Origin of the sequence: Pedobacter ginsengisoli, assembly GCF_002736205.1 — a bacterium.
Classification (GTDB): Bacteria; Bacteroidota; Bacteroidia; order Sphingobacteriales; family Sphingobacteriaceae; genus Pedobacter; species Pedobacter ginsengisoli_A.
This window is the reverse complement of the sequence record NZ_CP024091.1, coordinates 4,094,674-4,152,344: the sequence shown is the minus strand read 5'-3', so window position 1 is coordinate 4,152,344 and position 57,671 is coordinate 4,094,674. Positions and strand designations below refer to the sequence as shown.

Sequence of the window (57,671 nt, the reverse complement as noted above, 5' to 3'; positions counted from 1 at the left end):
TTTCTGTAGCACGCGATTATATGGCCGATGGAATCAGATGTAACAGCATCTCTCCGGCAAGAGTACACACACCATTTGTTGATGGCTTTATTGCCAAAAATTATCCGGGTCAGGAAGAAGCCGTTTTTGAGAAATTATCTAAAAGCCAGCCAATTGGTCGTATGGGTAAGCCAGAGGAGGTAGCCTCCCTTGCTTTATACCTATGTTCAGATGAATCTGGCTTTGTAACTGGAAATGACTATCCTTTAGATGGAGGATTTGTTAAATTAAATAACTAATTTGAGTTTTTAAAATAAATATATATCAATGAAATTAATCAGATGGGGAGCAGCCGATCAGGAAAAAACGGGCGTTATTATAAATGATATTTGGTATGATACTTCTGCTTTTGGAGAAGATTATAATGAGAAATTCTTTAATGATAACGGATTAGCCAGACTTGAGGCGTTTGTAAAGGAAAATGAAGGGAAATTGGCTCAGATACCAGCAGATACACGTTTAGGCTCACCGGTAGCACGTCCTTCAAAAATAGTTTGTATAGGATTAAACTATGCAGATCATGCAAAGGAAACCAATGCACCCCTGCCACCTGAACCGGTTATTTTTATGAAGTCTACTACCGCTTTGACAGGGCCTTTTGATGATATTGTAATCCCTAAAAACTCTGTAAAAACCGACTGGGAAGTTGAGCTTGCAGTAGTAATAGGAAAAAAAGCTTCTTATGTTGATGAGGCTGAAGCCCTTGATTATGTAGCAGGTTACGTATTGCACAACGATGTATCAGAACGCGAATTCCAGATCGAAAGAAACGGAACATGGGACAAAGGAAAAGGTTGCGATACTTTTGCACCTTTAGGCCCATTCCTTGCAACAAAGGATGAGATTGCTGATGTAGATAACCTTAGGCTTTGGCTAAATGTAAACGGCAAAAAAATGCAGGATGGAAATACTTCCAACTTTATATTCAATGTACCTTTTGTAATTTCATACGTAAGTCAGTTCATGACTTTACTTCCTGGAGATGTCATCTCAACCGGAACACCTGCCGGTGTTGGGTTAGGTTTCAATCCTCCTGTTTATCTTAAAGAGGGTGATGTGGTAGAACTTGGCATTGATGGCCTTGGTACCTCAAAACAACAGGTTAGAAATTATGTTAAGAATTGATTCTCATCAGCATTTCTGGAAATTTGATGCGGTAAGGGATAGCTGGATAACAGATGACATGGCCGTGCTGCAGGACGATTTTCTACCTATGCACCTACAGCCTGTTCTGGAGCACTTTAATTTTGATGGTTGTGTTGTTGTTCAGGCAGACCAATCTCAGGCTGAGAATGCTTTTCAACTTCAAAACGCTAAAGACAATCCTTTCATTAAAGGTGTGGTCGGCTGGGTCGATCTCAGAGCTGCTAATATTAAAGAGCAGCTGACAGATTTAAGTGAATACCCTCAAATGAAAGGTTTCAGACATATTTTGCAAGGCGAAGAAGACCGGGCATTAATGCTTAAACCTGATTTTGTGAACGGAATAAGTAAATTAAAAGATTACGGATTTACTTATGATATATTGATTTTCCCTGATCAGCTGAAATACGCCGCTGAACTGGTGGCTAAATTTCCTGATCAGCCTTTTGTACTGGATCATATTGCCAAGCCAGAGGTTAAAAGTAAACATATTGATGATTGGGCGAGTGATATACAAAAACTTGCTGCCCATGAAAACGTATATTGTAAGGTATCCGGTCTGGTAACTGAGGCAGATTGGAAATACTGGAAAAAAGAAGACTTTACCCCATATCTTGATGTGGTTTTTGAGGCTTTTGGAACAAATAGATTAATGTATGGATCTGATTGGCCGGTAAGTTTGGTCGCAGCTGCTTACGGGCAGGTGGTAGATCTGGCAAAAGGTTATATTTCCAAACTCTCAGAAAATGAACAGGCGTTATTTTGGGGTGGTAATGCAACTAAATTTTACAATTTGAAATAAGCAATCTATGGATCTGCAATTAAAAGATAAAGTAATTATCGTAACTGGTGGCGCCAAAGGTATTGGCGAAGGCATTGTAAGGGTATTGGCAAATGAAGGAGCCATCCCTGTAATAATTGGACGTAACGAAGCCGACAACTTAAAAGTAGCCGACGATGTGGCTGCAAATGGGGGTAAAGTATTTCAGATTGTTGCTGAATTAACCAATCCTGATGATAATGCCAAAGCGATAGCTCAGGTTTTGGAAAAATTCGGTCGAATAGATGGTCTGGTAAACAATGCCGGCGTAAATGATGGTGTTAGTTTAACCAATGGCAGCTACGAAAAATTTGTTGATAGCTTACATAAAAACTTGGTGCACTATTATTTAATGGCACACCATGCTTTACCAGCATTGATCAAATCCAAAGGAGCTATTGTAAATATAGGCTCAAAAGTTGCGGATACCGGTCAGGGAGGAACATCTGCTTATGCAGCAGCTAACGGAGGCAGAAATGCCCTTACCAGAGAGTGGGCAGTTGAACTATTACCTCACGGCATCCGTGTAAATGCTGTGATCGTATCAGAATGCTATACGCCATTATATCAAACATGGATTAGCTCAATACCTAATTCTGAAGAAAAACTGGCTTCAATTAAAGCTAAAATCCCATTGGGAAACAGAATGACAACTGCCGAAGAGATAGCAAATGCTACGGTGTTTTTATTATCAGAAGTTTCCAGCCATACTACAGGGCAATTGGTCTATGTTGATGGAGGATATGTTCATTTAGACCGTTCTGTAAGTTAAAGAAAAATAGCAAAGGTTGGCTTCCTTAGATTTAACCCCTTTTGCAGGGTGTTCTAAGAAAGCTAACCTTTTAATCGAAACTTTATTTTGTTCTGTTCCCTGAAATTCTAGTTGCCCTCAGAAAGGCCCAGCGTTCGTATTCGCCTTTCAGCACATATTAAACGGTTTTTGAAGAGAATACTAAATTCCCTTTGTTTCTCCAGCCAACCACTTCACTTCTTCTTCACTCAAAAACGGACTAAGTTTCTCAAAGACCATTGCATTATAGCCATTCAGCCAATCAATCTGATGCTGTTCCAGTAACTCCTTTTTAACAATCTGCGTACTTATTGGTGCAATGGTTAAACACTCAAAAGCATAAAATTCATTGAACTCATTGGTTACATCTTGAATGGTATTCACAAGGTTTTCAATTCTCACCCCATGTTTCCCCGGGCGGTAAATTCCTGGCTCAATAGAGGTAATCATTCCCGGTTCCATGGCAACAGGTGTTGGTGTTGGGTTAATCACCTGAGGGCCTTCGTGCACATTTAAAAAATAACCTACACCATGGCCAGTTCCATGACCAAAGTTAATGGCATAATCCCAAAGAGGTTTACGTGTTATGGCATCTATCTGATAGCCACAGGTGCCTTTTGGAAAGCGCGACTTACATCCTTCAATCATTCCTTTTAATACCAGCGTGTAGTCAGTTTTTTCCTCTTCCGTATTGTTTCCCATTGGTATGGTCCGTGTAATATCCGTTGTGCCATAAAAATACTGGCCTCCCGAATCTACCAGAAACAAGCCTTCAGCTTTTACTTCCGAATTGCTTTCTTCAGATGCGCCATAATGAGGCAGGGCACCATGCGCTTTATAGGCACTAATGGTATTAAAACTATCCCCAACAAAGCCTTCCTGCGCAGCTCTGAACTTTAGCAACTCAGCAGCAGCCGAAAGTTCTGTGATTACAGTTTTTCCAATATTTTCCGAAAGCCATTTCATAAAGCGGCTAACTGCAACCCCATCCTTAACCATTGCTGTGCGCGTATTGGCAAGCTCTGTTTCGTTTTTAATAGCTTTAAGCTGGGTCGAAGGATTAATCTCTTTTATAATCCTTACAGTTTTCGGAATGAGCTTGGCATAAGCAAAACAGTTACGTTTCGGATCAATCAATATAGAGCTGTTCTCTGGAATTCTTTCTAAGGCCTCTTCTATTTCTTCATAATCAAATACCTCTACACCCTCTTTTAATAACTGGGCCTTGTTATCAGCGTTTAATTTATCAGGATTGATGAATATTTTAGCATGGTCCTGATTGATCAAAGCAAAACTTAAAACCACAGGGTTATAGCTCACATCGTTACCACGGATATTAAATAACCAGGCCATGTCATCTAAAGACGATATTAGATGATAAACTGCACCATGTTTGGTAAGTGATGAACGTACCTCAGCAAGTTTACTGCTCACAGACTGTTCTATGTGTTTTTCTGCTATTAAAAAGGCATTTTGTTTCGGTAACTCAGGCCTATTTTCCCAAATGGAACTTAAATAATCTTTACTAACCAGATTGATGTTCTTAGCCGAAAACTGTTGTGTAAGCAAATCACCTAAAAGCAGCGAAAGCAATTTTTCATTGCTGGCAACCACAGCACCATTGTCAAATTTTTCAATAAGCCATTGAATGTATTCAGGAGCATGTTGAACTTTTTGTTTCACCAGCTCAAAACCGCTATTTTCTAATTGTTCTGCAGCCTGTTCAAAGTAACGGAAGTCAGTCCACAAACCTGCAAAGTCTGCTGTTATTACCAGTGTACCCGCGGATCCGGTAAAGCCCGAAGCAAAGGGGATGCATTTATAATGATTAGGCAGGTATTCGCTAATGTGTGGGTCTGCAGATGGAATAATGTAAGCCTGTACATTGTCGGCCTGCATTTGTTTACGTATCTCGCTCAGTTTTTCCGGATAAGTCATATCTAGCTTTTTTATGTTATCATGCAAATCTATGGAATTAAAATTTTATCTGCTGATAAGACTCAGATTGGACTTCCATCATAGCGCCGGATAATCTTCCAATTATCCGTAGGTTTCTGGCCAGCCCCATTGCCAGGCAAACGCATGGTGAAGCAGCCATTTCTGTCCGCTGCGTTAAAGATTAAGGTTACTAAAGTTATCTTTTTAATTCCCCGGGCGAATAACCAAAATGCTTTTTAAAAGCTTTAGAAAAGTTATATGGCTCATTATATCCAATGCTATAGGCCACTTCATATACTGTACAGTTTGTATCCAGCAACACCTGCCGGGCATAATTCATTTTTAGTTCATTTAAGTATCCAAATACCGTCAGTCCAAAAAGTTCTTTAAAGCCCTTTTTCAGCATAAATTCATTAAGTCCGGCTTCGCGTGCAATTCCATTTAAGGTCAAAGGATCAAACATCCTTTGCTGTACAAACTGTTTGGCAGCATGAAGTTTGTCAACATTGTGGCGCTCAATTTTAATCGGCTTTTGGCCATCTAAACTGTCTGCCTGTTCCGCCTGAAGCAGAAAAAGCTCAATAATTTTCGATTCAAAAAACAACTGCCTCATGTGGCCCGAATAAACGCATTGCTGTATCTCATTAATCAGTACCTGCTGTTTAGCTGTTACAGGAAGGCCGTGCTTCGAAATCTCGGCCATTTTTCCCGCCTCTACCTTATCCCAGAAACGTTTTAAACAATCCATGTCTGTTGCAAACAATCTGCGAAAAAACGGTTCATAAAGAGAGATGCCAAAGCTTTTAATCTCCGGACTGCTCAAAGCATAGTATCCATCAAAGCTTGGCATAAAAGATACCACATGCTCATTATCATTAAGCACATACCTGTCCTTACTTTGCGCTTCCCAGGCTGCACTTTGTCCTTGCAGCGAAAAATACATATTTAAAGTAGGTGTTTCTGTTTGTTCCCGCATGGTAATTTCCTGCTCCTGTTTGCAGCTTGCAGTAAAAATATCTGCACCATCAATCTTAATTTCATTGATGTTCATGTAGCCCGATGCACCTAATTCGTCAATATAGTGCAGCTCGCAGTTTTCTGAGAGGTTTGTAATGAGGGGTGCTTTTAATTCATTGTCATTCATATGGTTAGGAGATGATGTTAAAGGCGCTTCACTAAAACGAATTTAGTTAAATTTTACTTTTTAAAAGAAGGAGTCAGGAAATTATTCCTTTTTGCATGGTTTATTCTCCTTTCAGAAGGGGTGGCTAAACTTCATTTTAAACCAATTTTGATAAGCCAAATAATTAGCCCGTTTATCTGTTAATTCAAAATCCGATGAAACAAGAATTTATAGAGATCAGAGGTGCCCGCGAAAATAACCTTAAAAATATTTCGCTGAGGATCCCAAAAAGAAAAATTACTGTTTTTACCGGAGTGTCTGGCTCGGGTAAGTCCTCTATTGTTTTTGATACCATCGGGGCCGAGGCCCAAAGGCAGCTCAACGAGACCTTTTCTACATTTGTTAGAAACCGCTTACCAAAACATAGTCAGCCTGATGCAGATTCCATAAGTAACCTGTCAACAGCAATCGTTATAGATCAAAAGCGTTTAGGCGGTAATTCCCGCTCAACAGTAGGAACCATCACAGATATTTATTCCATTCTGCGTCTTTTGTTTTCAAGAATTGGAAAGCCCTTTGTTGGCTATTCAAATGCTTTTTCTTTTAATGATCCTGCCGGAATGTGTCCTGAATGCAATGGCCTAGGCGAAACTGTAAAACTGAATCTCGATAAATTTCTCGATAAATCTAAATCGCTTAACGAGGGGGCAATCTTATTCCCCATGTTTGCTGTAGGAAGCTGGTATTTTAACACCTATGCTTATTCCGGTTTTTTTGATAATGATAAAAAACTTAAAGATTATAGTGATGAAGAATGGCAAACACTGCTGTACGGAAAAAAAAAGAAGTTTCAGGTTAAGAAAGACAATGTTCCCCTTAATGTCAGTTTTGAAGGACTGGTTGATAAGTTTAACCGGATGTACATCCAGCGTGATACCAGTATCCTGTCCGAGTCCATGCGTCGCACGCTTGAACGGTTTATCCTTTTTGCTCCCTGTCCCTTATGTAAAGGAACAAGGCTAAGTCAGGCTGCATTAAGCTGTCGCATAAACGGATATAACATTGCTCAGCTTACTAATCTTGAAGTAGATGAACTGATTAAAATTATTGCCCAGATAGATGATGCAATAGCCGAAACCATGACTTCCGCATTAATGATGCGTTTGCAGCATCTGATAGATATAGGCCTGGAATACCTTAGCCTCGACAGGGAAACCACAAGCCTTTCTGGCGGAGAGTCTCAGCGCATTAAAATGGTAAGGCATCTGGGGAGCAGTCTTACCGATATGATCTATATTTTCGACGAGCCAAGTGTTGGCCTGCATCAGCATGATGTGCATCGCCTGAATGAACTTTTACTCCAGCTTCGCGACAAGGGGAATACCATTCTGGTGGTAGAACATGATCCGGAGGTGATCAGAATTGCCGACCATGTGGTAGATGTTGGTCCACATGCCGGAACTCACGGAGGCGAAATTGTGTATCAGGGAACTGTAGATGGTTTGCTAAAGGCAGACACTTTAACCGGGAATTACATAAACCGACAGCATTATGCAAAATCATCTTATCGCAAAGCAAAAGGAGTGCTTACTGTGCACAACGCAAAAGCGCATAACCTTAAAAACCTGACTGTAGATATTCCAACAGGAGTCTTTACAGTGGTAACAGGCGTTGCCGGATCAGGTAAAAGTTCACTCATCAATCACGAGTTTATAAAACAATATCCCGAAGCAATCATTATTGATCAAACGGCTGTAAGCACCTCTGTGCGTTCTAATCCTGCTACTTATACGGGTATTATGGACGAGATCCGCCGGATTTTTGCTCAGCATAACAAGGTTAGTGCCTCCCTGTTTAGTTTTAATTCAAAAGGAGCCTGCCCTAACTGTCAGGGCCTTGGCTTTATCTATACTGATCTTGCTTTTCTGGAGCCTGTAAAAACCGAATGCGAAATATGCAATGGCAAGCGGTTTAGAGAAGAAGTGCTGGCATATAAATTAAATGGAAAATCCATTAGTGAGGTATTGGCCATGACTGTACAGGAAGCTGTAGATTTTTTTGATAAGAAGGATCTGAAACGAAAAATAGAAGCCATCCTGGATGTTGGGCTCGATTACCTGACCCTCGGGCAGCCCCTTAGCACACTTTCCGGTGGCGAATGTCAGCGGATAAAACTTGCCGGCAACCTGCACAAGCGGGGCAGTATTTATGTATTGGATGAGCCAACCACCGGATTACATATGTCTGATGTAGAGCATTTGCTGCAAATCATGAACCACCTGGTTGATATCGGGAATTCTGTAATCGTAATTGAACATAACCTTGATGTGATCAAAAATGCCGATTGGATCATTGACATGGGGCCGGAAGGCGGTAAAAAAGGGGGCGAGGTCATCTTTACTGGAACTCCCGCTGCATTAATAGAATACCCCGGTTCGTTAACCGGGCATTACCTAAATAAAGAAAAGCAATTAATCCTATAAGTCGCAATACCTATGAAAACCAAAATCTATCTCATACTTCTGCTCCTTTTTTTTGCCGGCGGAATAGTTCAGGCTCAGGTAACTGATTCCCTGAATTATAAGTTCAGCTTAAAAGAGGCTGTTGATTATGCCCTAAGCCATCAATCGGCCGTGTTAAACGCGCAAATTGATGAAGAAATAGCTAAAAATGATGTTAAAAAAACCGTTGGTACAGGCTTACCGCAAGTCTCCACTACTTTTAACTTTCAGGATTACCTAAAAGTACCAACAAGTTTGCTGCCTGGCGAATTCTTTGGTCAGCCGGGCACCCAAATTCCGGTTAAGTTTGGTGTAAAGTATAACTCTTCAGCAGGCATAGAACTAAATCAGCTCCTTTTTGATGGAACTTATATTGTAGGCCTGCAGGCTTCAAAAACTTATAAAGAGTTGTCTGTAAGAAGCACTACAAGAACTAAAATCGAAACCGTAGTTGCCGTTACAAAGGCCTACTATTCTGTATTGGTAAATAAGGAACAGTTAAAACTGATAGATGCCAATCTGGTACAGCTTGCAAAATCTTTTAACGATACGGAAGCCATGTTTAAAAATGGCTTTGCAGAAAAAATTGATGCCGACAGGTTACTGGTTTTAAAGAATAACCTGGAAACGGAACGCGAAAATGCAACCCGCTTGCTATCAGTAAATATCGATCTGCTCAAGTTCCAGATGGGAATGCCTGTTACTGCTTCACTTGAGCCTGTTGATAAGATAAGTGAGGTGCGCGCCCAGCCGGTTTCAGTTGTGGCAGCCGACACTTCTGCCTACAAGGCAAGAATTGAGTATTCCCTTTTAGAAACACAGAAAAAGTTAAACCTTCTGGATGTGAAAAGATACAAAAGTACTTTCTTGCCTACATTAAAAGGTTTTGCAAGTGCAACCAAAAGTTTTCAGTCCGATAACTTCTCAAACCTGTACAATCAAAACTACCCCACATCAGTAATTGGGCTAACCCTTTCCTGGAACCTGATTAATGGCGGGCAGCGCATTTATCAGTTACGAAACGCTAAGCTGGTGGTAAAGCAAACAGAAAATAAGATGGAAGACCTCAGGAATGGCATCGTAAATGAAATCTCCACAAATCAAAAGCTATATGCCAATAGCCAGCGCTCACTGGAAAACCAGGAAAGAAATTTAAAGCTTGCCGAAGAAATTTTAAGGGTAACCCGGATCAAATATGAGCAGGGAATAGGCTCTAGTCTGGAAGTTACTACTGCCGAAACTTCATTAAAGGAAGCGCAAAACAACTACATCACCGCTTTGTATAATCTGCTCATCAATAAGGTAGATCTGGATAAGGCAACAGGAAAAATCAACTATTAACCAAGCAACATAAACTCATGAAAACAATATATAGCATCGCATTAGTTCTTTTTCTGGCTTCCTGCGGGTCATCGGAAAAACCTGCGGATAAAAAAGCAGAGCTTGAACAACTGAAAAAAGAACGTACCGCACTTAATGGAAAAATTGAGCAGCTGGAAAAAGAACTTGGACAAAGCAAAAGTCAGGCAGATATTAAGGAAGTAACAGCAACAGAACTTAAAGAAACCGAATTCCGGAACTTTGTAGAAGTGCAGGGTAAGGTGGATGCGGAAGACAATGTAGAGATCACTCCCGAATCTCCGGGTTCAGTAACTGCGATTTATGTAAAGGTCGGGCAAAACGTAAGCCGCGGTCAGGTGCTGGCCCAGCTTGACGATAAAGTGTTGCGCCAAAACATTGCACAATTACAAACCCAGTTGGAACTGGCCACCACCATTTTTAACCGTCAGAAAAACCTATGGGATCAGAAAATTGGAACTGAGGTTCAATACCTGACCGAAAAAAGCAGGAAAGAAGGGCTTCAAAAACAACTTTCGGCCTTACAATCTCAGGCCGCAATGAATAAAATCAAAAGCCCGGTTTCGGGTACTGTTGATGCCATGGATCTTAAGCTGGGTCAATCTGTAGCACCCGGAAGCCCTACAGGCATCCGGATTGTTAATGCAAGCAGGCTAAAAGTAAAAGCACTCGTTTCCGAAAATTATGCTGCCAGAGTAAGCCAGGGCGATGATGTAGAGGTATCGTTGCCTGATGTGCCAGAGAACCTGCACACTAAAATTTCATTTGCCGCCAAAGTTATTGATCCTATATCAAGAGGTTTTAACGTAGAGGTCAAGCTTCCTCCCAGTAAAAAATACAGACCGAACATGCTGGCCGTACTCAAAATTATAGATTATAAAAATGATAAGGCGCTAACTGTACCCATCAATGCCATTCAAAAATCTGAGGCAGGCGAATATGTATTTGTAGCTGTAAACGGCAAAGCCAAAAAAACAGATATCAAAACAGGAAAAGTATCCAATAGCCAGGCAGAGGTTTTATCGGGATTAAAATCAGGCGATAAAGTGATCACTACAGGATTTCAGGACCTGAACGATGGTGATTCAGTAAAACTATAAATAAAGATTCATGATAATCTTACGATCATATGAAAGACGTCAATAAAGAATTCGGCCCATCCAGTTGGGCTATAGATAACCGCACAGCGATATATGTGTTTACATGTATCCTGATTCTGGCGGGGTATTTTTCTTATAACAGTTTGCCAAAAGAGAATTTTCCGGAAGTTGTAATCCCTAAAATATTTGTGCAAACCGTATACCCCGGAACCTCGCCTGCAAACATGGAGAACCTGATTACAAAGCAGCTCGAAAAAGAAATAAGGGGAACACTTGGCTTAAAAAAGATCACCTCCAATTCCTTTCAGGATTTCTCCTTTATTACTGCAGAGTTTAATACCGGGGTTGATATAAAGGATGCGAAACAGCGGGTTAAAGATGCCGTTGATAAAGCAAAAACAGACCTCCCGTCGGATTTGCCCGATGACCCCGTTATTATGGACATCAACCTCTCTGACCTTCCCATTATGTACATCAACATATCAGGAGATTATGACCTCAAAAAACTAAAAGAGTATGCTGATGATATTGAGGACAGGGTAGAGGGGCTTAAAGAAATTGCCGGAGTAGATATTGTGGGTGCCCTGGAACCGGAGATCCAGATCAATGTAGACCTCCGCAAAATGGAATCGGCACAAATTTCATTTGATGATATCGGAAATTCAGTAAGGGCCGAAAACCTGACCATATCTGGAGGTTCAGTAAAAATGGATGGGATGCAACGTACCTTAAATGTGAAAAAGGAATTTGTAAATGCCGAGGAATTGGGCAATATGATTGTGAAATCGCAGGCTGGGGGTTCTGTTTACTTAAAGGATATTGCCGAAGTAAAAGACTCCTTTAAAGAGCAAAACAGCTATGCACGCCTGTATGGAAAAAACGTAATTACGTTAAATGTACGTAAACGCAGTGGCGAAAACCTGATCGAGGCATCCGATAAGATCAATGCCATGCTTAAGGAAATGAAAGGTACCTTATTGCCTTCTAAACTGGATATTACCATTACCGGAGACCAGTCTGACCAGACCAGGATTACGCTGCACGATCTGATCAATACCATCATCATCGGTTTTATTCTGGTTACCTTAATCCTGATGTTCTTTATGGGTGTAACAAATGCATTGTTTGTTGCCTTGTCTGTCCCGCTTTCCATGTTCATCGCATTCCTCTCCATGCCCGTCCTCGGGGGAGTGTTCGATTTCAATTTTACCATGAACATGATGGTGCTGTTCTCCTTCCTGCTTGGGTTAGGGATTGTTGTGGATGACGCCATTGTGGTGGTAGAGAATACACACCGGATTTTTGACAACGGCAAGGTGCCAATAGTACAGGCCGCCAAAATGGCAACCGGAGAGGTTTTTATGCCCGTGTTATCCGGAACATTAACTACGCTTGCACCCTTCTTTCCACTATTGTTCTGGCCGGGAATTATTGGAGAGTTTATGTATTTCCTACCGGTTACGCTTATTGTAACGCTCTCTGCCTCATTGGTGGTGGCTTACATTATTAATCCGGTTTTTGCGGTCGACTTTATGAAGCCACATGATGATCATGAAGACCAGAAGCCAAGGTTCGACAGAAAGGTAAAACGGACCCTTCTTGTCTTTGCCGGAATGGCGCTGCTGGGCTACCTCATTAACATAGGCTTTGGTAATTTTATTGTACTGCTTGCCTTGTTGTATCTGTTAAATCACTTCTTTTTAACAGGTGTAATCAAAAAATTCCAGACTGTAGTATGGCCAAAAGCAATAAATAAGTACCATAGTTTGCTTACCTGGGCACTAAAACGTCCGCGAACTATGATATGGAGCACGGTAGCCCTGTTTTTCTTTACCATGATTCTGGTAAATATTATACCGCCAAGGGTGGTGTTTTTCCCGGCTGCCGATCCGAATTTTGTGTATGTATATATAGAATTGCCTGTGGGTACAGATCAGGCCTACACTAATAAAATTGTAGAAAAGGTGGAGCAAAGGGTAGAAAAGGTAGTGGGCCGAAGAAATCCTGATGTATCTTCCATCATCTCCAATGTAACGGTAGGTGTAACCGATCCGCAGGGCGAAGATCAGGGCGAGTACACCAACAAAGGGAAAGTTACTGTTGCCTTTGTGGCTTACGGGAAAAGAACCGGCGAGCGTACTGTAAATTATCTGGGCAAAATCCGCGAAGCGGTAAAAGGGATTCCAGGTGCTCAAATTTCGGTAGCGCAGGAGCAGGGAGGGCCGCCAACGGCAAAACCAATTAGTATAGAAATTACGGGGGATGACCTGGATTCTATCGCAGTAACTTCAGATCGCTTAAAAAAATACCTGGATAGCCGGCAAATTGCCGGGGTGGAAGAACTTAAGTCTGATTTTCAAAATAATAAACCTGAGGTTATTTTTGATATCGACAGAGAGCGTGCAAATCGGGAATGGATATCAACAGGTCAGGTTGGCCTTGCTTTGCGTACTGCACTGTATGGTAAAGAAGTTTCGAAATATAGGGACATAAATGAGGATTATGAGATCAATGTTCGCGCCAGAGAAGATCAAAGGAACAACCTGGAAGCACTGCGAAATATGAAAATTACCTACCGTGATATGGCAATGAACGGTGTTATAAGGCAAGTACCTATATCATCTTTCGCAAATATAGATTATATCAATACTTATGGAGGCATCAAGCGCAAGCAGCAAAAACGAATCATTATTCTGTCGTCAAATGTACTTTCAGCGTATAATGCGAACGAGGTTGTGGCCAATATTCAGCGAGAGATCAATGAATTTAAAGCACCTGCAGGTGTTGAAATAAAAATGGCGGGTGAGCAGGAAGAGCAAATGGAAACAGCCGCTTTTTTAGGAACGGCTTTAATCAGTGCTTTGTTTATCATCCTCATTATTCTGGTGCTGCAATTTAACTCCATTAGTAAGCCTGTGGTTATTTTAAGTGAGATCCTGTTTAGTATTATCGGGGTATTGCTGGGGGTTACCATCTTCGGGATGGAGTTGTCTATTGTAATGACAGGACTCGGCATTGTTGCCCTGGCAGGAATTGTAGTGAGGAACGGGATTTTGCTTGTCGAATTTGCCGATCTGATGGTTAGTCAGGGGATGGAAGTAAGAGAGGCAGTTATCGAAGCCGGCCGCACCAGGATGACACCGGTACTACTTACCGCTACTGCAACCATGCTGGGGCTTATTCCGCTTGCGGTAGGGTTGAATCTTGATTTCGTGACTTTGTTTACAGAGTTTAACCCGCATCTTTATTTTGGAGGTGATAACGTAGCCTTCTGGGGGCCACTATCATGGACCATTATCTTCGGTTTAAGTTTCGCCACTTTCTTAACCCTGGTTTTGGTTCCATGTATGTACCTTGTTGCCGATAAGAATTCTAAGAAGATAAAACAGTGGTTTAAAAAGTAGTCAGAGGGTGCGCATGCACCCTCCTTTTTTGTATCCATTCCCTTCCATTAAAATACGAAAACCAGGCTCCGGGGTGAAAGATTATTAACCCTGTGTTCTGGTTGTGCGTGTATGTTTTTCTAATAACGGGAATAAAGGAGAAAAAATTTCCCCGCTATTTCCGTTCTTTTTCGTTTAAAGATCATTGATGTGTTCATGTTAAATTATGGCAAAGTTTTTGTCTTTTTTTGGTGACAATTCAATGAAAAGTTTTTAAGTAATTGATTTTATATAGCTTTGCAGGATTTTTAAACAAAAACTAAATTAATTTCTCGAATTAAATGAGCTATCAGGATTACAAATGCAGAAAGTGTAACACCGATTTTCACTATCAGGTGCCGAGGGGATTTGTGTTAAAGCATTTGCTGGGATTTCTTCCCATAAGAATTTATTGGTGCCCCAAATGCACCACAAACAGATATGTGTGGGTGGGTAATAAAACTGAAGCTAAGTAATACTCTTTAAATAAATACCTATTTATGGGTATTGCAAGTTCCTCCTTTTTGCCTTTCTTTTGAGTAAAACCTTCTGAATTTCGATTCAGTTAAGGGGCTTAGATTAATTAAGGGATTATGGCAAGAGAAGTTGCAGGCAAGTGGATTGTTACGAACGCAGTTGAAATAGATTATGAAGACGGAACTGAAGTATTCCGGGCTGATATGTTTGCCCGGCCATGGGCTTGCCTTGAATTTAAAGAAGACGGGAGCGGAAGCATATTTGACGGTGAAGGGAATGTTGATGCCTTTACTTATGTGGCTACGGACGAAAGTCTGGTTTTAAAGTATACTCAGGGAAACGATACTACAACTTACCGCATACAGGAATTAACCGAATCCAGGCTTTGTGTACAAGAAGAGCACCTCGAGGCTTATGACGGAGTAGTGCATAAGGAGTTAATAGAAATTAATCTACATAAATAGCTTACTTAAAATTAAACGCTCATGAAAACGCTCAGTAAAACAGTACTACTTATTTTATTCTCAATATGCATCATAACCTGTAAAAAGGGTACTGAAGACCCATCTGGTGGTGATAAGGGGTCAGGAAAAGAAATTGTAATCGGTAATGGAGGTGCGGTAGATAATACACTCCATATGGCATTCAAAACGCCCGATTGGGAGCGGAAGATCGATTGTACACATCTTGATCTGGATCCTATCGGATTAAATGATTCTACTTCATACGTGTCAGCAACATCGGCCTCAACAAATGAAACATTCTATTTTTCATTTCCACGTGACAGCTCCGCTATGGTAAGGTCTTCCAATATCAAAAAATATGATATTACACGAGTAGGGGCCAATAAAAAGCCTTTTGAGTTCTCGCAAACACTTCCAATAAATGCAGGTTCAACCACAAAATTAGTGAGTTTGACGGGTTCAGGTACTGATTCCTATAATGAAGTTTTGGAGATTAAGTATACAGGGGTTAAAGGTAATTATGCTCAATTTCAGATAAAATGCCGTTACAGTATGAACATGCAAGAAACACTTAACGAAAGCAATAAGAAATTAGTAACCGGAACTTTTCATTTTAAAGTTAAAACAAAAAGAATTTAGCGCTCTTCGATTTAGGGTTAATAATTGTAAAGCAGCCTTGATATGCACGGGGCTGCTTTCTTTCGTTTATCTACTAAAGTTTGTTATATTTATTGCCCCATGGTAATTCGTAAAAACATCTCTCAAATCCTTTTAGGATTCGTCTTGCTCTCAACAGGATGTACAGAATTTATTGAGCCTTCTATTGAGAAAAAGGCGGTCGTACTGCTTGCACCATCTCACGGTACTGAAAGTGCAGTTTATGCACAAACCTTTTGGTGGGAAGAGGTCGATAATGCTTTTCAGTATAGGTTACAGGTAGTAACACCTGATTTTAATAACACAGCCCGGCTAATACTGGATACTGTTGTTACAAAGAACAGATTTAGTTATACGCTTGATCCCGGAAATTATGAATGGCGGGTTAGAGCGGAAAATGGCAGCTCACAGACGCTCTATAGTAAGGCAGCTTTTATCATCCAGCCTAGCTCAATAGAAGGACAGCAGGTGCAGTTACAATCGCCGGTCAATAATTTAATCACCAATCAAAACAGTACCGTATTTAAATGGTTGAAGTTATTTGGTGCCGATAAGTATCAATTGCAGATTGATACTTCTAATTTCGAAGATGATGCAGCTTTGTTTTTTGATAAGTCAACTCCAAACCAGGAGTTTACAGTAAATCTTACTAAAGATAAAGTCTACCGTTGGAGAGTGAAAGCTATCAATGCTACCGTAGAATCAAAGTGGTCAACAATTCAGAATGTAACTGTAGACAAAACCCCTCCGGGTGTTGTTTTCCTTACCTCTCCTACAAATGAACAAGTTGTGACTAAAAATGTAACGCTTAAATGGGAGGCATTGGCTGAGGCAAAAAAATACCAGCTATATGTCTTCAAAACTGACGGGACATCAGTTTACAGTTCAACTTTTCCTATTATATTAACGGCAGCTACATACTCCTTTACAGAGGGCAAGAGCGGTGAAAAGCTGTTTTGGCAGGTTAGGGCAATAGATGAAGCCGGGAACTTTGGGGCATTTAGTGAACTAAGGAGCTTTTTAATTCAATAAGTAATGCAAGCCGGTAAGAATAAAAAACTGACGTACCTGCTTATTTGTGCAGTGGCTGGCGTTTGGGGTATTATTATTTATAAGGTTTTATTTAACGAAGCTGATGCAGCTTATGAACCTGCATTTAAATCCGCCAAAGTAGCGCAAGAATCATATGATCAGTATCTTGTGAAAAATGATACATTTAAGTTAGCATTAAACTACAGAGATCCATTTTTAGGAGGGATTAGTCATGTATCTGAAAATGTAGAATCTGTTACGGCTACTCCTGTAAATTTCAATCCTCCACCTCCTCCACCGCCTCCGATAGACTGGAACCTAATTAAGTATTCAGGATATATTGTTAACCCTGTAACAAAAAAACTGGTGGCAATATTAGTGGTAAATGGACGGGAACAAATGACTGCTGAGGGGCAAACTTTTGAAGGTGTTAAATTGCTTCAAAACAGGAAAGATTCTATATTGGTAAGCTGGCAAGGCAAAAAGAAATACATCAGACAATGAGTAAATTAAATAAACGCATCTCTTTTTTAGTAATGGCATTAGTCCTTGTTGTCAATCTGGCAATGGGACAGTATTCTAGTAAAGATTTTCTAACCCATAAAATAATAGTCAATCATGATAATTATACCGTAGTAGCTTATGTTAAACCTACACATAAGATTTATGTTGAATCTGATAGATTGTATTATTGGTTTTCAACTAATCTAATCAAGTCTACCCAGGGAGGGTATAGTGGTAAGTTGTTGAATGGTCGTTATCAGGAGTTTTTTTTAAATAAGAATTTGAAAGAATGGGGCGCATTTAGTGCCGGATTAAAGACTGGAAAATGGAAAAGCTGGGATGAGGCCGGTAAATTAAAAGAAGAATACTGTTGGGATTCCGGCAAAAAAAATGGTGCTTATTCAAAGTACGATTCAGTAGGAAGAATTGCTGAAAAAGGGAAATATCGTAATGATTTGCTAAATGGCAAGCAAACCGTTATCATTGGCGACAGCACTAAGATAAACTACTTCAAAAAAGGAAAACCAACAGAGAAGCCCCACTTTATTCCAAAATTCATAAGAGACATTTTTTCTAAGAAGAACACAAAAAATACAGAAAATCAAACTCAGTTATAATTAATACTTAACGCTCATGAAAAAAAACGTTCTTTTTTGCTTTTTATTGATTTTTGCATTAAAAAGCTATGGTCAATCTACATATTTGGTAGCTCAGGATACGCGTTCTGTGAATGACTCGGTAAATTATTTTAAGAGAAAATTAAGCTTCGATTTCAAATCGAGAACAGTTGTTGGTGCTCCGGGAGCTGGCAACTATTCAGGAATGCTGACATTGGCTCCCTGGTCAGATGATACTGGGGGCAAGGCAAATCAATTAAACTTTAACTATGGGGGAATTTTCTATCGAACAGGGTCTTATTCGGCATCTCAATGGGATCCCTGGCGAAAACTGGTTATAGAAGATCCTAATGGCAATGTGAGTATTGGAACTACAAATCCGCAGGGCTATAAACTTGCGGTTGCAGGCAATATGATAGCTGAATCCGTAAAGGTAAAATTGCAGGGAGCCTGGCCCGATTATGTATTTCACGACCAGTACAATCTTCCTTCTTTAAATCAGGTAGAAAATTTTATTAAACTTAATAAGCATTTACCTGAAATTCCTTCAGAAGCAGAGATTCAGAAGAATGGGCAGGATATTGGAGAAATGAATTCAAAACTTTTGAAAAAAGTAGAGGAGTTAACATTGTACGTGATTAATCAGCAAAAGGAGATTGAGGTTTTGAAACAAAAAGTAACTAAACTAGAGCGCAAGTAATGATTAAAGCAGCTGCGCTTTATATCGTTATTATCGTTTCCTTGCTCATAGCGGTGATTTCAGCATCTTTATTAACCATTGCTTTTTACTACAGGCTTCAGGTTCAAAAAAAGATAAGAATGGATAAACTGATGATAAATATGGAATCAGGAACTGCAATTTTACTTTCGGAGGGCTTTGATACCTATAATGAAGAAGTATTTCTTGATCTATATGGTGATCAAAAGGACAGCTTGATCCTAAATAAAACAAGATGGGGGGTGTTCGACCTTCAAACACTAAAGGCATTTGAATTAAAGGATACTTTAAAGCGCTCTTTTATTAGCGGAAATACGTTTAAAGATCAGGGTGCAATTTACCTTGCAGATGAAGATCGGCCATTGTCTGTTAGCGGAAGTACCCAGATCACAGGAAATGGCGAATTACCAAAGGCAGGATTAAAACAGGCCTATGTAGATGGGAGGCCATACGAGGGAAAAGAGTTGGTTAAAGGGAATATTAAACCCAGTGGCAGAGCACTTCCCGCGTTAAATGATGAGGTATTAAAAAAGATTATAAGCTACCTGGAGCAAGTGGATGGCACCCCTTTTAACATTAAAGATTCTGTTAGTAATTCCTTTTTTAACAAAGAGCTGATATACAAGCTAGCCTCTGATCAGGATATTAGCAGTGTAAAAATTCAGGGGAAAATAATCCTGGTTTCAGACACCACTATCAAAATCAGTTCAAGTACCATATTAGAAGATGTTCAGGTCTATGCAAGGGCAATTGTAATTGAATCAGGCTTTAAAGGCTCTTGCCAGCTATTCGCACGGGATTCTATCATTATTGGCAGAGACTGTGATTTCCGTTATCCTTCATTTGCCGGGATATTCAAGCCAGATAGTTCCCAAATTCAGGCAAAAGTGAGCCTTGATTCAGCAAGCCATTTTTCAGGAATATTGTTGGGACATGAACCGCAGCGTACAGAATTACAAACCTTAATTTCGCTGGGTAAAAACACCCTTGTAAATGGCGAAGTATATGCAGGCTACATTAAAGTAGAGCGTTCTGTAAAAGTCAATGGGAAAGTGTATGCTAACCGGTTTATTATGCAAACACCTTCAACACTTTATGAGAATTACCTTATCGACATCACGTTGAACCGTAAATTATTAAGTAAATATTACCTGAGTTCACCTATATTTAAAGGAAACAAGTCGGAGCAAAAGATTCTAAAATGGCTAAATTAATATCAAATAAAGTAAATGCATCTACTTTACTGGAGGTAATTGTAGCCATGGTGATCATCATGGTTGTATTTGTTATTGCAACAGGCATTTATACCAATGTAATTAAATCTTCACCGTCAATAAAACAACAGCAGGCCAGGGCACTCTCAGCCGGTATTATACGGCAAAGTAAAATAGATCATGATTGGACAGAAATTCAGGTGCAGGTTGATAGTATCACTTTACAAAAAGAGGTTCTTCCATACGAGGGATATACTGATTTGATGCTAATTAAAGTTACGGCCAAAGAGCAGGGAAAGGAAATAGGTCTTGTAAAGCAAATTGTTAAACGTATTGAAGATGAACCTTAACAAGAAATTTCCGGGCTTTACTTTAATGGAGGTAACCATTGCGATGCTGATTGCAGCTGTTACTATTGCCATTACTTTTACTGCATACCGGATTGTAAGTGGCTCTTATTTTAGTTTTAACAAAAAACAGGAAAAGGTTGCTACATTAACTACAATTGATAAGCTGCTGAAGCAGGATTTTATTAAGGCAAGGACAATTGTTAAAACCTCTGATGGTGTTTTTTTTGAAGTAAATGATGGAATTATTACTTATAGTTTTAAAGATAGTTACATCCTGAGGGATCAGTTCTCTTTGGGAATTGATACATTTAAACTTCAGGTAAATGATTTAAACTGTTCATTTGAAAATGAAGTGGCAGAGGAGGGGAGGGAAGTTGACCTGCTGAGTTTCAAAACACAATTGGATGGAGATTTAATCCCTATGCAATACCAAAAGATTTATAGCGCTCAAGATTTATTTTAGAATTATGTCATCAATAGATATATCCCGGTATCAGAAAAAGAAGCAGCAGCCAAAAGGCAAGCAGGAGGGTAAGGATATTTTTGCTTTCTTAAATAAGGAGATCAGTTTTGGAGGCAAGCAGGTTTCTGATAAAAAGAAAGAGGGATTGTATGTTGAGTTGAGTACATTACTGCTGTCCGGCATCGATTTAAGAACAGCTCTGGAACTGATCCTTGTTGATCAGGAACAGGCAAAAGATAAAGCATTATTTGAGGGTATAAGGCAAAGAATCCTCGCCGGACTGGCCTTATCAGAGGCTTTAAAGGAAACGGAGCGGTTTAGTGATTACGAATATTACAGCATTCGAATAGGAGAAGAAACAGGTAAACTTGGTGAAGTATTGACGGATCTGGCTAAGTATTACAAGAGTAAGATTCAGCAGCGCCGAAAAATTGTGAGTGCAGTTACTTATCCTGCAATAGTTTTGCTTTCTTCGTTGGGTGCTGTATTCTTTATGATCAAGTTTGTGGTTCCCATGTTTGCTGATGTTTTTTTAAGGTTTGGAGGGAAGCTCCCATGGATCACTGCTGCTATAATTAGCTTTTCGGGATGGTTTGATAGGTATTTTATCTTTTTAATACTATTTTTTGCGGGTTTGTTTGTGCTATACTTCCTTAAGCGTAAATCTGGTTGGTTCAGGGATTTTTCTTCAAATTTGCTGTTAAGAATACCTGTTGTTGGGGATTTGGTTAAGAAAATATATCTGGCCCGTTTTGCAAATACCATGCGCTTACTGGTTAGTACAGATACGCCTTTGCTACGTTCAATAGCTTTAGTAAGGCAAATGATTAACTATTACCCAATTGAAACTTCGCTTTTAAAGGTTGAACAGGATATTTTGCATGGCGAATCGTTGCATAAAAGTTTGTCTGCTTTTTCGTTTTATCCGGCTAAGATGATCCAGTTGATTAAGGTAGGTGAAGAAGTAAACCGAATGGATTATTTTTTCGAGAAAATAGCTACTCAATATACTGAGGAAGTGGAATATAAAACCAATACCATTAGCAGTTTATTGGAGCCTTTAATTATTATTTTCCTTGGTTTGGTAGTAGGAATAATATTAATTGCGATGTACCTGCCAATGTTCCAGATGAGCAATAGTTTTTAAAATATAATTTTTTATATTAGTTGTGATTAATTTAACGACTCTACTATGCGCTCAATCTCATTAATTCCCATTACGGAAACCCATCTCATTTCTTTTTAACCATTTACTCAAATGAAAAAATTCATTCTATTGGCATTGTTATCAATGTCTAAGGTCTTATATGCTCAGACCAATACATTCCCAACAAGTGGAAAAGTTGGAATTGGTACTGTTACCCCAACATCTCAGCTGCAGGTTGTTACTCCTGCGTTATCAGGAGGAGAAACCCTGCTGAAAATGAAGGTTGATGATGCAGAAAACGATTATTTAGAGGTTAAAAACTCTACTGGAGGGGCCAATAGTTTTATACCGCTAGTATTAGGAAATGTTGTTTCAACAACAAATAGTGCATTAGTACTCACGGGACAAACGGATAGTATCCATGATACGGGGTCATTGCCTCTAATGCTTTTTTCCTCGAGAATGGCTGGAGCTAAGATTAATACAAGGCCATTATTTGCATGGGCGAATTATAATGTCAAGCACATGACAATGCTGGCTAATGGAAACTTAGGTATAGGAATAGCTAATCCAAATGAAAAGCTTGCTGTAAACGGAAATATTCGCGCACACGAAATTAAAGTTGAAACAGCTAATTGGCCGGATTATGTGTTTGCCAAAGGTTACGAATTACCGTCATTAAAAGAAATAGAAGCACACATTAAGGAAAAGGGTCATTTGCCTGGCATTCCCTCAGCAGAGGAAGTAAAAACTAATGGCGTTAATCTGGGTGAAATGAATGCTAAACTATTAAAGAAAATTGAGGAGCTGACTTTACATCTCGTCGAACAACAAAAGAGAAATGACTTACAAGCTCAAACTATGCAAAAGATGGAAGCACGAATATTAAATCTCGAAAAGAAAAAGTAGATCTATGTATGGTAATTTTATTTCCGCAATCGGAAATGTCTTAATATTGAATTATAAACTAAAGTAATATGCATAAAAAACTATATCCATTAATTTCATTAGGCTTATTAAGCTTTTTAATTACTATCGATTTATTTGCTTTTTCAAATGGGAAAGTAAACACAAGATTAGTCGATGATTACACTACTCAAGTAACCTTTTTCGCTGGATTTCAGATTGGAAGTTGTATTGAATTTGTAGCTGTATCTCCTATTGATACGGGTAGTTCTGGAAATTACGAAATATCTATTTCATATGTGCGTGGAAATGTCGCTGCCGCCGGAACATTTCTGGCAAGCATTTCTCATTATAATCCCAATTTGTGGAGAGAAGTTGGAAGAGTTAATAGCAACGGGTATGCAGGTGCAGGTTCAGATGGACATAATTTTGCAATTGATTGTAATACTGATCGTTTTAATCCTAGGTTTAGAATAAGAGCAATAAGAACTCTTGGGATAGCAACTGATCCGTTGACAGTTCATATAAAAATTAGATCAATAAATCAAAATGGATCATGGACTACTTTGAATGTTACGGGGTCCGATCTAACAGTTAATAAATTACTTCCCATGACGAATGATTGGAGTCTGTATGTTGGTAATTCTCATGATCCAGCTGGAGCAGAAATTGCAATAAAGGCTTTAGGAAACGGAAATGTAGGGGTTGGGACTGCAATACCTAATGCTAAGCTTGCTGTTAATGGCAATATCCGTGCAAAGGAAATAAAGGTTGAAACGGCTAACTGGCCAGATTACGTGTTTGCTGAAGATTACCAATTACCAACATTACAGCAAACAGAAAAACATATCAAAGAAAAAGGCCACTTGCCAGGTATTCCTTCTGCTGAAGAAGTAAAAAGTGACGGGGTTGATTTGGGAGAAATGAATGCAAAACTTCTGCAAAAGCTGGAAGAAGTTACTTTGCATTTGATTAAACAGGAAAAGGAACTGCTTAAGTTGAAAAAAGAACTAAATAGTTTGAAAAAAGATAAATAGGAATAAAATGAAAAGAATCATTACATCGCTTTTTGCCTTAATAACGAGCTTAACATATGCTCAAGATAGTAATATCTTAATGGGATTAAGTTCACCTGCACTTGGTGTTAAGATTAAGAACAATTTTCCAACTGGGACAGGAGGATTTGCCAGAGCTTTTTCACTTAGTAATCAGGATGCATCGTTGGATTTTTTCTCGTTTGGAGTAAATGGCACCTACAATAATGGTGTCAGTACAATGAATTATGGGTTCATAGGACAATCATACACAAATATATTTATGTCTTTTAAACCAGATGGCAACATTGGTATTGGAACCACTTCGCCTACTGAAAAACTATCAGTAAAAGGGAAAATTAGGGCTCAAGAAATTAAAGTAGAAACAGCCAATTGGCCGGATTACGTGTTTGCTGAAGATTACCAATTACCATCATTACAGCAAACAGAAAAACATATTAAACAAAAAGGTCACTTGCCAGGCATTCCTTCAGCCGCGGAAGTAAAAGCGAATGGTGTTGATCTTGGCGCTATGAATGCGAAGCTATTACAAAAGATGGAAGAGATGACATTAATTATGATCCAGCTAAATAAGAAAGTTGAACAACAAGCTGAGACTTTAAAAATGCAGCAAAAGCAACTAGATAATTTAAAATAGATTTTAAATTAATTAAGCTATGAAACTATTAAAAACAACAATTTTCTTCCTTCTGATTTTCATTACATCAAAGGGGGTAGGCCCAAAACCAATTTTGAATGGACGCAGGGAAGTAGCGTCTTTTCCTCAGCTGCCAATATCTAAGCTAATACCTCCTCCAAAACCAATGTTACCATTAAATGTAAAATAAGCTGAACTCTTTCCGGTAGCGTTCCTTTACCAAAAAAACAGTCTGTTTGTCTTTTCAAAGATGGGTAATTTCGTCCTTGTGATACTTTCTACTGCAGGTAAGGTGATTGGACAAACCACTTTCACTGACCCCTCTTCGCCATTCTAAAAGCCGAATATAATGATCTGATTATAAACAGCGAAAGGGTCAAACCTCTGTAGTTTATCCAACTTATGCTGCATATCAACTAATTTCTATTTTTTATACGTATCTCTATAGTCTAGGGTAATTACCTCACTGCCCTTATTATGGATATTTAGAAAAAATGAGTTTGTCTTCTTAGATAAGGAATCACCAACATCAATATACCTTTCCCATTGTCTAAAGATTTGATATCTGTATCCGCTCGATAGAAGTCCTATTTTAACATTGTGACTCTCCCTCTCGAAATACAATGAATCTACGCGGCCAGTAAAATTTTCATCTAGATTATCTTCTCTTATAAGTTCAGAAGTTGGCTTACCAAAAAAAATGACCTTAAAAGAAAGCAAACAAGCAAGACTACCGGCATGTGTAGCAGGATTAAATAGCGTTGGGACAATTTCTTTTAGTAAGGAGGGACAGTTAGAAATTTATGGTGGAGATTTTGATTTTAGTAGGAAAGGTTATCTAACTGTAAATACCATTTATAATGAACCAGGTTTTACTCTATCTGGATTGCAAAGCACTAGCTACAAGATTTCTAATAATGAAAATTCAGGGACTTCTTCATGGTATGATGTAGGAGCTAAGGCTGGGGTACGCTTGGTACCTTAGGTTCTTACAGTGGCGCTTCAATGGGATATTCTAGGGCCGGGGCAGTCAGTTTAAATTATTATTCAAGTGGTTGGACTGGAGGGACCAAAGCAATGATTAAAACAATCAAAATTGCAAAGATTGCAAGAATTATGGGGGTAGCTGGATTTGCAGCAGGGGAAATAATGGATGGGATAGCTCTTTATCAAGGAAAAATTGGCTGGGGTAAGGCTAGCGTTAACTTGGCCATGGGAATTGTTGGGTTTTCTGAAGCAGCCCCACTTTCGGTGATGTATTTTGGAATAGATGCATTTTATCCGGGAGGAATCTCTGGTTTTGGAAAGGATTTGAGTAACTTTAGACGGAACTTAAAAGTACTACAGTGCAAGTTATCAATCAGTTGCAGTATGGTAGAAGGGCTTGGCAATAATTAAAAATAGTATGAGTTTTACAAAAATGTATTATTATCTGTTTTATAAGTATTATAGACTTTTTGAACACTTTAAAACAACAAGGTGGTTGACAGATGTCAAGGCCGTTATAGTTGTTATAAGTTTAGAAATATGGATTTTATTTTCTTTAAATAATTATTGGGATGTTCTTTTAGGAAGACATGGGGAACTTTCATTTTTTTCATTTAAAGTATTAGTGCCTTTTTTGCTGTTAATGTTGTTGAAGTGGTTTGCTTTTTGGAAGGATGATAGATGGAAAGAATATGTTAATGAATTCGACCAATGGTCACAGAAAACTAATAATCAAGGTAGTTAGATAATAGCATGTATTACATTACTGTGTTTTGCTAACTTGGTATTCTCGTTTTATTTAAATCCTCCCCCACGAGGGTTTCGATGGTAAAGTTAGGACATAATCGAACATTTTTAGCAGAAATTCTTAGTCATTTCTCTTGCCCAAAGGATAGAATCGTGTTTTTGGAAGATGGTAAATGAGGTAGCGAATGGCAAAATGATTTGGCAGATATGCCAGATCTTTACAATGCTTTTTACACATGTTTATAATAGAAGCCTTATCTCGAGTTTTAATGGTACCTTAATCTCGGTTGAAAAAGAAGATTATCAACCTATATTTTCTGATTGGAATGGACTTGGTTTTGTGCTTGAGATAAAGATAAGAAGATTTTTACTGCCAATTTTACTTTTCATCCTGTTGCTAGCCAAGACTGGCCGAGGTCCAGATGCCAATCCATACTCACTAATTGGTGCCGATGGAAAATTATTCAGCCTATTAATTCTTGGATCAATGCTCCCAAGTCCAACGGTATAGTTTTATCAGTATAAGATCTTCGATATATGCTGTTTTAGGAAAAATCATTATCATCTTGAAAGTATCTGCCAAAACAGATTGAAGATTTGATAAGAAAATAATATTTTGCTTTTACATATCCTTATTAATTACATATATTAGTTGTCATTAATTGACGACTCTATTATGCTCTCAAACTCCTTCTTTCCCGTTATGGGACATCATTCCTTATTTCTTTTTAACCATTAACTATAAGTTGCATTGTTTGCTTTAATAGTTTTTAGGTATGTCCTAATTCAAATCTAAATTATATGAAAAAGCTTATTCTATTCATGTTGTTGTCCATGTCCAAATTCTTGTATGGTCAGACCAACACGTTTCCAACAAGTGGTAATGTTGGTATTGGAACAATGAATCCAGGAGCCAATCTAAGTTTCAAAAGTGTTCTAGATGGTTCTGATGCCTCAGGTATTACCTGGTACTCACCTCGTTCTTTAGCATATGGTATATGTAAAACAGCTGGGATTTGGGATGCAAGTTTAAATTATCAACAATTGCAGTTATCATGGGAAACAGGTATAGTATTAGATCCAGGGTCTTTATATGGTAAAAGCTATGTTGATATTCAAGGTGCAGGCTTAAGGGTAACTTCAGGAAACTTGGGTATTGGGACTGTTGATACAAAAGGGTATAAACTTGCGGTTAATGGCAAAATTCGAGCTCATGAAATTAAAGTGGAGATAGCTAACTTGCCTGATTATGTATTTGCAAAAGACTACAAGTTGCCTTCATTGAAAGAACCCACACAACATATTCAAGAGAAAGGTCATTTGCCCGGTGAAGAAATTAAAGCCAATGGAATTAATTTGGGAGAAATAAATGCAAAGCTTTTGAAGAAAATGGAAAAGCTAACGCTATATATGATTGAACTTAAAAAGAAAAATGAAAGATAGGGAATGTTAAAATCAAGGATATAGAAAAGATATTGAAATGCTTAGAGCCAAAATTAGCAGAACATCTAAAAAAATAAAAAAATGAAAAGATATCAAATTTTACTAATAATAGGAATTCTTTTTACGCATATGGCGTATGCTCAGAATTATAATAACATTTTGAATTACTCGAGCAATACAACTCCAACTTATGGAGTTAAAATAAAAACAAATCTTCCGTTCGTTCCTGCCAATGGTATGCCCACAATTACTATTACAGGGTACAATTATGGAGGAGCAGAACCTATAAGTTTAACTATAACTTATTACGTCTGGTGGAATCCACCAGCTACCTCCAGTTATTATTTTCATTATCCTAGAATTTCTTCATCTGGGGCGTACACTCCTCCCATTTTCCTTTCTAATGAGGGAGGGAAAGTAATAATATTTATTAATGATAAGTCTTATTTTCAGAGGTTTACAGTAAGTGTGTACTCAAATGGTCAAGGTGATACGGCAACTTGGTTTCAAGGCTGGACCGCAGTTGATGAGGCGCTTAGCGGAACGAATACGGTTGAGGTTCCTTATCGTAATCGATTTAAGGGGGATGTTTTTATGCCAGGAAATGGATTGTGGAATTCAAATGGAAATCTAGGTATTGGAACTGTAAATCCAAGTGAAAGATTGTCTGTGAAGGGCAAAATAAGAGCGCAAGAAATTAAAGTAGAAACAGCCAACTGGCCGGACTATGTTTTCGCTAAAGACTATCAGTTACCCTCATTGCAAGAAACAGAACAGCATATTAAAGAAAAGGGACATTTGGCAGGTATTCCTTCAGCTAAAGAAATAAAGGCAGAAGGGGTTAGTCTTGGTGAGATGAATGCCAAGTTATTGCAAAAGATAGAAGAGTTAACTCTATACATAATAGAGCAAAATAAAAATGTGAAAATGTTGGAAACACGATTAAATAAATTGGAAAATATCAAACGGTAACAAATTATGACAAGAATAAAAAAAGCTCTTTTCCTGTTTATTCTGGGAATAATATCATTTAAAACTTATGGTCAGGTAACTACAATAGCCCCAGGATATAAAAACATTGTTATTCCTGCTTATACACCTATTGGTAACTATAGTAAGGTGGTTATACTTTTACATGAAGCCTATTCAGGAACGATCATTGGGGCAAATCATGCAATTGGTACCATTACTGCATTAAGAGGTTCAGTAACTGGTTCTAACAGATTAAATGTTGCAAATCTTAATACTTCAGCCGCGTATACTACCACTACGGCAAGTGTTATTTCTGATTATAATAATGCAAGTCCATGGAAGTTGAAAAGATGTTTGTTCAACGGTAAAAGGTATTTAGCTCTTGAAGTACCTTATCGCGCATCGTATTTTAATCAAGGGTTTAAATTTATGGGCTGGACAATTTCAACAGCTGAAAATATGCTGGCCATTCCATATGAAAAAGATGGACTCCCATTGAATGAGGATGTATTGAGTGAAATTGAGGATTTTACTCCCAACCAAACTGAAACACATGATGTACAGAATTTTAGTGTTTTTGGTAATGTTGGTATTGGTACCTTAGCGCCTTCAGAAAAGCTTTCTGTAAAGGGTAAAATACGGGCACAGGAAATTAAGGTGGAGACAGCTAATTGGCCAGACTACGTATTTGCAAAAGGCTACAAGTTACCCTCATTAAAAGAAACAGAAAAGCATATTGCAGAGAAAGGTCATTTGCCTGATATTCCTTCTGCTGAAGAGGTTAAAGCTAATGGAGTTGATCTGGGTGAAATGAATGCTAAACTGCTAAAGAAGATTGAGGAACTAACATTGTACTTGATAGAATTAAAAAAAGAAGTAGAAATATTGAAAAGTAATAAATAAAATATGAGACAGCTTTACATCTTGATGGTACTGTGCTTATGCACTGTAATTTCACTTGCACAAACGAATACATTTCCTTCAAGCGGAAATGTTGGAATTGGAACAATAACCCTGAAAGTAAATTAAACGTTAATGTTAGATCAGGGGGAATAAATGGGACTGTAGCTTTAAGAATCGGATCAGTTTCTAATTATCCTAGTCTTGAGTTTGGTATTGAAAATGATTATGATGCGATGATTAAGACATTTGGCAATGATTTGAAGATATATGCAGGAAACTGGAGGTCAATTGGCGCTGTAGCTACAGAAAATCATGCTATTTACTTTCATACCAGTAAAATAGGTTCGCCGTATTGGAGCATTAAATTAACGACTTCTCTATGCTTTCAAATTCATTCATTCTAATTCTGACAACCTGAATATTTGTCAGATTCCAAATAACTTTCGTCAAGATCTTAAACTGCTTTCATCATAATGACATTGTTAATTTTTCTTACCATAAAATCGTTTTAAATGAAAATAAATTTTCTTTCCAAAATTTTAATTATCTGTTTGTTATCAAGTTTGTGTTATCAATCGAAGACAAGTGCCCAAACCAATACTTTTCCTACTACGGGAAGGGTTGGAATTGGTGTAACAAATCCGATTTATCCTTTAACCGTTATGGTTCCGTCTAATTCAAACGCTTTGAGTGTAACAAATGGAACAACAGGGCTAATTATACAAACTATATCAACTACTACTCAGAATGCGGGAATTGTCGGTGCATATAATGGTCTGTACAATGATTTGGATATAAGAAGTACTAATGTAGTAGGAGGACAATTGTATTTGAAAACAACAGGTAATGTGGGTATTGGAACAACATCTCCAACAGAGAAACTCTCTGTAAAGGGAAAGATAAGAGCCCAGGAAATTAAAGTAGAAGCAGCTGACTGGCCGGACTACGTTTTTGCAAAGGATTATGAGCTAGTATCATTAGAACAAACAGAAAAGCACATTGAAGAGAAAGGTCACTTGCCTGGAATTCCTTCAGCTAAAGAGGTAAAAGCCAATGGAGTTGATTTGGGTGAGATGAATGCCAAGCTTTTACAGAAAATTGAGGAGCTTACTTTATACTTAATAGAAATAAAGAAAGAAAATGATGAGCAAAAGAAAGACATATTATATCTAAAATCTAAAATTAAATAGCATGAAATTATCTTTAACTCTGCTAATCTTAATGGTACTGGGACTTAACATTTCTAGGGGGCAGACAAATACATTTACGGCAACTGGGAGTGTTGGAATTGGAACTTTATCACCTTCATCTTTCTTTCATGGAGGGAGCAATAAGGTTTTGGAAATTTTTAACTCTAATACCACAATCAATAGTCAATCGCATATTATTTTAAGCACAGGCTCTGTTTTGAATAATAGTTCAGGAGGAACTTTGTCTTGGATATCAAGAAATTCTGTTGGTTTCAGGGAATGGCCTACATAGGAAGTAATATACAGGGGGAGGCCGCTGTGAATTCATCTGCCTCCTTAATATTTGCAACATCAAATGGCATTGGAGTTTATCCGAGAATGGAGATTGATAAGGATGGTAATGTTGGAATTGGAACATCAATACCCGATGTTAAATTAGCAGTAAATGGAAATATCCGTGCAAGAGAAATTAAAGTGGAAACTGCCAACTGGCCAGATTATGTTTTTGCAAAGGATTATCAGCTACCATCACTAAAAGATACAGAAAAGCATATTAATGAAAAAGGTCATTTACCTGGGATTCCTTCGGCTGATGAAGTAAAAACAAATGGGGTTGATCTGGGGGATATGAATGCAAAGCTATTAAAGAAAATAGAAGAGATGACATTAATTATGATACAGCTAAATAAACAAGTTCAGCAACAGGCTGAAACTTTAAAAATGCAGCAAAAACAGTTAGATAAACTTAAATAGATTTTAATTAATCTCAAATTTTGTAAATCAATTTAATTGTATATATATTTAAAACATAAGCCTTTTGGTTTCTTTAACGCTTCATCTCAAATGCTCTCAAAACAACAACCTACACAGGAAGGTCTTGTAATAAAGACAACGTTTTATAATTCTGTAGACTCCAGCTGTTTGCACAGAAATCCCTATACATTTTTTTTAATATCTATCCGATTAATAACTTTAAGATAAACTACTTAACGCAATCGAAATGCCAGGCTATTTAAATTATTCGAAATTAAGGAATTCGCTAGTTTTGTTAACTCCTTTCTTACTCCTTTGTTTTTCAAATCTCAAAGCTCAGATCTCTTACGATAAACGTGCGGGTGGACCTGTGGGAGAGGCCCCCAAAATTGGAAATTTTAATTCCTCCAATGGTCTGGATAATGTTGAATACAGTACAGGAACAGTAAATATAAATATCCCATTATATGAGGTAAAGGCTCATGATATTGTAGTTCCCATTTCTATTAGCTATAGCGCCCTTGGGATAAAGGTTGGTCAGGAGGCCGGAGCACCTGGTATGGGCTGGGAGCTTAACGCTGGTGGCAAAATTATTAAGCAAATAAATGGTCGTGATGATGAATTTAGTAATTCCAGCAATTCATTGACCTCCACTACCAATTTTAGTTTAAATCCTGATAACATTAGGAACGACAGGGAAAAACTACGTAAAGTTATATTGGGTGTTTATGATTATGCATTTGATGCATTTAGTTATACTTTGCCAACTGCTGGCGGAAGATTTGTTAAAGATGGATTAACGTTCCCATACGATCCGACTTTTAAGTATGATGGTTCTGCAGGACATAAAATAACTATTGGTGATGGTCTTGTTCATAATTTTATGGCTGGAGACAGGATTCTTGTCGATAAACAAAAAAGATATAGAAGTGTGGATGAAGTATCAACAGAAATGCGGGAACTGTCTCCATCTGAGATTTGGGGAAGAGATATTTATTCCTATGTTTCAGACTATAACCTTTATTCAATCATTTCTTCAAAATTTAAGGATACTGTTAAGTTTGAATATGATCAAAAAAGCTTTGTTAGTGGAATTGCAGGCAAAAGAAGAATTACAACTTTAGAAACCTTACCATTGACTAGAAATTTGATGAAAAAATCAGATGGGACCTGGCAAGATTTTAATGGTCCCTACTATTTTCAGGGTGAACCTGTTGTTGCACAGACAAGAACAGATGTTGCCGAACATTATAGAATAAAAACAATAATTTATGCCACTGGAAGGGTTAGGTTTGAATATAGTACAACTGATGTACTTGGTCGCGACGTTTTAACCGCAGTAATTGTAGAACAAAAGGTGAAATCGGCATATAAATGGTTAAAACGATATGAATTTAACTATGATCCTGATGTTCAGTATGGACATTATCTAACTAGTATAGAAGTACAAGATGCAAATGGTGCAAAGGCTGGGAAATGGAGTTTTAATTATTATGGCGGTGATACATCTGGTTCTTTCGGTAAATTGCCTGTTGACCCAACTTCAGGAAGTATGGCACAAGATAGATGGGGATTTTACAATGGTAAAATAGATAATAAAACTCTTCTGGAGAATCCAGATAGCCTTATCTCACTTCGGGATATACCTCATTATTCGGCTCGCTATAAAAATTACCCTAGTAGCGCTCCATCCTCATTTGAATTCCATAGGGGTGAGGCAAAGGATTTTTATAGCCCAAATGATGTTAACGTTTCCAATGTTGGGTACGCCCTTAGAGAGACGAATTTCTGGGAGGCTCAGAAAGGTACTATAAAAAAAATATCAACCCCAACGGGGGAGTCGATTAACTATGAATATGAATCAAATAAGTACCAGATTCAAGGATGGACTCAAACTGGGCCAAATACATATCAACAATATTATAAGGTTTATAACGGTGGTGGAATCCGCATAAAATCCATTACTCGAAATGATGGCATCATGTTTTCTGGAAAAACCTTATCAAAAAAGAGTTATAAGTATGGTGTTGGAAGTCCTTCGTTCTTAAGTACCGTTGAAAGCGGTTATGGTATTGTTAACATACCAGGTGTAGTTTCAAGTATAATTTATAAGTATGCTGATGGATTGTCAACATATAGCTCAGAAAATTTAAATTATATGTCGCATCCTTTAAATGATCTTGCTCTTCATAAGGGGAGTTCAGCATACTATCCCTCCGTTACGGAGACTATTTATAATGGGCCTAATCCAAGTGGTGAAACGGTATATTATTATTCCCCATCAGATGTTGAGGCTGGTCCATGGAATTATGTTATTGCTTCATCTACAACACAACTAAATATGCCAGAGCTGTATACAAATCAGGGAGTAAAGGAAAGCCGTCCTGCCGGACAGGCATACAGGATTGTAGAATATGCCGGATCGAGATTAGCGGGAACTAAAGTTCGCGAAACAGCAAACACATATACAAATTTTAAAGCGCCTGCCAGCTCTCCCAAACGCTATTCTTTTTTTGGAGGTATAAAGGGAATGTTAATCGGACAGTATACAACTAATTTCCGCTTGTGTACCGCAACTCCTGTGACTGGTGCAAGTGGTGCAGGACTGGTTTATGAATGTAGTTGGATTGCAACAATTGCTAATATGGATCCCTTGGGATATAGAGAGCTGGGTCCAGAAGTTGAGGATAATTATTATCCAGGGAAGTATTATGGCAGCGTTGTAGAGCTATCAGCATTCTCAAATGTTTATAAACTTTCAAAAACCCTAACAACAGATTATAACTTCTCAGGCATAGATCCAATGGTAAGTACCACCAATTACTATTACGATAATGTATATCATATGCAACCAACGCGTATTTCTTCATTTAATTCCAATAGTGATACAACAGTCGTACGCATAAAATATCCATTAGATTTTCCTAGTAATACAATTAATGGAGTAGACTTATTGAGAACAGCAAATCGTATGTCTGAACCTGTAGAACAGGTATCTATGATAAAAAAAGATGCAGCCTACCAGGTAACAGATGGGGTAAAGAATACATTCAAATCTTCTAATGGCCTTGTCCTCAATGATAAAACTTATAGATTGAACACGGGTGGTAAGTATATCCCGTTAACAAGTTATAGTGAAAACCACGCCGGATACGAAGAGAAAAGTAGTTATGATTTTTATGATGAGATGGGGAATGTGGTTCTTTTCTCGAATTTGTATAGTCCAAAAACGGCTGTATTGTGGGGGTATAATCAGCAGTATCCTGTTGCGCAAGTCAGTAATGTTCCAAATATCTATGATGTTGGTTACACAAATTTTGAAAGCGACAATAAGGATTATTTGAAAGGATTCTGGACATATGCTGGTATTCCTGTGGTAGACCTAACATCGCCAGCTGCAGATAATGTATACCCTCTGGCTGGCAAACCAGTTACTAAGACATACTATACAACCGGTAAGAAATATATTTTGTCGTATTGGTACAAAGTAGGATCTGTTATAACAGTTACAGGAGGAACGGTTAGTGCCGAAACAAAAAAGAATGTAAAGGGTAACTGGATTTTGGCTGAAAGGGAAATAACTGCAAATTCAACAATAACAATTTCGGGTACAGGCTTTATTGATGAGCTGGCTTTCTATCCTGTCGATGGCCAGCTAAGTACATATACTTATAATGTTGGAATAGGACTTACCCGGTCTCAAGATCCAAAGGGGCTGTCTACAAGCTATGAATATGACAATGAACAGCGCATTAAATACATAAGGGATCAGCAGGGTAATATTGTTAAAGCCTATAATTATAACATTGGCAGCAGATACAAATAAAATACGGTCCGATTATAAATGGTCTAAAAACACTAGAATGAAAAAGCTCTTAACTATTTTTTTAATTTTCTTTAGCTGTCTAAGTAACATTCAGGCTCAGGTTCAACATCTCTCGTTAGACACGTATGATAACCAAAGGGAAATTACAGCAACGGGGAGTATTACGTTTACAAATGGGTTTACTGTACCTGCTGGCACAAGTTTTAGCGCCTATATCACTCCCCCCGGAGGCAATTGTCAGCAAAGTTTGTATACAACCAATAGAAATTTTAATTATATAATTACCCACAACGTTAGAAGACCTGGAATTGTAAATCCTTCTGATTCTACAAATCTGGTTTGTCAGGTAAATACGGTCATTGATTATATGGATGGTCAGGGAAGATCAGTAGGGAGTATTGCAGTGAAAGGAAGTCCGAGTCTTGCAAGTGTATTTCAGCTGAAAGACTATAATGATCTCGGATTAGAAAAGACTCAATATTTACCTTATACCAAATCAGGAGAATTTGGATTTTTACGCCCAAATGTTACCGATTTATCTAGTTTTTATACAAATCAGGTGAATGTAGTTCATACACCATATCCTTTTTCGGAAACGGTTTATGAACCCTCGCCTCTAAGAAGACTTGAAGAGCAGGGAGCTCCCGGAGATTACTGGCAATTGGGTACTTCTTCAAGCCCAAATAAAGGGCATACCATTACATATGTAGAAGATAACCATAAGCGTGAGGCACTCTATAAGGTAGCAATTGACAATGTAACAGGAGCCCGTACACTAACTCGAAAAGACAATAATGAACTTTATCCGATAGATGCGCTTACAAGAGTAGTTACTCGTGATGAAAATAATAACAATTCATATAACTATGCTGGCACTTCACTAGAATGTAAGGATAGAGAGGGAAGGGTGGTTTTAAAAAGGACTTATAATCAGAATGGAGCTGTGGTGGATACATTATCTACTTATTATGTGTATGATGATTTTGGTAATCTCAGTTTTGTACTCCCTCCTAAAGCAGAACCAGATAAAAATGTTGCCATACCTCAAACAACTCTTGATAATCTCTGCTATCAATATCGTTATGATGGACGAAGAAGATTGACTGCAAAGAAGTTACCAGGGAAAGGCTGGGAATATATGGTTTACAATAAACGGGACCAGTTGATTTTGACACAGGATGCAGAACAAAGAAATAAAGCACCTCAGGAATGGGCAGCAGTTAAATATGACGTAATGGGTCGAGAAATTATTAAAGGTATTTATCTTCACCCGGGAAGTACAGCTGGAACAGACAATTTAAACACTGTTCAGAATTTAGCTAATGCGGTTAATGTATACTGGGAAGGCAAAGTGACCACAGGAAACGGCTATACAAATTCGGCATTTCCTACTGCTTTGACTACCACATTGTCTATTAACTATTATGATGACTACAATTTTCCCGGAGGGAATCCATATCCTTATACAGAAGGGGGGGAATGACACGGGGTATGCTTACTGCCAGTAAAACAAACGTTCTTGGAACAGCAAATATGCTTTGGACAGTTAATTACTACGATGATGAGGGCCGGATAATTAAAGTCTTTGACCAACATTACAAGGGCAGTACATTAGTGGCAGGTAACTATGATGAAATCACAAATTTGTATGATTTTACCGGTGCTGTAATTTCAAGTATCAGAAGCCATAAAGTAGCCAGCGCAGAGCAGGTTAAGGTGCTCACAGAATATGAATATGATCATACTGGAAGAAAAACCAATACCTGGCAAACTATTAATTCTAATCCACGTGTTTTAATGTCGCAATTGGTATATAATGAGTTAGGACAGCTTTTTAAGAAAAACTTGCACTCAACTAATAATGGTGTCAACTTTTTGCAAACCATTACTTATACCTATAATGAGCGTGGCTGGTTATTAAATGCAAGTGCGCCAAAACTCGACGTAAAATTACGGTATCAAATTCCAACCAAAGGAGCAGCCGCTCAATTTAATGGTAATATTTCTGAGTTTGAATATACAGGAGAAAAGAGTGGTAATCGTTGGTTTAAATATACTTACGACAAGATCAACAGATTAACCAATTCTGTTTATAGTACAACAAGTGAACTGGATGAGGTTATTGCATATGATAAAGCTGGTAATATAAGTTCTTTGAAACGAGGGCCTGCAGCAAGTACTCCAATTGCCTATACCTATGCAAATGCTGGTCTGAGCAATCAATTATCAGGTGTAACGGGAGGTCTTACAGGGATTTTTACCTACAATACTAATGGTAGTGCCATCAGCGATGGAACAAGGGGTATTACCTCTATAACATATAATCAGTTGAATCTGCCAGCTACGGTTACGGGAAGTCAAACTGCAACTTACGTTTATGATGCTGTTGGTACAAAGGTCAAATCAACTCAGGCTGGGACGATAAGGGAGTATATTAGTGGTATTCATTATAAAAATAATGTACTTGATCTCATTGCAACGGAAGAAGGTCGTGCGGTGCGAAGCCCAATAGATGGAAGTTACCGATATGAATATAACCTTAAAGATAATTTGGGTAATATCAGGGTATCTTTTGATGATAATGGAGGAACTGCAAGGGTAATACAGGAGGATGAGTATTATGCATTTGGGTTAAACAGGCAAAAATTCTTATCTGGTGATAAAAATAATTATCTTTATAATGGAAAGGAAGAACAGGAGGTTCTAACTGATGAGTATGATTATGGAGCTAGATTTTATGATCCGATGATTGGAAGGTGGAATGTGATTGATCCACTGGCTGAAAAGAATAGAAGATTCTCCCCATATGTTTATGTAGATAACAATCCACTTAGATTCATTGATCCTGATGGGATGGAGAAAAAAGACTGGTTTGTTAATAATTTAACAGGACAAGTACTATATGTTAAGGGGCAATCTAAAATTACACAAGGAACACTAGATAAGATGAACTATGGAACGAAACCGAGTGATTACGAAAGACTTGGTGCCGATGATATGTTTGGTAGTAAAGTTTCCGAAGGAATAGAGAAAAATATTCTAAATAGAGACGCATATTTTGTTGGAAATTCCGAGGGCTTTATGAAAGGAAAAGGATATGAAAAGGTTGAAAGAGCTACAGTCCAAGAAAGCCAACTTACAAGTGGCGGAAATATAGGGGAGGAAAGAATAAAGTCAACGATCACAGAAATTGAACAGGTTGGTGATGCTAAATTATCTTACGTAAAAGCAGATATGGTTAATAAAAAAGTTGAATTGAAAGAAAGCAGTAACTCTGGTGCATGGAGCTCTATTTCAAGAGCAAGATATGATATTAATAAACCCGTTGGGCAAAGTATAAGGTCAACAGCTTATTTTTACGAAAACAGATCCCCTGTAGGGTCACAGAGTGGATCCATGGCAACATTTATTAATGAAGTGATTAAGGTCTTTAAAGCAGTTTTTTAAATTAAGGTATGAAGAATGCAACTCTTTTTTTAATATTATTTACATTAAATATTTTTTGTATTGGTTGTTCTCCGGATTCCTCAATTTCTGCGACAGGAGAAATGTATTATCAAAAATATAAGAATAACTTTGATAAAAAATTCATTGACCATTTTCCTGCAAAAAGTACCCAATCGGGGAGTTTTGCCGCTGCCTTTTCATCTTTGGAGCAGAAGAAAAACAATATTAGTCTAATGCTCTATCAATATGGCGTGAAAACTGAAGAAATACAAAATCTCAATAACAAATTTAAAAAATTGGCTATTGCTAAATATAGATCATCAGATTCGTGCTTGTCGATCATTAATCGTTTTGAAACAACAGAAACGGATGAAAATCAGAAAATGCCTGTTATTGATATGTCATTATTAAATAATGGTTGCTATATCAATAAATACCCTATTCCAAATTTTGTGAATTATGAAAACTATAACAGGGACAGAGCTCTAAGACTAGATGATGCCTTTGTAATTTATGTATTAGAGTGTAAAAAGGTTGACTCATGGAAAGCGAAATTCAACATGGGGCCTAATATACAAATGCCTGAAAATTGGAAGAATGGTTATTCTAAAGGAGTGGCGATAAGTCAACAAAATCAAACAGTAATTTATTGGACAGTCATTTGGTAATTAGAAGAAAAAATACTGAGTCACCTATTTCATCATGTGCATAGAATATTATATTTTAGCATCCTAAACTAACGCTCATGAATGTGCAGATCTTAAATAAAAAACTCAAAGCCTATACCCTTACAGAAATACTGGTAGTACTTGTAATTATAGGAATTCTTGTGCTTTTAGCACTTCCTAACCTTTTGCCATTAATTACCAAAGCAAAATCAACCGAAGCAAAAGTACAGTTGGAGCATCTTTCGACCCTACAAAAGACCTATTTCTACGAAAAGTCCAAATATAGCTCTGATCTAATAGAAATAGGTTTTATCCAGGAAAAACTAACTACAGATGGCAAAGATGGAAGAGCCAACTATAAAATCGAAATTGTAAAAGCAACAAACAACGCCTTCCTTGCTCGTGCAACTGCCGTTACAGATTTCGACGGTGATGGAACCTTGAATGTCTGGGAAATTGATCAGGATAAAAATCTGAAGGAAGTAGTGGCAGATTAATGATCTGGCTGCAAATACTGATCCTGGTATTCCTGGCCTTCATTTGCTATCAGGACATGCTTTATCGGGCAGTGTATTGGTGGTGTTTCCCTATCCTTGCCATATTGATGGTCCTGCTAAAATATAATACCTCAGGGATACAGCAAACATTAACAGATGCCGGATACGGTTTACTGTTTTTAATGGTCCAGATCTTTATCCTTTGGATTTATTTCTCTGTCAAACACAAAAAAATAATAAACATAACCAATAATTACTTGGGTTGGGGCGATGTACTTTTTTTAATTGCAATTCCATTCTACTTATCTCCGGTAAATTATGTGCTATTTTATATCGTAAGTCTTATATTAGTTCTGCTATATGCTTTAGCAACAGCAAAAATAATAACAAATAATAAGCATATCCCCCTGGCAGGTTTGCAGGCTGCATTGCTGGGAATTGCAATGATAATGGATTATATAATTTCAAGTCTGGAGCTTTACAGCGACAACTGGTTATATTTCCTGATCAATTAAAAGTATTAATTAATGAGCGCTCAAAACCACGACTTCAATCCAGCTTTTATTCACTCTGTAAGCAAGGAACAGGCATGGCACTATCGCATATTACCGAAAGACAGTGTCCCGAATGGTCTTGTTTTGCTATGTGATGAAGAAGCAGATCATTCCCAACTTACTGATGAACTGGAAATTGTGCTTGGTAAAAATATTACACTTGAGGCGCAGCCTGCCGCAACAATTAGCATGTTGCTAAACAAGCATTACCTCAAAGAAAACGGACAAAATCAGTTTCAAAAAATGACCTCTGCCATCGAAGGGGAAGGTTTTTTAAATGACCTGATCCGGGGAGCGAGAAACTTAAAAAGCAGTGATATCCACATCGAGATCTATGAAGAAAAGTGTAGGGTACGTATCCGTATCGACGGGATGATGGTTGAACGTTATGTTTTAAAAAGAACTGAATATCCGGCACTCATCAATAAGATCAAGATCATGGCAAATCTCGACATTGCAGAAAAGCGGCTTCCGCAGGATGGCCGGATCAACTTTAAAAGTGGTGAAGAGCAATTTGATATACGGGTTTCGGTATTGCCAACCCTGCATGGTGAAAAGGTTGTGCTTCGTTTGTTAAATAACAACGCTGCAAATATTGACCTTAACCATGTTGGCTTCTCAGATTTCGATCTTGCCAATTACCTGCAGGGAGTTAAAAGACCAAATGGTATTATTTTAATAAGCGGGCCTACAGGTTCCGGTAAAACAACAACCTTGTATGCTACGCTTAAATACCTCAACAAAGAAACAAGGAACATCCTAACCATAGAAGACCCGATTGAGTATACTCTTGCGGGTATTAACCAGGTACAATTGAAAGAAAGCATAGGTCTTACCTTTGCCTCAGCGCTAAGAACATTTCTAAGGCAGGATCCTGATGTGATCATGGTTGGGGAGATCCGTGATCCGGAAACGGCCAATATGGCAATAAGGGCCGCCTTAACCGGTCACCTTGTGCTCTCAACAGTACACACCAATTCTGCTTGGGGTACGGTATCCCGCTTAATGGATATGGGAATCCCCTCCTTTCTGGTGGCCAATACCTTAAATACTTCAGTGGCACAAAGATTAGTCAGGTTGCTTTGCAAAAAATGCAAGGAAAAGGCCGATTTTGATCCTTCATCATCGTACCCAAAACAGTTTAAGCCATTTGCTCCAATATCGGAACATTACGTAGCCAAAGGATGTGAACATTGTTATTACACTGGTTATAGTGGTCGTAAGGCGGTTTATGAGGTTATTCCGCTCGATCAGGAATTAACTTTTGAAATAAAGCAAGGCAATATGTATATTAACCCCCTGTTGGAAGCCAGGGGAATTAGAACTTTAGCCGAAAATGCTTTTGCATTATTCGCCTCAGGTGATACAACGATTGAAGAAATATACCCGTTACTATTTACAAATTAATGAACGCTCTAAAGATTATTAGTATCTATTTCCTGCTGCTATTAGTGCAGGTAAACACTGTCTCGGCACAAATTTCGGAATCAGATGAAAGGGTTAGGAGGGTAGAGGAGCGGTTAAGAAACCTAGCCATTACCGTTCCGGGGCTAAATCAGAAAGTTCAGATAAATCTATCAAATGTGTCTGCTCAGGAATTTTTAAGGGCTCTTGCACAATCAAACAATCTTAATATCAATATTGATCCCAATCTTAATTTCAAGGTCTTTAACAATTTTACCAATGAAACGGCATTAAACGTATTGGTGTTCCTTACCAAAGAATACGGATTGGATATTAACCTGATAGGCTCAATCATGTCTGTGGTAAAAGTTCAGGAACCTATACAGAGAATCCCGGTAAAGGAAATTAATGCTAGCTATAATGCGCAGAACAATACTTTGAGCGTGGAGTTGAACAACGATACTTTATCAAAAGTGGCCAAAAAAATTACGATGGTTTCCCAAAAAAATGTGGTTGTTCCCAGTGCGCTTTTAAATAAAACGGTTACTGTATTTCTGGCCGATGCGCCTTTTGAAGATGCTTTAAATAAGATCGCCTTTGCCAATGATTTGAAAATGGTAAAAACGAACGATAATGTTTATGTGTTTGAGGCATTGGCAGAAGGGGAAGAATTATACATCAATAGCGATAAGACCACTGCCGTAAGAAGAAACCCAAAGCCATTGAATATGGGAGGTGGCGCCGCTCCTGGCAATTTCAGATTGTCGAACAGAGTTGTGCAGGGCAAACCATTGATCAGCGTAGATGCGGTTAATGTGCCTATTATTGATCTGGTAAAAAATGCTGCACAGGAAATTAATGCCAGTTATTTTCTTTTTTCTAACATAAACGGGAATATCTCATCAAGGGTTAACGACATCAGTTTCGATAACCTGCTTACTTCTGTGTTTCAGGGCACAGAATATACCTACAAAGTAGAGAACGGGATTTACCTGATAGGTGACAGAAGGGTAGAAGGTTTGCGTTCTCATAAATTACTAAAACTGCAAAACCGCTCTATTGATACCATTCAAAATATGATTCCAACAGAGTGGAGAAGAGGGGTTGAAATTAAAGAATTCAGGGAACAGAATACCATTCTCTTGTCTGGTTCTGCTCCGCAGATCGCAGAAATAGAAGCTTATGTGAAACAGCTGGATAAGCTGGTTCCTATGGTTTTAATTGAGGTTACTTTAATTGATGTGCGTAAAGGAAAAAGCGTTAAGACGGGCATTACCGCTGGGGTGTCCGACAGTGTGAAACGGGGAGGGACAGTATTTCCTGGGCTCGACTATACTTTTGGTGCCAATTCTATTAATGACTTGCTGGGGCGGCTCGGGCGAAACAATTCCGTCAATATCGGGCGTGTAACCCCTAATTTTTATGTGAGGTTAAGTGCCTTGGAAACCAATAGTAATGTGGAGGTACGCTCTGTACCTAAACTTTCTACTTTAAACGGACATATTGCCAATCTGAGTATCGGAAGCAAGAGATATTATAGCAACAAAACGCAGAATGTGATTCCTTCTCTTACCACGCAAACCACCATAACAGAGCAATTTGTGCCGGTTGAGGCTAACCTGGAGGTGAAAATTAAACCCATAGTATCCGGTGATGATCAGGTGACTTTAAATATTAAGGTAGATATATCCGACTTTATTGGTGATCCGCCTGAAAATGCACCGCCTCCAACATCAACCAGTAAGTTTGAATCCATCATAAGGGCTAAAAACGAGGATATGATTGTATTGGGTGGATTGGAGCGTACTGAAACCTCTGAAAGTGGAAGTGGTGTACCTTTCTTGTCAAGGATTCCAATATTAAAATGGCTGTTTAGCAGTCGTACCAAATCTAATAATAAGGTGGTAACCATAGTCTTTATTAAGCCTACAATTATCTACTAATATGGCTGCCTTATTGAGTTTAAACTATAACTTAACTGCTTGTGCCGGAGCTGAGGTGCATCTTAAACAGGATGGCTCTTATGATGTGAGGTTGGTTAAGTTATCGCTGAATAAAAAACTCATTCAGATAGGCGATAAAAAAAGATATTCAGGATCGTCCTCTAAAATCGTTTCTGATAACCTGATTGAACCTTTGGCCATTACAATTACAGGTAAAGGGGTTTTGATAAAGAAAACGAACCGGTTAGAAATAATATCAGAAGGAAGTTTACAGCATCTTTTCCCAACCTTTAAGCTGGCTGAATTTTATATACAGCATTTTCCGGCAGGGGAACATTCTTATATCGCTATTATAAGGAAAGAAATTGCGGATACCGTAATTGAAGCTTTTAAAAAGCAGGGAGTGGATGTGTTTATGTTAAGTCTGGGACCCTTTGTGGTGGATCAGGTGATTCCTCAAATCAATTCATACGAAGGTGTTTTAAAATTCGATGGTCATCAGGTTGCCTTAAATACAGAAAAGGATTGGGCTTCTTATATGTATGATGCAGATGTAAAATCTACCTTCCCCTTAAAGATTGATATAGAGAAAATGCCTGAGGAGTTTTTGGTGGCTTATGCAACGGCATTTCAGTTTATCCTGAATGATAAACTTGATTTGATTGAAGTTGCATCGGGACAGATTAGTGAGCAGTTATCGGAGCTGATGGCGAAACAGAAATTTAAGAAGTATGGGGCTGCTGCACTTTTCTTTTTCTTTGGATTGCTGATGCTTAATTTTTTAGTGCTGAGTGCTTACAACTCAAATAACCAGGAACTGATGAGTAAGGCAGGTCAGCAATCGTACATTTACGAAAATAGGCAGAAGCTTGAGGAGGAAGTAAAAGGGAAAGAAAATCTGGTAAAGAAATTAGGTTGGAATAAGGGGTATAGCTATGCTTATTTATGTGATCAGATTGGAAGCTCAGTGCCAAAGGAAGTATTGCTTGATGAGTTGCTGATCAACTCTTTGTCGGGCGGTAGCACTGGTGTGGTTAAAGAAACGCAGCCAGAAACTGGTCATCTAATAATTAAAGGACAAACGAGCAGTATTTACGCTATAAATGAGTGGATTTATAATCTGCAACAAAAAGGCTGGGTTAAAAATGTTCAGTTAGAGAAATATACTGCTGACGATCAGAAACAGGCCCAGGTTTTTACAATATCATTAAAGTACTGATATACATTATGCTCAACAGGTTTAGTTACATACAAAAGAACAAGCTGTTACTTCCGGTATTTGGGATAGGCTTGTTGTTATGTTGGTTTCTGGCATTTAATAAAACTTTTGACGCTGTTAAGCTGAATAATAAACTTAGTGAGGAATCAAAACTGGGAAGTGATATTTCTTTTAATCCTACTTATGTTCAGAGGAAATTAGCTGCGCTCGATAAAATACTTAAGGGCTACAAGGTTACTGAAGACTGGAATGATAAGTTGTGGATTCAGTCATCAGCCATTGCAGCCAGGCAAAATGTTGGAGTAGATTTTGTGTTAAATAAATTGCAGGCCGAAGCAGATAGTACCAGTGCAGGTATGACCCAGTCATTATATTTTTACAGTAACTATGTGCAATTAGTTAAGTTAGTTGATACCCTTGAGAGCTTAAATGGCATAGGCAAAATTTCCGCTTTACAGGTTAAGGCACCTAAAGCTGATCCAACAGATGAAAAAAGTAAAAAATGTGTGTTAAGGTTGGATTTTAGGGCATTAGATCCTTCGTCTTCACCTCCGATTTCTCAATAACCTTTTGTTATTGAAACAAAAATTGGAAATCGACAATTAATATTCTTACTTTCGCTCTTAAATTAACTATCTCATTATGTTCTCAAAAATCCCAGCAATCAAGTTGTTTGCCATTCTGGCAATTGGCTTAAGTTTAGAGTCTTACGCTCAAACAAATACTTTCCCTCCAAGTGGGAATGTTGGCATTGGAACTGCTACTCCTACAGAGCCTTTAGAAATCAATGGAAATATCAAAATTGGGATAGCTGCGAATAATTATATCCAAATTGGTGGTGGATCCGCAGGGACTGGTGGTTATATCCAAGGGTCAAGACAGGCAGGAAGCGATGCGGGATATGGTGTTTGGGTTAATCATAATGCTTATTGGAATGGAACAAATTGGATTCAGCCCAGAGGTGCTCTTGGAAGCAGCATGTATTCGTCCAATCATCACCTTGGATTTGTATGGAAATATGCAACATCCACAGGGGTAAATGAAGCTATTGTATCGCCAGATGAGCTAATGAGGCTGAATCCGGCAGGTAAGCTTGGGATTGGTACAGGGTCCACAATCTCTGCAAAACTTCATGTAGTGGATGTTAATCCACAACTGCGTTTAGGCTATGATGTTTCTAATTACAACGTGTTCAGAACAGGAGCCAGTGGCAGCCTTGATATTTTAGCCTATGGAACAAATCCAAATATTGTATTAACACCTGGTGGAACAGGAAATACAATAATAAATGGAAATGTAGGTATTGGGACAACTACCCCCAATGAAAAGCTTTCAGTAAATGGTAAAGTTAGGGCAAAGGAAATTAAAGTAGAAGCAGCCGACTGGCCTGATTATGTATTTGCCGAAGATTATAAACTTCCATCGCTTAACGAAACCGAGTTGCACATAAAAGAGAAAGGCCATTTGCCTGGCATTCCATCAGCAGAAGAGGTTAAAGCCAATGGCGTCGATTTGGGTGAAATGAATGCCAAGCTTTTAAAGAAAATTGAGGAGCTGACACTATTAATGATCCAGCTGAATAAAAAGGTAGAGGAACAGGCGCAGCAACTTAAAAAACAACAGTATTAAATTTTCAATTATGAAAAAGTTACTCTTAATCGTATGCATCATGCTTTTTTGTGAGGCATCTAAAGCTCAATCTTATGAAGTTTTAAATTATAGCATTAATGGAGCTCCAGTCAATGGAACAAATATCAAAACGAACATACCTTTTCTAAATGCTTCTCAAATGATCACCCTTAAGATAGAAGGGTATATTTATGCAATCTCTGAAAGTATCTCACTTCAGTTAGTTTGGTATGTATATAATGATGTTTTTACTAATACTGCAATTTCTTCGTCCGGCGGCTATACCCCTGAGATTCTCCTTACCAACAACAATGGATTTGTTAATGTATATATTAACGATAAAACATCTTATGCGAGATTTAAAGTTACTGCTTTTGCTAAAGGTAGATCTGAGCAAAGTAGTTGGTTTCAGGGTTGGACAACTGCGGATGAAGTAATACAGGGAACTCAAGCTAAAAGTGTTCCCTATAAGAACAGATTTAAAGGAACAGTAACCAATCAGGGTGATTTGTTTTCTAGTGGAAACATGGGTATTGGCACAACTGATACTAAAGGATACAAGTTAGCCGTAAACGGTAAAATTCGTACGCAGGAGATAAAAGTGGAAGCAACCAACTGGCCTGATTATGTATTTGAAGAGGATTATAAACTAACTACTATTCCAGAACTCAAGAAGTTTATTACTACATATAAGCATTTACCTGAAATACCCTCTGCTAAGGATATTGAAGCTGAGGGTGTGAATCTTGGTGAGATGAATAAATTACTTGTAAAAAAAATTGAAGAATTGACTCTTATTCTTATTGATCAGCATGAGCAAAGTAAAAAGCAAAGTGAAAGGATCGGTCAGTTGGAACTAGAAATCGTAGAAATAAAAAAAAATGATGTATTTATTCCAAGATAACTCTAATAAACCCATGAAATATACTCGCATTTTATTACTATTCCTTACAAGTTTCTATGTCTCATTTTGTGAAGGACAAACCACTTCTGGAAATAATGACTTAAAGAAAGTAGTCACTGCTTCTCCAAATGCCTCATCTCTGGGCCAGTACGGGAATACAGATATTGGATTATATACGGGGGTGCCTAAAATTAATATCCCCATCTATGAAATTAAGGAAACAGGTATAACGCTTCCAATAGACATTAACTATAATGCAGGGGGGATCAAGGTAACTGAGTATGCTTCTTTTGTAGGGTTGGGTTGGAATTTAAATGCCGGAGGTGTTATCAATCGGAGTATGTATGGAACGCCTGATGAATTAAGGAATTTTAGTCTCCCCATACCTACAAACCCAAGTTCGCAGGAGCTTGATGATATGGCCACTGGACAAAAGGATTATCAGCCTGATGTATTCTATTTTAATTTTTCGGGTAAATCAGGTAAATTTTTCTTAGGTCAGAATGATGAAATCACTATCATTCCATACCAAAAAATTAAAATAGAGCCATTAAGAACAAATGGGATTTCTGATCTGCAAGGATGGAGAGTTACTACTGAAGATGGAACGATATATGAATTTAAAGATTATGAAAAGACAAAGAATGTAGGTTATGAGAAGAATAACACTAGTTCTGACCCAGATGCGCCAGGGCCAGGCAATCCACCTGCGTCGATAAACAGTTGGTACATGTCAAAAATAACACCTGTGGTTGGAAATGCAATCAATTTTACATACGAAAATTATACTCTTAGCTATGACATGCCGAGTTCCGAACAACGATATGTGTTACTCAATCCTGTGGCTGGACCTTCACCCGCGAGGCAGGAATTTACTTCAAATATTAACAGGACGACGAGTGAAAGTAAAAGATTGAAAAATATATCGTTTTCAAACGGTAATGTTGAATTCAACTATGACAAAGACAGAAGAGATTTAATCGGGGATAAAATACTTACTTCAATTAAAATAAAAACTTTAGAAGGTCTTGTCAAGAAAGAATACAGATTGGGCTACAAATATATGGTCGGGAGTTCAATGGTAGATGTTGATGGAACCGGAACAGGATTCGAAGATAATTTTCTGAAGTATGATCAGTATCAAACTAAAAATAGAAGGTTAGCATTGGAAAGTGTTAAAGAAATAAGTAGCACCAACCAACAAGGAACGGTTTATTCCATGGAATACGAAATGGGGTTACCTTCTAGAGATTCAAAATCAAGGGATCACTGGGGATACTATAATGGATACACTTTTACGGGTAACGATTTTCTGCCGTATCAGTTGGTTGGCAATTTTCAAAATAGTGACAGTTATGTCCTTATGGGTAAAGATCCAAATCTGGCCTATTGTAAAAGTGGAACATTAAAAAAAATAACTTACCCCACTGGTGGATATACGGAATTTAATTATGAATTACACCAGGTAAAATCTACTGACCTGCTGCCTCCAACAGCTGATCCTCAATCTCATAATTTGAGTATAAACTATTTACAGTATAGCTCCTTGGGATATAGCTCCTATATTGAAAACGGATTAAAAAGATATTATAAAGATTTTAGTGTCGTAACAACAGCTTCTACTACCAATATTAATTTGCAGATCAAAGGATATCCTTTTCAGCCTATTAGAGCTGGATCTATGAGTTTTGAGATTCATAATACCTCAGGAACTGTAATTGTGTCCATGTTTGATATCGATGCCAATGGTCAAAAAACAATTAATCAAACAAATGGAACAGTTGAATACAATTATACATTTGTGCTTGCCCCTGGAAATTATAGATTGGTGTTTAAACCTGTTGCTACCTTTATTGATAATAACACCTATTTTGATGCCTTTCACGAACTTCCATATGCAAAAGTATATGGGTGGTCAAATATTTTACCAGCACAACCAGGTCCATCAGTAAAGGATGTTGGTGGCTTAAGAATCAAATCGATGAAGGATTACGATCCCATTTCTGGTAAAAATTTAGAGAAAAATTATGAATATAAATTCCCTAATGGTTCAACCTCTGGGTCATTGCTATCAGATGTTAAGCATGTTTATGATTATTCTGAGGTTCATAATTATGAAGTTTCCACTGTAAGCACGGTTATTAAAGAGTTTTTTTACAAAGTAATTAATAGCGACACAAATTATCCCTTAAGTACCACACAAGGCAGTAATGTTGGCTATGCTGAAGTAACGGTTAAAAGCATCAATCCTGAGAATCTAGCACCAAATGGAAAAAGTATTTTTAGATACACTTCTCCTGAAAATTACCCGGATTATTACGGAGGAAGTTCTGGTCCCGTAAATAATTTCCCTTATCCGCCGGCTGATGGGCGTGATTGGCAAAGGGGGTTGCTACTTGAGCAAGAAGACTATAAGTACGTAGCCGATACATTTAATTTGGTAAAGAAAATCACCAATGTCTATAATAGTCCTGTTTTTATGAAAACGGTTCAGGGAGCAATGGTTAAATATATAAGACGTGGATTTCCTGGTTCTTACTCACTTGAAAATTTGCCTAATTTATATAGCTATAAAATATATGATTTTAAATCAGGGTTAACGCAGTTGAATAAAACAACTGAGGAAACCTTCGAGGGTAGTCCAACCCGAGTTGAAAGTGTTTATAGTTATGGTTCCCCACTTTTACATTTACTGCCAATCGAAATAAAGAAAAATACGAGCCGTGGCGAGTTAACCGTTACTAAATTTAAGTACGCCCCAGACTATACAAACATTACTGCTACGGATAATGTCAGTTTAGGAATAAAGAATCTACAGGCAAAAAATGTAGTCTCAGCTGAAATTGAAAAGGCTGTGTTTAGACAAGATGCAAATGGAGCAAATTCCGCAATGGTGTCTAGCCAATTTATTTCTTATAAGCCAAGTCAAGCATTACCTGATGCAATTCATAGAATGGAAAATTCAACACCCCTTACCGATTTTAGCCTTTCTTCGGTAACGGCGGGTGCCGTAAAAAAAGACAATCGATATTTTACGGTGGTCTCAATGGATCTATACAATTCAAAAGGGAACCTAACACAGCAAAAAAGACCATTTGGTATTATGCATAGTTACAAATGGGGATATAATGACCAATATCCTATTGCGGAGATTAAAAATGCAATGGAAACTGAGTTTTATTGTCAGAATTTTGAGGAAAGTGGAGGGGTATTAGGGAATGCCCATTCAGGATCGAAGTTTTACAATGGTAGCTATACTGTAAATTGGACTCGACCCAATACCCGAGCTTATAAGATAGGCTATTTCTATTTAGCTTCAGGTGTCTGGGCATTTAAGGAGGAAGATTATACTGCTAACAGTAAGCTGTTGAGTGGGGGAACTGCCTATGATGATGTTAGAATTTATCCATCTGATTCTCAATTAACTACTTATACTTACGATCCATTGATCGGTATGACGAGCATGACCGATCCCAAAGGGCAGACAATTTATTATGAATATGATAATTTCCAGCGGTTGCTGAATGTGAAGGATCAGGATAAAAATATCATAAAGAACTTCGATTATCACTACAAACCTTAATAGCGCTCGGATATGAACAATAGAATTTCGGCTCTATGGAGCCTGTCAGTAATAATATTAGTACAGTTATTTGGTATTAGCAGGTTGAACGCCCAGCACCTGACCTTCGGTACCTATACAGGTCAGTCAGAGATTACCGCTAGCGGGAGTATTACTTTTACTAATGGTTTTACCGTTCCAGCAGGGAGTGATTTCCGTGCCTATATCAGTTCCAGTGCCAATTGTGTTCCACTGGCCTCGCTTGCCAGTGCAAACCAGAACTATGTGATCAGCAATACGGTGAAGCGTTCAGGGATTACCCTAACAAGTCAAGTTGATGTAGTTAACCTGACTGTTTGTGAGCTGAACCAGAGCATTCAGTATTTTGATGGGTTGGGCCGTCTTCTACAAACAGTAACGGTAAAAGGAAGCCCCTCGTTAAAAGATATTGTCCAGCCCATAAGCTATGATGCCTTTGGCCGTGAAGCGACCAAATACCTTCCCTATGCAGATCCGGGAACCGCCAATGGCAGTTATAAAACCAATGCCTTAACTGCCGGGGCAGGAGTACTGGCATTCTATAACCCTGCTGGCAGCAGCGGTACCCAGCAGGCCAATGGAATGGTTCGGACAGTTTACCCTTACAGCCAGACGGTATTTGAAGCCAGTCCATTAAACCGGGTACTGGAGCAGGGAGCTCCGGGATTACCCTGGCAACCAGCCGCCACCCGTACAACAACAGGGCGTACGGTGGTCAGTGATTACGGCAGTAATGTGGGCAGCGGGGCGGAATCGGTAAAACTCTGGGTAGTAACCAGCAACGGAGCCAGCTGTGGTACCAATGTGTATGCCGCAGGGAAACTGTATAAGTCGATCACCAAAGATGAGAACTGGACCACAGGGAAGATCGGTACAGTAGAAGAGTACAAAGACTTTGAAGGCCGTGTAGTACTAAAACGGATATGGGAAACAGAATCGGTATCCCTTTCTACTTACTATGTTTACGATGACTTGGGTAATCTGCGGTATGTGATCCCTCCGGCCGTTACAGCTACTACTTTTACAGAGGCCGATGCAGTTTTTAGCCAGTATATCTATGGCTATAAATACGATGGCAGACAGCGTTTGGTAGAGAAGAAAGTTCCTGGCAAGGGCTGGGAATATATGATATACAATAAACTGGACCAGGTTGTGTTTAGTCAGGATGCAGTTCAGCGGGGCAAAGCCAACCAGGACTGGACCCTGACTAAATATGATGCTTTTGGCCGGGTAATTATTACCGCTATCCATAATTATGGCACTACAGCCAATACCTCTTATAGGGTAGCACTTCAGGGGCTGGTAGATACGCTGGCTGTTACCAAGCCTGAGCTGTGGGAAAACAAGATTGCCACAGGGATTGGCTATACCCTGGACCGAACTTATCCGGTTAACGGACCAAGCGGCAATATATTGAGCATTAAGTATTATGACGATTATGCAGCACCGGGTGTGCCAGCAGCTTATAACCAGAGTGGTAATGCAGCCTACAGTAAAAAGCTCAAAGGCTTGCCTACAGCAAGCAAAGTGAACGTGCTGGGTACTGCGGAGATGTTGTGGACAGTAAATTATTATGATGAAGAAGCAAGAGTCATAAAAACATATAAACAGCACTACCAGAGCGGGGCAGCAAACCCTGCCAACTATGACGAGATCAGCAACACCTACAACTTTGCAGGGGAGTTGCTGAACAGCATAAGAGAGCACCGCAATGGGTCAACTGTTACCACCATTGCCAGTACCTATGAATATGATCACATGGGCAGAAAGAAACTGGTAAAGGAGAGGATCAATGCAGACCCTGAGGTGGTATTGAGCAGGCTGAACTACAATGAGGTTGGTCAGCTGCTGAAGAAAGAGCTTCACAGTACTGACAACGGGTCTACCTTCCTACAGAACAGCACCTATGCTTATAATGAACGGGGCTGGCAAAAAACGAGTACATCAACTCAGTTCAGCACCCTGCTGAAATATGAAGATGGGACTACCCCTCAGTACAATGGTAATATCTCCAACCAGAACTGGGGAGCAGCGGCAAGCCTTCCGAATGTATACACCTACAGTTATGATAAGCTAAACCGGCTGTTGAACGGCACCAGTACAGGAGTGGTGATGAGTGAAGTGCTGACCTATGATGTGATGGGTAACATCAAGACGATGAACCGGGATGCAGGAGGTATTGGGACTTATAATTATACCGGCAACCAGCTTACTAGCATTACAGGAGGGACATTAGCAACAGGGAGTTATGCATACAATGCGAATGGGAATGCGACTACAGACGGGAGGACAGGGGTAGTACTGACGTATAATCTGCTTAATTTGCCTTCTACGGCTACCAAGACGGGATTGGCATTGAGTTATACCTATGATGCTTCAGGTAACAAACTAAGAAAAGTAAATACCGCGGTCCCTGGGACCACCAGACATTATGTAGACGGGATAGAGTACAATGGTAATACCATTGAGATCATCCAGACAGAGGAAGGACTTGCAAGGAACAATTCCGGAACATACAGTTATGAATATAACCTGACTGATCATTTAGGTAATGTGAGGTATAGTTTCAATAAGCATCCCACATTGGCACTACAGCGGATACAGGCAGATAATTATTATGCTTTTGGGCAAAGAAAGAGTATTTTAGCTGGAACAAATAAGTATCTTTATAATGGAAAGGAGATACAGGATGAGTTAAGTGGACAGTATGATTACGGGGCAAGATTCTATGATCCGGTGATTGGGAGGTGGACGACTATAGATCCTCTGGTTGAACTCAATCAGGAAAACACCTCGCCATACATTTATGTGCTTAATAACCCAATCTTATTAACTGATCCAGATGGAAGATTTCCAGATGGACCTGGGGATGACTTATGGGATGGGATAAAGCAAGGTTTTACTGGATATTTTGGAGGAATAAAACAGGCAGTATTAAATCCAGTTGAAACAGTTAAAAGCCAGTTTACTACTGAAGCAATAACGAACAATTTGTTAAATACTGCTACTTTTGGCACCTATGGTATGGCAAAAGAAGCGATCACAGTATCTTCGACCGCAGCAAAGGGAGATTTGACAGCTTTGGGGAAGGCTATAGGTAGTAAAGCCGCTGAGGGGCTTGTTGTTGGTGCAACAGAAGGGGCTGGAAGGGTTCTAGGTGCAGTAACAAAGGTTGCATCTAAAGAAGGTTCAGTTTTTGGGAAAAGTCCTTTTATTCCGAAAGATGCAGAGGGTGCAACAATCAAAACGGTTAAGACAAAGGCTGGGAATACAAAAATCGATGCAGAGGGTAGAGGTGTTTCACACACTCAATTAAGAGAAGATGCTTCAGGCAATTATGCTCAACGTACGACTTTTGATGCAAAAGGAAGAAAAAGAAGCGATACGCACTTTACAACTCATGGAGAAAGTGGAAAATCGTCACCCCATAAACATACATATTATAAAAATGGAAAACGCAGTGAAGGCCTCTAAGTATAAAATTATTAATGAGCTAAAAAGTTTAGATTTCATAAAAGATATATTGCTAATTGAACCAAAAGTAAGGTTGTGTGGTGAACTTGAAATTGAGCCCTATGTAGAGTTTTCAGTTAATTTTCAAGCAGATTATTGGTATATTAAGTATCTTTTGTTAAGAGATCAATATGTTGATCTTACAAATGAGTTCGAGAGTCTTTTTAGTGAACCAGACTTAAATATTATTTGGCTGAGGTTAACTGATGGCAATACTTTTGTTTTGGAATTTAACGATGGACAACCATTTCTTAGTTTTTTAAAAGAGAATACTTTGATGAAAAATTACTTTGAGTTATTTACCTTGAGTAGACTTTAAACAAGTTCATCTATAGGTGCCAACAAGCCACTTATGCCTAAAATAAAATAGCATCAAAGTCACGAATCAGAGTGCTTTGATGTTTATCTGATAGGCTGTATAATTGTTTGTGCAGCCTATTGTTGTTTTGTGATCTACAAGTTGTGTTTTTGGGTGCCTGGACAAACCAGCGCAAATTGGTTCTTCCCCACTTTTGTTGGTGAAGTAATATTATGTTATATAGGTTTCCGTTAGACCTATATGAACATTAAAAATATACTTTTTTCTACTCAGGATAAGTTTAAGGTAGTCGGAGTAGAAAATGGATTTGATCAATTGCGTATATATGTCCAGAGCAAACAAAAGAATAGTGTGTGTCCAAATTGCTGTATGCCATCACGTAAAGTTCATAGCTATTATACCAGAACTTTTCATGATCTTCCAGCCTTTGGCAAAGCTAGTTTGCTGTTTTTACGATCACGCAGATTTTACTGTTTGACAGATGAGTGTGCTCTTGGCGTATTTTCTGAACGTTTTTCAACATACTTTAGCCCATATAAAAGAAGAACTTCAAGACTGGAAAAAAAGCTATTGAACATGGCACTAAATGCGGGCGGCAAGCCAGCTGAAAGGTTGTGTAAACAACTTTCGATTTCTATTAGTGATACCATCTTGCTAAGGCTAATCCACAATGCAGCAATTCCAGAACAAGAAACTTTAACCGCAATAGGGGTAGATGATTGGGCTTACAAGAACCGCGATAGATATGGAAGTATTCTTGTAGACCTACACACCAGAAAGATCATAGATCTATTGCCTGACCGTGAAGAAAGTACACTAAGGAAATGGCTCAAGGAAATGCCTGGCATCAACATCATCACCAGGGATCGGTACGGGAAATATCAAAAGGCAGCTACTAAAGGGGCTCCTCAGACACAACAGGTTACAGATAGTAAAACTATAACTGTAAGAGACGGAAGTAGCGAAGATAAAGCTACATTGGAAGTAAATAATCCTTCAACGAGACTTAAGGAAACTAAATTTAGATACTAATATGAACGAATATAATTTATGGGAACCCATTATTGATATTCCCTACAATGATCTATACTTTTTTGGAATAAGAGATGACCTTGGCAAGTTGATCATCTCATTAAAGTTACTTGGTTCTAATGAAAAATTGTTAGAGATAAAATTTAGTGGTGTGCAGGCATATAGAGTAGTTCAGGAAGGAGCTAGGTTAAAATCTTTAGGAGAGAGTCCATCTTTAAGGGGATTTAGGGTCTCAACAAATTCAGATTTTATTGAATGGTTTAAAGAAGAGAGTCTAGGGCAATTTGACGATTGGGGATTGACTCATTATGTGATTTGTAATACTGATAATATTATTGATGTCATTGGTGGACCTCCTGTTATGGTTGAATGGGTGTCATCTTAAAATTGATAACCCAGTAAGATATATCGATGCTGATGGGATGATCGAACGAGGTCCGACGACAGGCAAGATTATCTTTACTTCACCAACAAAAGTAGGGAAGAACCATTTTGTTGAGGTTTATCCACTTATAATTGTACTGGCAACCAGCTTACTAGCATTACAGAAGGGACATTAGCAATAGGAAGCTATGCTTACAATGCGAATGCGACTACAGATGGCAGGACAGGGATAGTGCTGACCTATAACCTGCTTAATCTTCCCGCTACAGCTACCAAGACGGGGTTGGTGCCGACTTATACCTATGATGCTTCAGGTAACAAACTAAGAAAAGTAAATACCGCGGCCCCTGCGACCACCAGGCATTATGTAGACGGGATAGAATACAATGGTAATACAATTGATGTCATCCAGACTGAGGAGGGACTTGCAAGGAACAATTCCGGGACCTACAGTTATGAATACAACCTGACTGATCATTTGGGAAACGTGCGGTATAGTTTCAACAAGCATCCGACTACTGGAGCGCTACAGCGGATACAGGCAGACAATTATTATGCTTTTGGGTAAAGAAAGAGTGTATTAGCCGGAACAAATAAGTATCTTTATAATGGAAAGGAGATACAGTATGATTACGGGGCAAGATTCTATGACCCGGTAATTGGAAGGTGGAATGTGATTGATCCAATGGCGGAAAAATATTTTTCTCTTGCACCATACCAATATGGTGGAAATACACCATCGAATACGGCTGATATTGGTGGTAAACTTTTTATTTTCGTTAACGGTTTTATGCCGGATGATTGGCTTAATAAAACGAGTCGTATGCCAAATTCGTATGGTGGTGGTCAGTATGGGACTGTAATTCCTACGAGTCCTAAACTGGATAGGGCTTTCCATAGTACTGATAAATATGAATATTGGGGTGGAATTGACGACGCCTATAATAGAGCTTTTAGAGATGATAATAATTTATTTATTAATGCTTCTTACGCACCTAAGTCCACTGCTAGTTTGCGCTATCAGGAAGGCGTAGCTGCGGGTAAAAATTTACTAGCTAAATTGATGAGTGGAGAACTAACTTTAGACGATGGGGAAACTATTAAAATAGTGGGACACAGTCAAGGTGCTGCTTTTGCCGCGGGAATTGCTTCTATAGTGTCTAAAAATAAAACTTATGGTGGATTACTGGAATTTGTTGATTATATATCTCCCCATCAACCAGGAGATATTAAACACCCTAAAAATGTAAAAGGGAGACA

At 38.4% G+C, this 57,671-nt stretch carries 54 protein-coding genes and 1 pseudogene (2 of these 55 only partly in view); 53 read left to right on the top strand and 2 right to left on the bottom strand.

The genetic code is table 11. The annotated features are described in order from the left end of the window. The 4 genes in view from CPT03_RS17075 to CPT03_RS17060 are tightly spaced (at most 28 nt apart) and all read left to right on the top strand, a layout consistent with a single transcriptional unit that may run on beyond the window. On the top strand, nucleotides 1-278 hold the 3' portion of the coding sequence (locus tag CPT03_RS17075) for an SDR family NAD(P)-dependent oxidoreductase (protein WP_099441155.1). Its footprint begins 487 nt before the window's first position; the window shows 278 of its 765 coding nt (coding positions 488-765); its start codon lies beyond the left edge, outside the window; the stop codon is at nucleotides 276-278. A 28-nt stretch (nucleotides 279-306) separates the two neighbouring features. After that, nucleotides 307-1,164, top strand: a complete 858-nt coding sequence (locus CPT03_RS17070) for a fumarylacetoacetate hydrolase family protein (RefSeq protein WP_099439968.1) — start codon at nucleotides 307-309, stop codon at nucleotides 1,162-1,164. Beyond that, nucleotides 1,151-1,984, top strand: coding sequence for an amidohydrolase family protein (locus CPT03_RS17065; RefSeq protein ID WP_099441154.1), 834 nt, complete (start codon nucleotides 1,151-1,153; stop codon nucleotides 1,982-1,984). Before CPT03_RS17070 ends, CPT03_RS17065 begins: the two co-directional genes overlap by 14 nt. A 7-nt stretch (nucleotides 1,985-1,991) precedes the next feature. After that, on the top strand, nucleotides 1,992-2,774 hold the full coding sequence (locus CPT03_RS17060) for an SDR family oxidoreductase (protein ID WP_099439967.1): 783 nt from the start codon (nucleotides 1,992-1,994) through the stop codon (nucleotides 2,772-2,774). A gap of 180 nt (nucleotides 2,775-2,954) precedes the next feature. Here CPT03_RS17060 and CPT03_RS17055 read toward each other — a convergent pair whose 3' ends face one another. Continuing rightward, complete coding sequence (locus CPT03_RS17055; protein ID WP_099439966.1) at nucleotides 2,955-4,730, bottom strand: aminopeptidase P family protein; 1,776 nt, start codon at nucleotides 4,728-4,730, stop codon at nucleotides 2,955-2,957. Nucleotides 4,731-4,926: 196 nt separating this feature from the next. Beyond that, a complete protein-coding gene (locus tag CPT03_RS17050) occupies nucleotides 4,927-5,874 on the bottom strand; it encodes a helix-turn-helix transcriptional regulator (protein ID WP_099439965.1) in 948 nt (315 codons plus the stop codon). A gap of 194 nt (nucleotides 5,875-6,068) precedes the next feature. On the opposite strand from CPT03_RS17050, the gene CPT03_RS17045 reads away from it, so the two are divergent. The 49 genes and pseudogenes from CPT03_RS17045 to CPT03_RS23165 all read left to right on the top strand — a co-directional run. Then, nucleotides 6,069-8,336 carry an ATP-binding cassette domain-containing protein gene (locus CPT03_RS17045; protein WP_099439964.1) on the top strand — a complete coding sequence of 756 codons (2,268 nt, stop codon included), beginning with the start codon at nucleotides 6,069-6,071 and terminating at the stop codon, nucleotides 8,334-8,336. 12 nt (nucleotides 8,337-8,348) lie between these two features. Then, on the top strand, nucleotides 8,349-9,695 hold the full coding sequence (locus CPT03_RS17040; RefSeq protein ID WP_099439963.1) for a TolC family protein: 1,347 nt from the start codon (nucleotides 8,349-8,351) through the stop codon (nucleotides 9,693-9,695). Between the two features lie 17 nt (nucleotides 9,696-9,712). Continuing rightward, nucleotides 9,713-10,813, top strand: a complete 1,101-nt coding sequence (locus tag CPT03_RS17035; protein ID WP_099439962.1) for an efflux RND transporter periplasmic adaptor subunit — start codon at nucleotides 9,713-9,715, stop codon at nucleotides 10,811-10,813. A gap of 29 nt (nucleotides 10,814-10,842) precedes the next feature. Next, on the top strand, nucleotides 10,843-14,217 hold the full coding sequence (locus tag CPT03_RS17030; RefSeq protein ID WP_099439961.1) for an efflux RND transporter permease subunit: 3,375 nt from the start codon (nucleotides 10,843-10,845) through the stop codon (nucleotides 14,215-14,217). 611 nt (nucleotides 14,218-14,828) lie between these two features. Further along, nucleotides 14,829-15,176, top strand: a complete 348-nt coding sequence (locus CPT03_RS17025; RefSeq protein ID WP_099439960.1) for a hypothetical protein — start codon at nucleotides 14,829-14,831, stop codon at nucleotides 15,174-15,176. Nucleotides 15,177-15,197: 21 nt separating this feature from the next. Further along, nucleotides 15,198-15,815, top strand: a complete 618-nt coding sequence (locus CPT03_RS17020; protein ID WP_099439959.1) for a hypothetical protein — start codon at nucleotides 15,198-15,200, stop codon at nucleotides 15,813-15,815. Nucleotides 15,816-15,914: 99 nt separating this feature from the next. Further along, the gene (locus CPT03_RS17015) at nucleotides 15,915-16,865 is read left to right on the top strand and encodes a hypothetical protein (protein ID WP_099439958.1); all 951 of its coding nucleotides are present in this window, start codon (nucleotides 15,915-15,917) and stop codon (nucleotides 16,863-16,865) included. A gap of 3 nt (nucleotides 16,866-16,868) precedes the next feature. Beyond that, nucleotides 16,869-17,369, top strand: a complete 501-nt coding sequence (locus CPT03_RS17010) for a hypothetical protein (protein ID WP_099439957.1) — start codon at nucleotides 16,869-16,871, stop codon at nucleotides 17,367-17,369. Then, nucleotides 17,366-17,986 carry a toxin-antitoxin system YwqK family antitoxin gene (locus CPT03_RS17005; protein ID WP_099439956.1) on the top strand — a complete coding sequence of 207 codons (621 nt, stop codon included), beginning with the start codon at nucleotides 17,366-17,368 and terminating at the stop codon, nucleotides 17,984-17,986. The genes CPT03_RS17010 and CPT03_RS17005 overlap by 4 nt, the downstream gene beginning before the upstream one ends. A 16-nt stretch (nucleotides 17,987-18,002) precedes the next feature. Beyond that, nucleotides 18,003-18,686, top strand: coding sequence for a hypothetical protein (locus CPT03_RS17000; RefSeq protein ID WP_099439955.1), 684 nt, complete (start codon nucleotides 18,003-18,005; stop codon nucleotides 18,684-18,686). Further along, nucleotides 18,686-19,918, top strand: a complete 1,233-nt coding sequence (locus CPT03_RS16995; RefSeq protein ID WP_099439954.1) for a hypothetical protein — start codon at nucleotides 18,686-18,688, stop codon at nucleotides 19,916-19,918. The genes CPT03_RS17000 and CPT03_RS16995 overlap by 1 nt, the downstream gene beginning before the upstream one ends. Beyond that, nucleotides 19,906-20,268 carry a type II secretion system protein J gene (locus CPT03_RS16990; RefSeq protein ID WP_099439953.1) on the top strand — a complete coding sequence of 121 codons (363 nt, stop codon included), beginning with the start codon at nucleotides 19,906-19,908 and terminating at the stop codon, nucleotides 20,266-20,268. Before CPT03_RS16995 ends, CPT03_RS16990 begins: the two co-directional genes overlap by 13 nt. Next, nucleotides 20,258-20,731 carry a type II secretion system protein J gene (locus CPT03_RS16985; protein ID WP_099439952.1) on the top strand — a complete coding sequence of 158 codons (474 nt, stop codon included), beginning with the start codon at nucleotides 20,258-20,260 and terminating at the stop codon, nucleotides 20,729-20,731. Before CPT03_RS16990 ends, CPT03_RS16985 begins: the two co-directional genes overlap by 11 nt. 4 nt (nucleotides 20,732-20,735) lie before the next feature. Next, nucleotides 20,736-21,878 carry a type II secretion system F family protein gene (locus CPT03_RS16980; protein WP_099439951.1) on the top strand — a complete coding sequence of 381 codons (1,143 nt, stop codon included), beginning with the start codon at nucleotides 20,736-20,738 and terminating at the stop codon, nucleotides 21,876-21,878. A gap of 111 nt (nucleotides 21,879-21,989) precedes the next feature. Further along, nucleotides 21,990-22,787, top strand: a complete 798-nt coding sequence (locus CPT03_RS16975; RefSeq protein ID WP_099439950.1) for a hypothetical protein — start codon at nucleotides 21,990-21,992, stop codon at nucleotides 22,785-22,787. 68 nt (nucleotides 22,788-22,855) lie between these two features. Next, nucleotides 22,856-23,821 (top strand): hypothetical protein, encoded by a 966-nt coding sequence (locus CPT03_RS16970; protein WP_099439949.1) that lies wholly within the window; start codon nucleotides 22,856-22,858, stop codon nucleotides 23,819-23,821. Nucleotides 23,822-23,828: 7 nt separating this feature from the next. Continuing rightward, nucleotides 23,829-24,476, top strand: coding sequence for a hypothetical protein (locus CPT03_RS16965; RefSeq protein WP_099439948.1), 648 nt, complete (start codon nucleotides 23,829-23,831; stop codon nucleotides 24,474-24,476). Between the two features lie 19 nt (nucleotides 24,477-24,495). Beyond that, a complete protein-coding gene (locus tag CPT03_RS22840; RefSeq protein ID WP_157766489.1) occupies nucleotides 24,496-24,666 on the top strand; it encodes a hypothetical protein in 171 nt (56 codons plus the stop codon). A gap of 510 nt (nucleotides 24,667-25,176) precedes the next feature. Next, a complete protein-coding gene (locus tag CPT03_RS16960) occupies nucleotides 25,177-25,461 on the top strand; it encodes a hypothetical protein (protein ID WP_099439947.1) in 285 nt (94 codons plus the stop codon). 20 nt (nucleotides 25,462-25,481) lie between these two features. After that, nucleotides 25,482-25,874: a hypothetical protein gene (locus CPT03_RS16955; RefSeq protein ID WP_099439946.1), complete on the top strand. Its 393-nt coding sequence runs from the start codon at nucleotides 25,482-25,484 to the stop codon at nucleotides 25,872-25,874. 7 nt (nucleotides 25,875-25,881) lie between these two features. Beyond that, the gene (locus tag CPT03_RS16950) at nucleotides 25,882-26,208 is read left to right on the top strand and encodes a hypothetical protein (RefSeq protein ID WP_157766488.1); all 327 of its coding nucleotides are present in this window, start codon (nucleotides 25,882-25,884) and stop codon (nucleotides 26,206-26,208) included. A gap of 195 nt (nucleotides 26,209-26,403) precedes the next feature. Beyond that, the gene (locus CPT03_RS16945) at nucleotides 26,404-26,721 is read left to right on the top strand and encodes a hypothetical protein (RefSeq protein WP_157766487.1); all 318 of its coding nucleotides are present in this window, start codon (nucleotides 26,404-26,406) and stop codon (nucleotides 26,719-26,721) included. 290 nt (nucleotides 26,722-27,011) lie between these two features. Continuing rightward, nucleotides 27,012-27,653 (top strand): hypothetical protein, encoded by a 642-nt coding sequence (locus CPT03_RS16940; RefSeq protein ID WP_157766486.1) that lies wholly within the window; start codon nucleotides 27,012-27,014, stop codon nucleotides 27,651-27,653. A gap of 81 nt (nucleotides 27,654-27,734) precedes the next feature. Beyond that, a complete protein-coding gene (locus CPT03_RS16935) occupies nucleotides 27,735-28,625 on the top strand; it encodes a hypothetical protein (protein ID WP_099439942.1) in 891 nt (296 codons plus the stop codon). Between the two features lie 6 nt (nucleotides 28,626-28,631). Beyond that, nucleotides 28,632-29,528: a hypothetical protein gene (locus CPT03_RS16930; protein WP_099439941.1), complete on the top strand. Its 897-nt coding sequence runs from the start codon at nucleotides 28,632-28,634 to the stop codon at nucleotides 29,526-29,528. Nucleotides 29,529-29,566: 38 nt separating this feature from the next. Then, on the top strand, nucleotides 29,567-29,932 hold the full coding sequence (locus tag CPT03_RS16925) for a hypothetical protein (RefSeq protein WP_099439940.1): 366 nt from the start codon (nucleotides 29,567-29,569) through the stop codon (nucleotides 29,930-29,932). Nucleotides 29,933-30,040: 108 nt separating this feature from the next. Continuing rightward, the gene (locus CPT03_RS16920; RefSeq protein ID WP_099439939.1) at nucleotides 30,041-30,718 is read left to right on the top strand and encodes a tail fiber protein; all 678 of its coding nucleotides are present in this window, start codon (nucleotides 30,041-30,043) and stop codon (nucleotides 30,716-30,718) included. A gap of 1 nt (nucleotide 30,719) precedes the next feature. Further along, nucleotides 30,720-31,010 (top strand): hypothetical protein, encoded by a 291-nt coding sequence (locus tag CPT03_RS16915; protein ID WP_099439938.1) that lies wholly within the window; start codon nucleotides 30,720-30,722, stop codon nucleotides 31,008-31,010. Beyond that, nucleotides 30,998-31,471 (top strand): hypothetical protein, encoded by a 474-nt coding sequence (locus tag CPT03_RS16910; protein WP_099439937.1) that lies wholly within the window; start codon nucleotides 30,998-31,000, stop codon nucleotides 31,469-31,471. The genes CPT03_RS16915 and CPT03_RS16910 overlap by 13 nt, the downstream gene beginning before the upstream one ends. 247 nt (nucleotides 31,472-31,718) lie before the next feature. Continuing rightward, a complete protein-coding gene (locus CPT03_RS16905; protein ID WP_099439936.1) occupies nucleotides 31,719-35,297 on the top strand; it encodes a hypothetical protein in 3,579 nt (1,192 codons plus the stop codon). Nucleotides 35,298-35,334: 37 nt separating this feature from the next. Then, the gene (locus tag CPT03_RS16900) at nucleotides 35,335-36,780 is read left to right on the top strand and encodes a DUF6443 domain-containing protein (RefSeq protein ID WP_157766485.1); all 1,446 of its coding nucleotides are present in this window, start codon (nucleotides 35,335-35,337) and stop codon (nucleotides 36,778-36,780) included. Beyond that, the gene (locus CPT03_RS16895; protein WP_245869871.1) at nucleotides 36,777-38,744 is read left to right on the top strand and encodes an RHS repeat domain-containing protein; all 1,968 of its coding nucleotides are present in this window, start codon (nucleotides 36,777-36,779) and stop codon (nucleotides 38,742-38,744) included. Before CPT03_RS16900 ends, CPT03_RS16895 begins: the two co-directional genes overlap by 4 nt. 8 nt (nucleotides 38,745-38,752) lie before the next feature. After that, nucleotides 38,753-39,412, top strand: a complete 660-nt coding sequence (locus CPT03_RS16890; protein ID WP_099439934.1) for a hypothetical protein — start codon at nucleotides 38,753-38,755, stop codon at nucleotides 39,410-39,412. A 77-nt stretch (nucleotides 39,413-39,489) separates the two neighbouring features. Then, entirely contained in the window at nucleotides 39,490-39,909 is a 420-nt protein-coding gene (locus CPT03_RS16885; RefSeq protein ID WP_099439933.1) for a type IV pilin protein, read from the top strand. Continuing rightward, nucleotides 39,909-40,424: a hypothetical protein gene (locus CPT03_RS16880; RefSeq protein WP_099439932.1), complete on the top strand. Its 516-nt coding sequence runs from the start codon at nucleotides 39,909-39,911 to the stop codon at nucleotides 40,422-40,424. Before CPT03_RS16885 ends, CPT03_RS16880 begins: the two co-directional genes overlap by 1 nt. A gap of 12 nt (nucleotides 40,425-40,436) precedes the next feature. Continuing rightward, nucleotides 40,437-41,870 (top strand): GspE/PulE family protein, encoded by a 1,434-nt coding sequence (locus CPT03_RS16875; protein ID WP_099439931.1) that lies wholly within the window; start codon nucleotides 40,437-40,439, stop codon nucleotides 41,868-41,870. Then, a complete protein-coding gene (locus CPT03_RS16870) occupies nucleotides 41,870-43,810 on the top strand; it encodes a type II secretion system protein GspD (protein WP_099439930.1) in 1,941 nt (646 codons plus the stop codon). Before CPT03_RS16875 ends, CPT03_RS16870 begins: the two co-directional genes overlap by 1 nt. Before the next feature lies 1 nt (nucleotide 43,811). Then, entirely contained in the window at nucleotides 43,812-45,029 is a 1,218-nt protein-coding gene (locus CPT03_RS16865; RefSeq protein WP_099439929.1) for a PilN domain-containing protein, read from the top strand. Nucleotides 45,030-45,037: 8 nt separating this feature from the next. After that, nucleotides 45,038-45,595: a hypothetical protein gene (locus tag CPT03_RS16860; protein WP_099439928.1), complete on the top strand. Its 558-nt coding sequence runs from the start codon at nucleotides 45,038-45,040 to the stop codon at nucleotides 45,593-45,595. Nucleotides 45,596-45,671: 76 nt separating this feature from the next. Continuing rightward, complete coding sequence (locus CPT03_RS16855) at nucleotides 45,672-46,658, top strand: hypothetical protein (RefSeq protein ID WP_099439927.1); 987 nt, start codon at nucleotides 45,672-45,674, stop codon at nucleotides 46,656-46,658. A 10-nt stretch (nucleotides 46,659-46,668) separates the two neighbouring features. Next, nucleotides 46,669-47,562 carry a hypothetical protein gene (locus tag CPT03_RS16850; protein WP_157766484.1) on the top strand — a complete coding sequence of 298 codons (894 nt, stop codon included), beginning with the start codon at nucleotides 46,669-46,671 and terminating at the stop codon, nucleotides 47,560-47,562. Nucleotides 47,563-47,575: 13 nt separating this feature from the next. Beyond that, on the top strand, nucleotides 47,576-51,145 hold the full coding sequence (locus CPT03_RS16845) for a hypothetical protein (RefSeq protein ID WP_157766483.1): 3,570 nt from the start codon (nucleotides 47,576-47,578) through the stop codon (nucleotides 51,143-51,145). Nucleotides 51,146-51,157: 12 nt separating this feature from the next. Then, nucleotides 51,158-54,637, top strand: coding sequence for a DUF6443 domain-containing protein (locus CPT03_RS16840; RefSeq protein WP_099439924.1), 3,480 nt, complete (start codon nucleotides 51,158-51,160; stop codon nucleotides 54,635-54,637). Further along, a complete protein-coding gene (locus CPT03_RS16835; protein WP_099439923.1) occupies nucleotides 54,612-54,995 on the top strand; it encodes a hypothetical protein in 384 nt (127 codons plus the stop codon). The genes CPT03_RS16840 and CPT03_RS16835 overlap by 26 nt, the downstream gene beginning before the upstream one ends. A gap of 240 nt (nucleotides 54,996-55,235) precedes the next feature. Further along, nucleotides 55,236-56,027 (top strand): ISL3 family transposase, encoded by a 792-nt coding sequence (locus CPT03_RS16830; RefSeq protein WP_099439922.1) that lies wholly within the window; start codon nucleotides 55,236-55,238, stop codon nucleotides 56,025-56,027. A 1-nt stretch (nucleotide 56,028) separates the two neighbouring features. After that, on the top strand, nucleotides 56,029-56,412 hold the full coding sequence (locus CPT03_RS16825) for a hypothetical protein (RefSeq protein ID WP_099439921.1): 384 nt from the start codon (nucleotides 56,029-56,031) through the stop codon (nucleotides 56,410-56,412). Between the two features lie 231 nt (nucleotides 56,413-56,643). Further along, entirely contained in the window at nucleotides 56,644-56,979 is a 336-nt protein-coding gene (locus tag CPT03_RS23175) for a hypothetical protein (protein WP_245869870.1), read from the top strand. Nucleotides 56,980-57,030: 51 nt separating this feature from the next. Further along, nucleotides 57,031-57,114 (top strand): annotated as a pseudogene (locus tag CPT03_RS23170) (hypothetical protein); the annotation flags it as partial. 120 nt (nucleotides 57,115-57,234) lie between these two features. Next, nucleotides 57,235-57,671: the 5' portion of a hypothetical protein gene (locus CPT03_RS23165; protein ID WP_245869869.1), read on the top strand. 211 nt of this gene lie beyond the right edge of the window; the window shows 437 of its 648 coding nt (coding positions 1-437); the start codon lies at nucleotides 57,235-57,237; the stop codon falls past the right edge of the window.

Bases quoted from the DNA above. Each gene is read 5' to 3' on its own strand.
- CPT03_RS16860 (WP_099439928.1), top strand. From the start codon at position 45,038: ATGCTCAACAGGTTTAGTTACATACAAAAGAACAAGCTGTTACTTCCG.
- CPT03_RS17020 (WP_099439959.1), top strand. From the start codon at position 15,198: ATGAAAACGCTCAGTAAAACAGTACTACTTATTTTATTCTCAATATGC.
- CPT03_RS17015 (WP_099439958.1), top strand. From the start codon at position 15,915: ATGGTAATTCGTAAAAACATCTCTCAAATCCTTTTAGGATTCGTCTTG.
- CPT03_RS16930 (WP_099439941.1), top strand. From the start codon at position 28,632: ATGACAAGAATAAAAAAAGCTCTTTTCCTGTTTATTCTGGGAATAATA.
- CPT03_RS17040 (WP_099439963.1), top strand. From the start codon at position 8,349: ATGAAAACCAAAATCTATCTCATACTTCTGCTCCTTTTTTTTGCCGGC.
- CPT03_RS16875 (WP_099439931.1), top strand. From the start codon at position 40,437: ATGAGCGCTCAAAACCACGACTTCAATCCAGCTTTTATTCACTCTGTA.
- CPT03_RS16845 (WP_157766483.1), top strand. From the start codon at position 47,576: ATGAAATATACTCGCATTTTATTACTATTCCTTACAAGTTTCTATGTC.
- CPT03_RS17050 (WP_099439965.1), bottom strand. From the start codon at position 5,874: ATGAATGACAATGAATTAAAAGCACCCCTCATTACAAACCTCTCAGAA.
- CPT03_RS16895 (WP_245869871.1), top strand. From the start codon at position 36,777: ATGACACGGGGTATGCTTACTGCCAGTAAAACAAACGTTCTTGGAACA.
- CPT03_RS22840 (WP_157766489.1), top strand. From the start codon at position 24,496: ATGAAACTATTAAAAACAACAATTTTCTTCCTTCTGATTTTCATTACA.
- CPT03_RS16880 (WP_099439932.1), top strand. From the start codon at position 39,909: ATGATCTGGCTGCAAATACTGATCCTGGTATTCCTGGCCTTCATTTGC.
- CPT03_RS17025 (WP_099439960.1), top strand. From the start codon at position 14,829: ATGGCAAGAGAAGTTGCAGGCAAGTGGATTGTTACGAACGCAGTTGAA.
- CPT03_RS16940 (WP_157766486.1), top strand. From the start codon at position 27,012: ATGAAAAAGCTTATTCTATTCATGTTGTTGTCCATGTCCAAATTCTTG.
- CPT03_RS17035 (WP_099439962.1), top strand. From the start codon at position 9,713: ATGAAAACAATATATAGCATCGCATTAGTTCTTTTTCTGGCTTCCTGC.
- CPT03_RS17055 (WP_099439966.1), bottom strand. From the start codon at position 4,730: ATGACTTATCCGGAAAAACTGAGCGAGATACGTAAACAAATGCAGGCC.
- CPT03_RS16910 (WP_099439937.1), top strand. From the start codon at position 30,998: ATGGCCTACATAGGAAGTAATATACAGGGGGAGGCCGCTGTGAATTCA.
- CPT03_RS16825 (WP_099439921.1), top strand. From the start codon at position 56,029: ATGAACGAATATAATTTATGGGAACCCATTATTGATATTCCCTACAAT.
- CPT03_RS17060 (WP_099439967.1), top strand. From the start codon at position 1,992: ATGGATCTGCAATTAAAAGATAAAGTAATTATCGTAACTGGTGGCGCC.
- CPT03_RS16865 (WP_099439929.1), top strand. From the start codon at position 43,812: ATGGCTGCCTTATTGAGTTTAAACTATAACTTAACTGCTTGTGCCGGA.
- CPT03_RS16835 (WP_099439923.1), top strand. From the start codon at position 54,612: ATGGAAAACGCAGTGAAGGCCTCTAAGTATAAAATTATTAATGAGCTA.
- CPT03_RS16870 (WP_099439930.1), top strand. From the start codon at position 41,870: ATGAACGCTCTAAAGATTATTAGTATCTATTTCCTGCTGCTATTAGTG.
- CPT03_RS16925 (WP_099439940.1), top strand. From the start codon at position 29,567: ATGCACTGTAATTTCACTTGCACAAACGAATACATTTCCTTCAAGCGG.
- CPT03_RS17070 (WP_099439968.1), top strand. From the start codon at position 307: ATGAAATTAATCAGATGGGGAGCAGCCGATCAGGAAAAAACGGGCGTT.
- CPT03_RS16955 (WP_099439946.1), top strand. From the start codon at position 25,482: ATGGGATATTCTAGGGCCGGGGCAGTCAGTTTAAATTATTATTCAAGT.
- CPT03_RS17010 (WP_099439957.1), top strand. From the start codon at position 16,869: ATGCAAGCCGGTAAGAATAAAAAACTGACGTACCTGCTTATTTGTGCA.
- CPT03_RS16965 (WP_099439948.1), top strand. From the start codon at position 23,829: ATGAAAAGAATCATTACATCGCTTTTTGCCTTAATAACGAGCTTAACA.
- CPT03_RS16850 (WP_157766484.1), top strand. From the start codon at position 46,669: ATGAAAAAGTTACTCTTAATCGTATGCATCATGCTTTTTTGTGAGGCA.
- CPT03_RS17030 (WP_099439961.1), top strand. From the start codon at position 10,843: ATGAAAGACGTCAATAAAGAATTCGGCCCATCCAGTTGGGCTATAGAT.
- CPT03_RS16990 (WP_099439953.1), top strand. From the start codon at position 19,906: ATGGCTAAATTAATATCAAATAAAGTAAATGCATCTACTTTACTGGAG.
- CPT03_RS17065 (WP_099441154.1), top strand. From the start codon at position 1,151: ATGTTAAGAATTGATTCTCATCAGCATTTCTGGAAATTTGATGCGGTA.
- CPT03_RS17000 (WP_099439955.1), top strand. From the start codon at position 18,003: ATGAAAAAAAACGTTCTTTTTTGCTTTTTATTGATTTTTGCATTAAAA.
- CPT03_RS17045 (WP_099439964.1), top strand. From the start codon at position 6,069: ATGAAACAAGAATTTATAGAGATCAGAGGTGCCCGCGAAAATAACCTT.
- CPT03_RS16980 (WP_099439951.1), top strand. From the start codon at position 20,736: ATGTCATCAATAGATATATCCCGGTATCAGAAAAAGAAGCAGCAGCCA.
- CPT03_RS16975 (WP_099439950.1), top strand. From the start codon at position 21,990: ATGAAAAAATTCATTCTATTGGCATTGTTATCAATGTCTAAGGTCTTA.
- CPT03_RS16945 (WP_157766487.1), top strand. From the start codon at position 26,404: ATGATTTGGCAGATATGCCAGATCTTTACAATGCTTTTTACACATGTT.
- CPT03_RS16960 (WP_099439947.1), top strand. From the start codon at position 25,177: ATGACCTTAAAAGAAAGCAAACAAGCAAGACTACCGGCATGTGTAGCA.
- CPT03_RS16900 (WP_157766485.1), top strand. From the start codon at position 35,335: ATGAAAAAGCTCTTAACTATTTTTTTAATTTTCTTTAGCTGTCTAAGT.
- CPT03_RS16915 (WP_099439938.1), top strand. From the start codon at position 30,720: ATGAAATTATCTTTAACTCTGCTAATCTTAATGGTACTGGGACTTAAC.
- CPT03_RS16920 (WP_099439939.1), top strand. From the start codon at position 30,041: ATGAAAATAAATTTTCTTTCCAAAATTTTAATTATCTGTTTGTTATCA.
- CPT03_RS16970 (WP_099439949.1), top strand. From the start codon at position 22,856: ATGCATAAAAAACTATATCCATTAATTTCATTAGGCTTATTAAGCTTT.
- CPT03_RS16885 (WP_099439933.1), top strand. From the start codon at position 39,490: ATGAATGTGCAGATCTTAAATAAAAAACTCAAAGCCTATACCCTTACA.
- CPT03_RS16905 (WP_099439936.1), top strand. From the start codon at position 31,719: ATGCCAGGCTATTTAAATTATTCGAAATTAAGGAATTCGCTAGTTTTG.
- CPT03_RS16950 (WP_157766488.1), top strand. From the start codon at position 25,882: ATGAGTTTTACAAAAATGTATTATTATCTGTTTTATAAGTATTATAGA.
- CPT03_RS17005 (WP_099439956.1), top strand. From the start codon at position 17,366: ATGAGTAAATTAAATAAACGCATCTCTTTTTTAGTAATGGCATTAGTC.
- CPT03_RS16995 (WP_099439954.1), top strand. From the start codon at position 18,686: ATGATTAAAGCAGCTGCGCTTTATATCGTTATTATCGTTTCCTTGCTC.
- CPT03_RS16840 (WP_099439924.1), top strand. From the start codon at position 51,158: ATGAACAATAGAATTTCGGCTCTATGGAGCCTGTCAGTAATAATATTA.
- CPT03_RS16855 (WP_099439927.1), top strand. From the start codon at position 45,672: ATGTTCTCAAAAATCCCAGCAATCAAGTTGTTTGCCATTCTGGCAATT.
- CPT03_RS16830 (WP_099439922.1), top strand. From the start codon at position 55,236: ATGAACATTAAAAATATACTTTTTTCTACTCAGGATAAGTTTAAGGTA.
- CPT03_RS16890 (WP_099439934.1), top strand. From the start codon at position 38,753: ATGAAGAATGCAACTCTTTTTTTAATATTATTTACATTAAATATTTTT.
- CPT03_RS16985 (WP_099439952.1), top strand. From the start codon at position 20,258: ATGAACCTTAACAAGAAATTTCCGGGCTTTACTTTAATGGAGGTAACC.
- CPT03_RS16935 (WP_099439942.1), top strand. From the start codon at position 27,735: ATGAAAAGATATCAAATTTTACTAATAATAGGAATTCTTTTTACGCAT.